Raw genomic sequence first — 56811 nt, 5'->3', positions numbered from 1 at the left:
GCTGACCGTAATAGACGGCGGCGAGGTCTGACGGCACACCGCTGTCGTCATCGGCGCGGGAACGTGTCATCGGGGCCATCACGAAGCGATTGCGGAGGGTATAGCGCCCGATCCGGGCGGTACTGAAGAGGTCGTTGCTCATGTCCGTTCTCCTGGTTAGGTCGGCATGAAGGCATCTTGCATTGCTTCATTTTTGGATTAAACATGCATAATTGAAAACACTGATCCATTGATGGAGCAATCGACATGGAAGTGCTCAACGGCATGCGCCTGTTCGTCGAAGTCGCGAGAACCCGGAATTTCCGCCGTGCGGCCGATGCGCTGGGGATGCCGAACTCGACGCTGTCGCGGCAGATCGCGGAACTCGAGAAAGCCGTTGGACTACGGCTTTTGCATCGCTCCACGCGCAAGGTGGAGCTCACCGAAGCTGGTGAGGTGTATTTCAAGCGCTGCCAGAGCATCGTCGAAGAAGCGCTCTCCGCGCACGAAGCGCTGCGCGATGTGGCGACGAAACCGGGCGGAACGTTGCGCGTTTCGATGCCGGTCGATCTTGCAACCGGCTATCTCGCGCCGATTCTCAGCGACTTCGCGCGGACCTATCCGTTGATCGATTTCGAATTCGACGTGACGCCGCGGCGTATCGATCTACAGACCGAGCCGTTCGATCTGGCGATCCGGATCGGCGAGCCGCCCGCTGCGCCGTCTATGCTCGTCGCGCGGCCTATCGGGTTGTTGCCGAGGTATCTCTATGCGTCGCCGGGTTATCTGAAGGGTGCGCCGACGCTCAAACATCCCGACGATCTGGCGTATCACGTGATGTGCGTCGGGCAAGGGGCGACGAAACAGCCGGATGGGTCGAGGACGCTGCATCGTGGCGATGAAACTGTGACGGTCGTGACCGGGACGCGTTTTGCAATGAATAGCGTTGGTTTGGCTCGTGCGTTTGCGAAGCTTGGTGTCGGCATCGCTGTGCTGGATGACGTGCTTGCTCGCGAGGACGTTGCGTCGGGACAGTTGCGGCGTGTGCTTCCGCAATGGTGCCTCGCGCCTGTGCCTGTGCATGCGGTTACTGAAACGCGGTTGTTGCCGGCTCGGACGCGGTTGTTTATTGATTTTTTGAGGGCACGGTGGGAGGGAGTGGCGGGTGTTTAGTGTCACTCCGGCAGCGTCTGCGGACCTGCGCGAATTCCGAAGTAAGTGATGAGCATGTTGCAGAGCAGATCGGCCTGACGAACAAGTTTTACCGCTGAGGTTCGCTCGTCCGTGGTTCTTTCAGCGAAGCTTGTGACCAGCAGAACGATGAAGTTGACGTCGAAGTCGAGATCTTCCGTATCTGCGATTTCAAGCGCGTCTTTGATGAACGCCTTTGTCAGGGCTGCGCCCTCTGCAATCAGCGCCTTGAACTCCTTCGTCTGCTTGAGATCAATCGCTGCCGTCTTCAATGCCTGACGCAGGTCCGCTTCCGCTGCCTCGATTCTGAAAAACTCGCGAATAAATTCCCGTAGCTTGCTCGGGTGATCGGAGCCAGATTGCTGGAGGATTGGCGATAGCTTCGCAAGCTGTCTTTCCCAGGCCGTCTGGGCTACATAAAAGAGCAAAGCCTGCTTGTTCGGAAAGTATTGATAGAACGAGGCGATGTTGACACCGGCCCTGTCGCAGACCTTATTGGCCGTGAAGCCGCCGGGCCCCTCACGACGCAAAATGTAAGTGGCAGCCTCCGCAATGGCGGCGACCGTCGCGATAGACCGCCCCTGTTTCGCCTGCTTTTTCAATGAGATATCTATCTTTTGCTTCACGTCGCAATTGACTCCAGCAATGTGATTAGAGAATGTAACTAAAAAATTATATTCTGATTCCATCGAAATCAAACGACGGAATGAACATCATGGAAGCAAATCGCGAGGAAACCTCGGTTGTCATCATTGGCGCTGGCGTGTCGGGTCTGACGCTGGCGACCTTCCTCCAGAATGCGGGGGTGAATTGCGTGGTACTGGAGCGGCGCGATCGTGCAACCATCGAAGTACGTCAACGCGCCGGTGTCGTTGAAGCGCGCGGCGTGCGCATGTTTGAGCGGTGGCGGTTGGCCGATAAGCTTCTAGGCGGCCCTGTCGCGCAGACCATTGATTACCGCGTGAATGGCGTAGGCCGCATCTTTGAAACATCAGGAGACGACGGCAGTGAAGGTCGGTTTTGCACACAGCAGATGCTGGTCGGCAACCTGTTGCAGGAACACATTGACCTGGGTGACGGCGACGTCCGCTTCGCGGTTGCGGACGTTGCAATCTACAACGAACGGGACTGTCGACCGAGCGTCAGCTATTCCGATTCGACCGGTCCGCACGAAATTCTTTGCGACTACATCGTAGGGTGTGACGGCGATCGCGGTGTTAGCCGGGCCTCGATTCCCGATGGTGTTCTCAGCAAGTTTAGTCACGAGTTTGGCTATGCTTGGTTGGCTGCCCTGGTCGAGGCTCCAGTAACCGGACAACCGATCATGGGCGTAAGCGATCACGGTTTCGTCGCGCAACTGCCTCGCGGCCCCAGTAGAAGCCGGTACTACCTCCAGTGCCCACTCAGCGATGGCCCCGGGGACTGGCCCGATGAACGACTCTGGAATGAAATCCGGCTGCGACGGTGCGACAGCACGATCCAGAATGCCGTGGTGCATGACAAGGACTTCGTCCCCCTGCGCTCCGTGGTCTATGCGCCTATGCAATACCGGAATCTTTTCCTGGCTGGCGATGCCGCACACCTTGTGCCACCTACCGGTGCGAAGGGAATGAATCTCGCCCTGTTCGATGTTGATGTCCTCGCCCAAGCGTTGACAGGCGCGGTGCGACATCACGACACGACCGGGCTGGAGCGTTATTCCGATACCGTTCTGCCGCACATCTGGAAGTATCAGGAATTCAGTGTCTGGATGACGGAAACGATGCACGATGCTGGCGATGCGACGCAGCACGGAACGTTTCGCCAGATGATCGCCCGTGCGCGTCTTGATACGTTGTTCGATTCATCGACGGCGGGTCGACTGCATAGTGAGTATCAACGTGGAGATATTTGAGCGTTGGTCTGTGATGAACATGTGACGCCGCGGCGTATTGATCTCTACTGCTCTGCAAGAAAATTGCTAACGTCGCGACCAAAACGGGTGGGCTGCTCGACAAACATAAAGTGACCACTACCCGGATAGATCAACAGCGCCGCTTGTTGCAGATTTCGCGCAAGCGCACGTTGCACTTCAACTGGAGTTTGAAAATCAAGTTCTCCGGCGATGATCAGTACCGGCATGCTAATTCTCGCGAACTTCACAAAACGGTAGCGCGTAAGGCCTTTGTTGAGCAACGCTTGAAAGCTCTCACCGGAATTGCCAAGTCCGTCGGCCGAGTCTGTATCTTCAACCATCCGTGCGACTCGTATATCCGGGAACATATTGCGATCTATGTAGATCTGTTCGCGCTGGTCCTGGTAAGCCTCGAAGGGATCGCAGCGCGGAAACGTAACGCCAGCAACGGCCTTGACCGCGCGCGTATAGGCGACCGGATCCGAACTTTCTAATCGCTTGCATTGACTGTCCATGAGCGCGGGCATGTCGTTCGCTGCTGCTGCAAGAACAACCCGTGATACGTGTTCTGGATATCTGGCGGCGTATTCCAGCCCGAGAATCGTGCCGAACGAATGACCGATGATGTCGATGCGCTGCACTCCTAGTTGTAGCCGCAGCTCCTCAATGTCCTGCACCATTCGATTGATGGAGTACGCACTCGAATTTTTTGGACGTTGTGATCGGCCACTACCGCGTTGATCGAGATAGATCATTCGAAGGTGCGGCTCTAACTCAGGACCAGCATATCGTGCGAACGTCTGGCTTCCCTCTCCCGGTCCTCCGTGAAGAAAGACAACCGGCGTCCCATTGGGTTGCCCCGCTTCGCGGTACCAGAGACGTACGCCGTCACTTGTCTTGAACACGTGGCTATTCGCAGGGACCGTGGCCGATTGAGGTGTACTGGTTGAGCGAGACACCGGGGCATCGGTGACGTTGCCCGTAGCGTGCGCACTGATTCCGATAAAAAGCGTCACCGAAGCGCAAAGCATCGTAAGGTGTTTCATATCTTGATTGCGTAGTTCCGTGGTTTGGCTAATCTCAGTCATTCGACGGCAGCGGACGAATCCGCGACAATCGCAAGATCGCAAACAGAAGACTATCGAAGATGACTAACAGCGAGTTGATAGACACACTAGCCGAAGACCTTCGTTTGACGTACGGCTGCCACACAGCAATTCTCTATGGCTCGCGCGCACGTGACGACTGGGATGCTGCGAGCGACATCGACGTCATTGCCTTCCGGGATGCCGGCGATCAGCAACGCGTAGCCTCACGGTGGAACGGCGTGTTTCTCGATCTGTTCGTACATTCGACGAACGATACAGTAGAACCGGGATGGATCAGGATCAACGGCGGGCGGGTGCTCTTTCAGGCGGATGGGTTTGGTGACAAAGTGCTTCGTGAAACAAAGGCGCTTTTCGACGCGGGGCCCGAGGAAGTGCCTGCGGCGGAACTGCTCGTGCGAAAAGTCTGGGCGGAAAAGATGCTTGAGAGAGCGGCCAAAGGGGACGTAGAGGGGAACTATCGTCGTCACTGGCTTCTGTGCACCTTGCTTGAAGATTACTTTGCTGCTCGCGGTGAGTGGTACCTGGGTCCGAAGCGGAGTTTTCGGGCGCTAAGCGAGACTGCGGGAGAGCATTTCGGTTTGTTTGAGGCTGCACTGAAGCCTGATGCTTCGCTTGCTGCTGTTAGAGCGGTGATTGATGTGACCTTCAAGGGCGTATAGCAGCTAGGGACAGTCGGTCGAGAATGGCAAAAGATCGTCAACATTGCTACACGCGCTCGTGCGGTCACAGCGCCCTAAGCTTCATGGACTTGAATCGGGATGGGTCGCCTGGTACGCTTGCAAACGGCTCGCGTACACGGCGGCTTTCTGTTCGTCGCCCATCGCGTGATAAATTTCCCTAAGCTCATCCAGGACATCCGGGTTTGTTGTTCCGATAGCGTCGTATTCAGTAAGCAACTGTTGCTGAATCGCCAGCGCTTCGTTGTTTCTTCCCAAAAGACGTAGCGTCCAACCCACGGAGCACCATGCTTGACGTGTGCTCTCTGCGCCCCCGGCGCGTGTACGGAGCGCAAGCGCAATGCGGAATTGCTCGAGCGCTTCCGTGGAACGACCGAGATCGTTAAGTGCGCCTCCAATATTATTGCGTAGGGATGCCTCCCACTTTTGCGCCTTGGGATCAGAAGAATTCATGGCGATTGCGAGCGCTCGATCATCCCATCGCAATTGATCCGCAGGGGCCTTATCGACGAAGGCCATCATGTGAAGTGCGTCCACGGCCAGGTCGTCTAGATGCTGTTCGCTAGCCAGACGAAACGCCTCACTATATTCATTTCGCGCTTCGCGCTGCATCTCCGGCGACGGTCCTCCCTCAGTCGAGACAGCCGAGGCAAACGTGCGGCCACGTTCCAGGTGGTAGCGTACGCGTGCTTCCGGTGAGACGTGAGCGAGTTTGGGTTTGAGATCGTCGAGAATCTGACGCGCCTGGGCTGAATGACCACGCAAACCATAGGTTCGTGCGATTTGAGTCTGGAGAATGAATGCCTGGTTAGCATCGGCACCTGCGAGCGCGGAGCGGAAGCGTTCCTCACTTTGCGCCGGCGAATTCCAGTTCCAAAGCTGATCGATGTCTATTGGAACGGCCAGGAGCGTTCGCGGAAAACCCATCGCAAAGAGAAATGCGAGCGCGATATAGAGCGGCACGGACCTGGGTTGTCGCCTTGTCGGATGGGCTGATCGAAGAGAACGATTTCTAAGGTAGTGTTGCGTCGCTTCGATCTTGTTCATAGGTCGCCGGTTTATAGAGGGCCTAATTGGTGAGACCGTATGTTGACACAAAGGAGAGTGCGCAAACCTCATCGTCTGCTCTGGGTCGGAATCGGGAGGCTTTATCGGGCAGTAGTCGGCCAGCCTGAGACCTCCGACGCATCACCGAAGATCGTCGGCAATCGTCAGAACGTTCGGTGGTGCAGCAGATGTTCCGTTGGCGCCTTCCTCGCCAAATCCACCGGCGTGGATCTAATTCCCCACAGTCCCCTTTGCGCTTCGTTTCTCGATTGTGCGTGCCGGAATCGTCATCGCCGCTACACCTGCAACAACGCATCCCAGCCCCAGCCACGCCGACGCAGACAGCGACTCTCCGAGAAATACGATGCTTATCGCGACTCCAATGGGCACCCGCAAGTAGGCTTGCGCCGTTGTACCAACCGACCCCAGCGTTTGCACCAATCGAAAATAAATGACGAACGCGATAGCCGTCGAAAAGAGCGCGAGCGCTACAAGTGCGCTGAGTGATTGCAATGACGGATGAAGCGTCCACGGACGATCGACCGTCAGACTGAGCGGAACAAGCAAGATCGCACCGACAATCAGCGAACCTGCAGCAGGAACGGCTGACGGAAGTCCTTTGAAAGATCGCCCATAAATTGCCGCCGCCGCATAGCAGACCGTGGCCATGACAATCGCCAATTGAGGAACAAGCTGCCGCCCCAACCCTTCGAAAGCATTGACGCCAACGACCAGGCATATACCGGCAAGCCCCGCGACGACTCCAAACAGTTTGCGAGGCGTTAGATGTTCATGGCCGGTGACAAGCCACGTTGCGAGAAAGGCAAGGACCGGTGAAGCGGAATTGAGGATCGTCGCCAGGCCCGCGTCAACCGAACGCTCCGCCCACGCGATCAGCGTGAAAGGAACCACACTGTTCAACAGCGCCTGCACGAGGAAGCGACGCCACACTGCGGGATCGCTGGGCATCGGAATACGCTGCACCCTCATCCAGAGCAGGAGCACCGAGCCGGCGATCAGCGTTCTCGCAGCAATGAGCGTAAGCGGAGGAATAGTGGCGACACCGATTTTGATGAAGGTGTAGGAAGCACCCCACAGTGTCGATAGCGCTAGCAGAAGAAGCAGGTCAAGGGCGGCTTTTGGTCCACCCATCGTCGTTGAGGTTTGGGACAATTCGTTTCGCCGTGGCTGGATCAGGATCGACGCGGCTCATAGCAAGCCTGCAGGGATGAATTATGCAAGTACCCTGGAGTCGAACGCTTCAGCTTGAAGCGAAATGTCGACGGCGATCGCGGCAACAGCAAATACAACCATGGTTCACGCATCCAGATCGATAACGACCTTCCCAAAATGCGCTGCACTCTCCAGAAACCGATAACCGTCGACTGCAGCCTCAAACCCAAACACACGATCAACGACAGGCTTAATCCCCGTCGTCGCAATTGCCCGTGCTGCATCCGCAAGATTCGCCGTTGATCCCGTATTGCTACCGACAATCCTCAACGTCTTGAGATTGATCGGCAGGATTGGAATTGACAGATCCATGCCACTGACAAAACCCACGACAAAAATCGTTCCAGCGATAGCCGCCGCGTTCAGAGACCGCGCAAACGTGGTCGCGCCGACCGTCTCGACGATCAGGTCGGCACCGATCCCATCTGTTGCCGCGAGCACAGCGTCGTCCCAGGCCGGCGTCGACTGATAGTTGATCGTCAGATCTGCACCCAGCGCACGGGCACGCTTGAGTTTCTCATCCGACGAGGATGTGATGATGACGCGCGCGCCCGCCGCCTTGGCAAATTGCAACGCAAACAGGCTCACCCCACCGGTGCCAAGCAACACGACCGTCGACCCCGGACGAACCCGCCCCGTGACGATCGCATTCCAGGCTGTTGTTGCAGCAATCGGAAGCGTTGCGGCTTCTGCAAAAGTGAGCTGATCGGGAATCGGCACCAGAGACGTGGCAGGAACCACTGCGTAGTCGGCCAGCGATCCCGGCATCGTGACGCCACGCATGCGCGTCGCTACCGCGGATGTCAGCGGTCCCGCAGCCCAGTCGACCAGCAACCCGGGGACCACCCTGTCGCCAACGGCCCAACCCTTCACCCGATCGCCGACCTCGACGATCTCACCCGCGCCGTCAGTGCCGGGAATAAACGGCGCGCTTCGACTCCCCAATCGCCCCCACGCAACCATCAGGTCGAGATAGTTCAGGCTCGCGGCGTGCAAACGGATTAGCACTTCGTCAGGCGCCGGGCTCGGTGTCGGCATATCGACACGCTTTATGGAAGCCAGCGAATGGTCGGTCAGGTTGAAGGCGCGCATCAGAATCTCCGGTTCACGATGGAGAGGATCGTAGCAGCGCCCAATCGCTATAATTCACCGCTAGAACACAACATCCATGCATGTGGTGCACTAATGAACAGCGACGAAGCGGACCAGACCGAGGCGTTCCTTGCCGTGGTGGAATCGGGAAGTTTTTCGGCGGCGGGACGCAAGCTGGGTCGCGATGGGTCGGTGATCTCCCGGCGAATCGCTGCCCTCGAAGCACGTCTTGGTATCCGCCTGCTGGAACGTTCGACGCGCCGTGTAGCACCGACTGAAGCGGGCATCCGTTTTCGCGCCCGGGTCCATGAGGCGATGGACATGATGCGTGCCGCTGAAGACGAAGCGAGAGCCATGGCCGCATCGCCGACCGGTTTGTTGCGCGTGAGCCTCCCTTTGGCCTTCGGGCGCAGGTGGATTTCGCCACGGTTGCCTGAATTCCTCGCGCGATATCCGGCGCTTCGTGTCGAGGCAACCTACACCGACAGGTACGTCGACCTCATCGCCGAGGGCTTCGATGCAGCGGTCCGGCTCGGTGAGATGAAAGACAGCAGGTTGATCGGCCGTCGCATTGCGGCGACGCGCCGACTGATCTGCGCAGCGCCTTCCTATCTCGACCAACGACCCGCGCTGAACGAAGCAGAAGATCTGCTACGTCACGACTGCATTTGCTTCACGCGACTGACTACCCACCCTGTCTGGCACCTGCAACGCAACGGCAAGAACCGCGCTGTGCGAATCTCGGGACGCCTCGAGACCGACGATGTCGAGGCTGTCGTTCACGCAGCGCTTGCCGGTATGGGCGTCATCATGGCGACCGACTGGCTCGTTGCGCGCGAACTCGCCGACGGCCGGCTCATCCCCGTGTTGACGGACTGGACGGTGGGCGGAGAAGCCGCCGTGAGTGTCGTGCGCGCTTCCGTTCAGCATGAGCCTGCCAAGAGTCGCGCGTTCGTGGATTGGATGGTAGAGATCTTTGCAGCCGTGCCGTGGCAAGAAGCGGTGCGATGAGCAAAGCGATCGATGCGCTCGCGGTCGCGCCTTGGCGATATCCTCTTTACCTTCGAATGCGTTATTCGCCGACATCACACGATCTATCCATGCCTGCCTCCAGATTGCACCGACGATACTCATCACTCGCACTCCCCCGCACTTGCGGCTCGATCGTGTTGATCCTGGTTGGGCTTCTCTTCGGCACTGCACGAGCAGATGTCGCAGGAAGTACATCTAATGTCGCGCAAGGCGCTAGTAGCCAACGCAGTATCGTTCTGCCGACCGCACAGGCAGATTGCCGCCCTATGCTGATCGAAGGGACGGCGAGTTCAAAGGGTTTCGTCGGTAGGTTTCTGATCGCTAGCGATCCGCAAGCGCAAGTGGCGACGATCCAGGTAACGGATGCCGGACCTGCGAATTTCGCCTTTGGCGTGTCGAGCTCTCATGCGTGGGTCAGGGGCGTGGATGGAGTTGTCAGAGATGCGGACTTCGATGGCTATCGGGCGGGTATTGTCAGCGACGCGTATTGGCTAGGCGGCGGTCTATTGAATAGATGCTGGCCGGCGAAAATCGACTTGCTTAGAACCGATCGGATAAACGGTACGGCGGTCGACGTCCTTCAGGTATTACCGTTGGGCGGCAAGACGACAACCGCCTGGGTTTCTCACGCGACGCATTTACCTCTGCGCTGGTCGCGCAGAGATGAACCCGATGTGGCGACAACGACATACTCCGACTACCGTCGTGTCGGTAAGCGACTCGTGCCATTCAAGCAAAGCATGGTGGATCGCGACAGCAATCGATGGGATCTCAAGGACATCCGGATACAGTCGGGAGTCGATCCGGCGATCGTCGCAGTCAAAGCACGCAAACCCGATGCAGCTGTGAATGACTATGGCATCGATGGGGGAGAAACCACGACGATCCCGATGAGTTCGAGGGAAAAACCTCACGTCGATGTTTTCATCAATGGGAAAGGTCCGTTCAGTTTTCTGTTCGATACGGGGAGCGCGCTCACGCTATCGAAGACCACGGCGCAAGCCGCAGGTCTTGAGCTGGTCGGAGAAGGACACGACACAGGGTTTGCCGGAATCGCGATCACGACACGCTTCGCAAGAATCAAGGATTTGCGTTTAGGTGCGGCGCATGTGCGGGATCAATACGCCACCGTCTTCGACGACGCCTCAGGCGGGGTCGGCGCGCAGACTGCCGGGTTGATCGGCTACGAAGTGCTTGCGCGCTTTACTACGACTTTCGATTTTCCCCGGCGTACCGTCACGCTCTCTCTGACGCCGGATCGCACGGTACTCGACGATTCGCACGCGTTGCCTTTAATGCTCGACCACACCGTGCCGGTGATAGCGGCTGAGATCGATGGCGTGGCAGATCATCTGTGGCTCGACACCGGGGCCAATACTGCACTCGTCGTCAATCGGGCGTTCATGAATGCCCATCCCGGTGCTGCGCCAAAGCGGCTCTATGACGTCAACGGTTCGTTAGGCGGCGTGGGCGGAAGCGGAGCAACCAGGTTCGGACGCATTCCCCGCCTGAGCATCGGGTCGAACACTTTCGCCGATGTCATCGCGATGTTCCCGGGCTTCGACCGTGGGCTAAATACAGATTCGGAATTTGCCGCTGATATGGGTACGCCCCTGCTTAAGTCGAGCGTTTTGACGTTCGATTACGCTTCACATCGTATCTGGCTCACGAGTCAGGATGCGCCGGTCGGTCCGGAGATTCCGGTCTATAACAGAGCGGGCTTCGGTATCGAATATGCGCAAGGCGATGTTGCAACAGTGAGCTACGTCAGGGAAGGTTCCCCGGCCGCCGAGGTGGGCTTGCAGCAAGGCGATCGTGTGATAGAGATCGATGGGAAACCCGTCTCTGCGCAAGCGGTCTCGCTCGTTAAAGCGCAATTCGGAACCTTCGATAACGCGCTCATAAAGCTCGCCGTCCTTCGGGATGGCAAGGTGCTGGATTTCAGTGTTCGGCCGCGTGACTATATTCAGTGACCCATACAGGAGTGAAACTTGTCATCAACCAGTCTACGCCTCTACGTCGATGCTCAATTCGCCAGTCCCTATGCGATGTCGGCGTTCGTGGCCCTTCATGAAAAAGAACTGTCGTTTGAGCTTGTCACCATCGACCTTGCCAGCAAGGCAAACCATGAACATGGATACGCGGCAAGTTCACTCACGCAGCGTGTACCTACGCTGGTTCATGACAGTTTCGCTTTGTCCGAATCGTCGGCGATAGCTGAATACCTCGACGAGGTTTTTCCGGGAACCTCGCTGTACCCCAAAGATGCGATGCGGCGCGCACGGGCACGTCAGGTACAAGCATGGTTGCGAAGCGATCTCATGCCGATCAGGCAGGAACGCTCCACCGAAATCGTCTTTTATGGCGCTTCCGCGCCGCCCTTATCGGCTGCCGCACTTTCCGCAGCAGGAAGACTGTTTTCGGCCTGCGAGTTATTGCTTACCGACCATTCGCCGAATCTCTTTGGCGAGTGGTGCATTGCCGACGCTGACCTTGCTCTAATGTTGAACCGACTCGTTCTGAATGGCGATACGGTGCCGCAAAGGTTGGCGGACTATGCTGCGCATCAATGGAAAAGGTCGTCTGTTCAACGTTGGGTTGCTATGAATCGGCCCCCGTTGTGAAGCCTTCGGTCCGGCAGCCCGCTTCTGTCACAATACCCCTCTGCCGTTTCCCCGCCGTGCCGCTGGCAACGCACCACAACTGACGTTTTCGCAAATGCGCATTTTCGGAATCAGCCTTTACCTCATCATCGCCGTGTTCTTTGCGGTGCATGCCGTGCGTACCCAGCAGAACATGTTCTGGCTACTGATCCTGTTTCTTTTCCCCGGCCTGGGCAGCCTGGTCTACTTCTTCGTCATCTACTTGCCTTCGCTGCGTCAGTCGCATGGCGCGCGAGCGGCAACGCGGGCGATCTCGCAGCTTGTCGACCCCAACCGGGCGGTGCGCGAGGCGCGCACGGATTTCGATCGCACGCCGACCGTCGCGCATCGCATGCGGCTGGCCGCTGCGCTGCTCGATGCAGGCAACGCAGCCGAAGCGCTGGAGCATTACCAACTGGCGGTGAATGGACCGTTCTCATCCGATCCTGCGTTACTCCAGGGCCTGGCGCGCGCGCAGTTCGCCAATGGCAACGCTGCGGCCACGCAAGAGACCTTGGAAAAACTGTTCGCAGTCCATCCTCCTGCCCGCCAGCAATCCGAACCTGCCTTGCTGTATGCACGGGCCCTGGCAGCGATAGGCGCACCTGGCACGCGCGCCGCGTTCGAGACGGCGCTCGCCAGTGCCAGCGACGCGGCCCCCCGTTGCCTGTACGCCGACTGGCTAACGACGCAACCCAACGATGCCGATCGCCAGCGTGCACGCGACCTTTACGCTGAGATCGTGCACGATGGGAAGCACTGGCCACGCCACGCACGCGAACATAACAGCGAGTGGCTGCAACGGGCGCAGGCTGCGCTGAGTCGATAGTCCACGGAAGTCTCCGGCAGAGCGACTGACAATCGTCACCGGGTAAAAAACGCGAACTAACTCACGTCGCCGCGGCTTCGCGCATCAGCGCAACATGCCGCACCTCACTCGCCTCATCCGCAGGAAACATGCATTCAATGCGCAGCTCCTGCGCAGCCACCGTTTGCGGCGTGCCCACCGTCGCCACCATCGAGAAGTAATTCAGCACCCGCCCATCCTTGACGAAGCCAAGCGGAATAACCGGCATCGTCGGCGACACCGGCAGCGCACTCAACGCCTTAGGCGATTTCCACTCGGCCTGCACATCGGGATAGTCGAGCAACGCATCGAGCAGCTCGCGCGTTTTCTCATCGATCACTCGCCCAACCGATTCACGATAAACCCGCTGGATCAAACTCGTCGCCACCGCTTCCCAATCGGCGATAAACGGACGCATGCCTTGCGGATCGAACATCAGATGCAGCAGGTTGCGCGGGCTACTGCGCGCCGACATGTCGATGAAGCAGTTGAAGAAACGCGGCGCCGATTCATTGGTCATCAGCACATTCCAGTAGCGGTCCATCACCACAGCGGGAAACGGCTCGTGCTGGCGCAGCATTCGCGCGAGCGCGCTCGTTACGCCCTGCATTTCCTGCGCATTCCACGCGCCTTCCGGATAGATCGGGGCGTAACCGGCCGCCAGCAGCAGCGTATTGCGTTCGCGCAGTGGAATGTCGAGTGCCTGGGCGAGATCCATCAAGGTCTGACGGCTCGGCACACTGCGCCCGCCTTCGATAAAGCTGATATGTCGCTGCGACACACCCGCGTCGAGCGATAGATCGAGCTGGCTCGTGCCGCGCACGTCCCGCCAGTGGCGCATCAACGCACCCAGATCGCTGGCAGGCGAGCGGGTATCGGTAGTGGTGGGATTCATTGGGCGGCGTTCACTATGCGTTCGGGGAATGACTCGATCATAGCGATCGCGTGAATCCACACAACTACCTCTCAGGTAATGAGCAACCCGAGAGCGACTTGAGACCAACTCGCCCAATAGTTCAGATTTTCAGATTCATTAGATAAGAATTATCCAATTTTCTTATTGTTCCAGAGCGCTTAACGTCGCCGAATCCAGTTTCCCCAGGACGGCCCGCGTGACACCCCAGACCGTACGCCTCTATGGAGCGGCAATCGCCAGCGCCAAAATCGGCACAGGCTTTTTCTTCCTCATCAACACGTGGCTGATCATCGAGATCACCGGGCATCCGTCGAGCGCGGCGATCACGCTCGTCATGACGATTCTCCCGAGCCTGCTGTTGTCGCCGCTCATCGGTCTCGCCGTCGATCGCAGCGAGCCCGCGCAGCTCGCGTGGCGGGCCGAGGTCTTCCGCTGGCTCGTGTTGATGAGCTACGGCCTGCTCTATGCCGCGGGCTACGCGACAGCGCCCATCGCGTACCTCGTCAGTTTTCTGATCGCACTCGGCAATGAAATCCAGGTGCTGGCGTGGCGGGCCGCGCTCGCACGCCACGCTTCGTCCGAGCAGATGTTTCGTCTCAATGCGCTAACCGTCGTCACCGGGCAGACCGGACAGATACTCGGTGCGGCCGCATCCGGTGTGGTGCTCGCGGCCATCGGCGCGGCCGCTACAGTCGGTGTGGCTAGTACAACCTATCTGCTGTCGGCGCTCGCGGGTTTCGTCGTCGCGCGCCGCATGCATGGCACCAGCACCACGGAACCGAGCCCCAACGCGCCCGAGCGCGGCGTACGCCGGCATTTGAACGACCTGCGCGACGGTCTGCGCCACATTGCGCAACGCCCCGCTATCGCGTTCTTCTATGGGCTGATCCTCGCCAACCTGACCGTCATCTTCGGCATCAATGCGATGCTCGCGCCGTTCGTGCGCGAGGAACTGCATCTTGGCGCCGCAGCGTTTGGCAAGATCGATGCGGGGTACGCGCTCGGTGCGATCGTCAGTGGGTTCTTCGTGGTGCGGCTCGCGAATCGCTTCGGGAGACGCACCATCCTGACGCTGGCGTTCCTCGTCGCGGCACTCAGTCTGCTTGTGTTCGCGCAATGCAGCGGCCTCGTTGTTGCGTTCGTGACCTACGTCGGCCTCGGCGCCAGTTTTCAGAGCAGTGTGATTGCGTTGAGCGCGGCACAGCGCGCCGCCGACCCGCTCTATCAAGGCCGCGTGAGTGCGAGTTTCAACGTGCTCAATGGCCTCGCGGGTCTCGCCATCTACGGCATCGTCGCGATGAGTGCCGGACATCATCTCTATCGCCAGCTTTATCTCTGGCAGGCCGCGATCATGTTGATCATGGTTCCGGTCGTGGTCCTTGCGAGCCGGCGCGAGGGGATCAGCCGGCTACTCAAACCCGAAGCGTTAGCGCCTGCACCCGCCCGCGAGCGAGCCGCCGAACATCGCGAAACGACGCCCTCCCGATCGGCGCCGGAGACCATCGAAACATAAACACGAAAGCAACAGCCCAACCGCCCCCGTCGGCCCAACTCCGCATATCCCCTTCGGGACATTCAAAATCTTCCGCCACCGTCTCATGATGAGTCCGGCTTCGTGCGCCCCTGGCGACCGACGGCCTCATACAACGGAGACAAATCGTGATGGAAAGAAGCGCTTTAAGCACCGATCTGCCACCAGGCAGCGCAACCGGTGTCAGCTACCAGGACGTTAGCGACAAATATTTCGAACAACGCCAACTGCAGCGCCACGCGGGCTTCTTTACGCTGCTGGTGCTCGGCGTTGGAGCGGTTATCGCCGGGCAATACTCGGGCTGGAATCTCGGTCTGTCGCAGGGCTTCGGTGGCATGCTCGCGGCGACGCTGATCATCGCCGTGATGTACGTCTTTCTCTGTTCGTCGATCGGTGAAATGGCCGCAGCGCTGCCGCATACCGGCGGCGCCTATTCGTTCGCGCGGACCACGATGGGTCCGTGGGGCGGCTTCACCACCGGTCTCGCGGAAAACATCGAGTTCGTGCTCGCACCGGCCGGCAACATGTTTTTCATGGGCGCGTATCTCGGCGCTATCTTCGGCACGCCCGCCGATGCCCAGCCGCTCTGGTGGATCGCCGGTTACGCGCTGATGATGCTGCTGTCGATGCGCGGCCTCGGCATGTCGATGCGGGTCGTCGTGATCGTGACGATCGCAGCGGTCGCGGTGCTGGCCTTCTTCTGTCTTGCCGCGATCCCGCACGTCGACTTCGCGCATCTCGCGCTGAACCTCGGCGCGGATAGTGCGGGAAAACCGGTCGAACTGCCGGCCGGTCACGGCCCGTGGTTACCGTTCGGCGCGACCGGCATCATGCTGGCGCTGCCGTTCGCGGTCTACATGTTTCTCGCCATCGAGCAACTGCCGCTCACCGCCGAGGAAGCGCACAACCCCACGAAGCACATGCCCATGGCACTGATGTTCGGCATCCTGATCCTCGCGGTGCTCGCGCTGTCGATCGTCTTCTTCAGTGCAGCCATTCCGAATGGTGCGTTCGCGCTGAGCACGTCGGGCGAGCCGCTGCTCGATGGTTTCCGTTCGCTGTTCGGCCATACCGCCAGCAAGATACTCGCGGGTGTCGCGGTGCTCGGTCTCGCCGCGTCGTTCCTCGCGGGCAGCTTCGCCGCGGGTCGCAACATCTACTCGCTGTCGCGTGCGGGTTATCTGCCAACTGCACTCTCCGTCACGCACCCAGTCAAGAAAACGCCGAATCGCGCGCTATGCGCGGGCTCGCTACTGGCGCTCGGCGTACTGATGGCTTTCTGGTTCACCTTCGGACGACGCGACAACGCGCTGATGGGCGGTGTCCTCGTCAGCATGATCGTGTTCGCCGGGATGATCTCGTACATCTTCCAGAGCCTCTCTTACATCCGGCTCAGGAGCCTTCATGCGGGTTTGAAGCGTCCGTTCAAGAGCCCGTTCGGCATCTTCGGCGCGGTCGTGACGATCCTGATTGCCGGTGCGACGCTGCTGTTTCAGTTCGTCGACCCGGTCTACAAGTGGGCCGCGCTCGGCGCCGCCGTCTGGTATCTGCTCGGCCTGAGCTACTTCGGACTGTATCGCCGCCATCACCTCGTGCTGTCGCCCGAAGAAGCATTCGCTGTAAGCGGCGGCCGGCGCGGCATGCCCGATTGATCGCACCGTATGACTCTCAACTGGAAAAGGGTAATTTCATGAATGCACAGTCGACAGGCCGGCTCGCCGGCAAGGTCGCCATCATCAGCGGCGGGGCGGGTGGCTGCGGTGCCGCCGCAGCAACGCTGTTCGCCGCCGAAGGCGCGCAGGTCGCCATCATCGATCGCGATCCGGCCGCGGGCCAGGTGCTGGCTGCGCGCATCAACACCGGAGGCGGCAGCGCCATCTCGCTGGCCGCGGATGTGTCGCGCGCCAAAGACGTTGAAGAAGCGGTCGCCGCGGCCAACCGCCTGCTCGGCGATGCGGACATCCTCTTCAATCACGCGGGCACGCTGATCGTCAAACCGTTTCTCGATGTCGAAGAAACCGAGTGGGACTGGTTGATGGCGGTCAATGTAAAGAGCATGTACCTGATGACACGCGCGGTGTTGCCGCAGATGCTGCGTAAAGGCAAGGGCAGCATCGTTTGCACGTCGTCGATTTCCGCGCTGTACGGCACACCGGGCGAAGTGCTGTACGACACGACCAAGGGTGCATGTCATATGTTCGCTCGCGCAATCGCAGTCGAGTATCGCGATCGCGGCATTCGCTGCAATGCGGTAGCGCCTGGTTTTATCCGCACGCCGCACGGCATTCGCGAACTGCGCGACCTGCAGGCGATGGGCGTGGCGGCATCGGAAGCGGCGATTGCCGAACAGCAGGGCAGACTATGCGAACCCGAGGAAGTCGCGCGCGCCGCGCTGTTCCTCGCCTCCGACGATGCGAGCTTCGTCAACGGCACGCATCTGTTCGTCGATAACTGCTTTTCGGCGGTTTGACGCATGGCCCCGGCACAACATACGATGGCTGGATTCGGTGCGCAGTCGCGCCCGTCGTATCGTTCCGAGGCCATTTTCATGAGCGTTTCCCCCGCATCGCGGCCGCGCCGTGCTGGCGATGGTAGCGACATTGCCGCCTGGCAGAACGCCGCGCCGACGCTCGTCGAGCTGATCGGACAGGATACGTTCATGCGCCAGCTCGACGACACGCTGCAGTTGCTGGTCGAGTTCGATCTGAGTTGCGTGCTGCTCTACGTGCGTTCGCATTCGCCGGCCTTGCTGCACGACAATCTGAACGGCGTGTCCGAACTCGATGCGATGCGCAACTATCTGAACGGTACCTATCTGCTCGATCCGGTTTACTCGGCTTGCATGGAGCGCGTGGCGGCCGGCCTGTATCGCATGGCGGAACTGGCGCCGGACGAATTCTTCGACAGCGACTACTACCACTCGCCGTATGTGCATCCGTGTATTTCGATGACCTCGGGTTCGCTCGCCGAAGAAATCGTTTTTATCGGTAGTCCTGCGCCCGATACCTACGTGGCTTACTCGTTGATGCGCAGCAACGGTCGCACGCGCTTTACCGATGAAGACATTCATTGTCTTGACGCGGTCCAGCCGCTGCTGAATGCGTTGCTGTGTCGTCACTTGCTGATGACTGCGCCGCCCGCTGCGAGCACATCGAGCGCGCCGCAACAAGGCGATGTGGCAGGTTACCTGCACGCCGCCTTCGCCGATTTCGCCACCGATATCCTCACGCTACGTGAACAGGAAATCGTCAGTCTGATCCTGCGCGGTCATTCAAGCCTGTCGATTGCGCGCACGCTGCAGATCGCCGAAGGGACGGTGAAGAATCATCGCAAGCACATTCATTTCAAGCTCGGCATCTCCAGCCAGTCGGAGCTGTTTCATCGCTTCGTCAAGCATCTGTTGACGCGTTCCGCTGCGCTTCCCCAGGTACCGCATTGATGTCAATCGCTGCCCCATCCACCATCGAATTGCGCCGCAGCCGCGACATCGAAGAGCAGGCGGGACTGTTCAGCAACTGGCATCAGTCGTACTGCCAGATCTCCCGCGGCACCTTTGACGGCTCCGTGACCGTCATCGAGATCGGTGGCGTGTGCATTCTCGTCGAGAAGATGAACCGCGTCGTGTTCCAGCGCGGCTACGTCGCGGACACGATCGCTGTCGGCGTGCCGTTTCAGCTAGGCGGCCACGCGCGCATGTGCGGACAGACCAGTCATACCGACGGCCTGCATGTCTTTTCCGGCGACCGCGAATTCGAACTGGTGTCGCCGGACTGCTACCTCGATTGCAATATCGAACTGGACGCGCGACGTATCGAATCGCTGGGGTCCCCGCTCGCGCGCGCGGGGTTGCAACGTATCGCCGCGTTGCTCCCTGCATCGCCGGGCATCTTGACCGTCGATCACAGTCTGCTGCACAGGTTCCGCGCACGGCTCATGGCGCTGTTCGAGATCGCTTCGTCGGCACCGCATCTGCTGCTGGATAGCGCGTTGTGCGCGCAGCACGAGCAATCGGTTGTGCTGGATCTCGCGGCGCTGCTCGAAGACGAGATCAGCGAATGCAGACCGCCGCAGAGCAATGCCACACGTGACTGGTCGCTGGTTACCGCCGCGCGCGACTTGATCGAGTCTAGCGATACGTGCCCGCTGTCGGTTGCGGAACTCGGCGCGCAGCTCGGCGTCGCGACGCGCACGATCTACCACGCGTTCCAGAATGCACTCGACGTCAAACCCGTCGACTACCTGCGCGCAGTCCGCCTGAACCGTGTACGCCACGAACTGCAGAGCGCGCAGTCGGTGACCGACGCCGCGGCGCGTTGGGGGTTCCTGCATTTCGGCCGCTTCGCACACGACTATCGCGCGATGTTCGGCGAGCAACCGTCGCAGACCTGGCGACGCCTTCACTCGGGTTGCGCGCACGATGCCGGGCCGTTTCAGTAAGACGGCTTCACATCGGTAATGCCCTGCCGGTGCAACATCTCGACCAGATGCGCGCGCCGCTGCGCGACTTCAGCAAGCGCCGGACGACGCAGACGAGCAACTTCTTCCGCGGTGTACGGGCGAAAGTCCGCCGGCAACTCTTCGCGGTTGTAACTGATCAGCAGCCAGTTCACGACTTCGGCGAGTTCGCTATCGTCGAGCGCCGAGTTCGATGCGCCCGGCACGCGCACGGCAAATTCGCGCCCCTGCGGCAAATGCATGAAGTAGCCCAGCGCATGGCGCAGCGGCGGGATCTTTCCCGCGACGCCGGCACCGGTCGGCGAATGGCAACCCATGCAGTTGAGCGTGTAGTTCTGCAGCGCGCGGGCGTTGTCGATCGTTTGTGCACGCGCACTCGCCGCACCGCACGCGAGCAGCAGGATCGGGAGACCGTGCTGTCGCAATGTGCGAACCAGACGGCTGAGCGCATTCACCGCTACAGTCCCAGCGAAGGCAGGAATGCGTTGCGCCGCTGCCGCACCTGCTCGCCGTCGAGCGCTTCGGCACGCAGCGCATGCACGTCCTCAGGACGCAGCGGCAATGCCTTGCTGCCCTTCTTCGCAGCGAGATCGAACGCGACGTAGTTGAGCACGTTGGCGATGTCCGAATCGCTCAAGCTCGCAAACGACGGCATGCGAAAGTTGTAGTGCTTCGCACCGACAGCGACATCGCCGTACATGCCGTTGAGCACGGTCTGAATCAGTTGCTTGCGGCCCGGTGCGACCGTGACGTAGCGCGCCGGATAGTCGGTAAGCGGAGGCGCGAGTCCATCCATGCCACGGCCGTCTGCTTGATGACAGACCGCGCAGCGCGCGGCGAAGATCGTCTTGCCGAGATCGTTCATCTGTTGCGCGTGAATCGCGTGCATCGGGCTGGCCGCACACGCGACGGCCAGCGCGAACAACATCGTGTTCCACCGCTTCATTTCTGCGCCACCCCAAGGATGTAGGACACGGAACACACGTACGTCGACACGGGGTTCGCCATGCACCAGTTGATATCGTTGTCGAGTGACAGCTTGTAGAGCGGCTTCTCGCCTTCATTGCGACTGCACAGGCAGTGCCCACAACTGGTCGTGCCGCAGCAGTCGTTGTACGAGACCATGTAGTCGCGACCATCGTTGGGATTGCGACAGGTGCCGATCCATGTGATTGGCGATGGCGTGCTGCCAGGCGGGCAACTGGTCGACGTGCCGCCGCAGCAACTGCACAGCCAGCCGTCGACGGCGCAGTACTTCCAGTAGTCACAGCTCTTCGGGTCGTTGACGCCGGCGGCCAGCGTACCGGAAGCGCCGGATGTCGCGGCCGGTGTCTGCGCATGGGCAACGCGGTCGTATGGCAACAACGGCAGCGCTGCGGCCCCCGCAACCGCGCGCCCGAGACGCGCCAGTGCACCGCGGCGCGAGCTGCGTTGCGCGACGTTGCGCGCCGATTGAACGAACATTGCATCAAACCATTTCATCGCGGTTCCTCGCGTCGTGATCAAAAGGCTTGCGCGGCGGATTGCCGCTGCTTGCCGGAATATTCCTGAATCGATGCGACACCTTGCTCCCTTGCTTCGAACAGGCTTTCGAGGTGTTCGCGCGTATTGACCAGCCCCTTCGCCCGCACCGTGCCGAATTCATCGAGCAGCACCGCGTACGGCAGCTTGCCGATCTGATACGTCTGCCCGAGTTCCTGGGACAGCACGTAGGGCACCGCATTCACCGGCGCTTCAAGGCCGGCACGTCGATAGAAGGCACTGTGTTCGTTGCGCTCGCCGTCGCTCGCGAGCACGATGCGGTACGGCTGGCGCTCATTCGCGATGATCGACGGCAAGAGCGGCAGCAGCTTCTTGCAGATCGGGCAAGTAGGCGACAGGAAGAACAGCAGCGTGCCGCGCCCCGCTTCGTCAAGACCGCCGATCTTCACCGGACGCTCGAGCAGATCGAACAGCTCGAACATCGGCGCGAGACTGCCGACCGCCGGCCCCTTGTCGATCACGAGCGCGCCGACCGGCATCAGACGTTCGTACAGCACGCCGATTTGCCGGGCCAGCGCGAGGCACAGCGCAACGAGAGCCGCAGTCGCGACCCACAACACCAGATTCGAAATCAGCAATGCATTCAACATGGTCATGCCTCAGGTTTTTTGGGTTTCGATGCGTTCGATAGCCACAGATCGACGACAAAGCAGACGCCCATAACAAGCAGAACGGAAAAGAACACGATGAGGTGATTCACAAGGAGCAGTGCCGCGATTGCCATCCACAACACAAGGCTAAAAACCAGTACGACGCTCAGCATGGTCACGTCCCGAGATTCTTGAGCTTCGGCGCATTTGCGAGCAGCAGATCGACAACGTAGTACGTGCCGACGATGAACAGCACAGCGAAGAACACCGTCGCGTAATCGAGCAGAAATACCTGGCGCTCCGTTGCCGGCTGCAGCGCGGGCCACAGCAACACAACCAGCGCGGCAACACGGCCGACGTGCCAGTAACCGATACCGCTCGACGCCGCAGCGGATTGCGCTTCGACGAAACCACCGCAGCCGCAGTCGATTGCATAGTTGCCGCGCAGCAGATTGATCAGCAACGCGACCGCGAAAACGCCAAGCAGACATTGCAGGCCGAGTGCCGCAAACGGACGGATCGGCGCGTACAGCAGCCCCACTGCAAACCCGGCTTCCAGAACCGGAATGAGCGGTGCCGCATAAGGCGTCAAGCGCGCAGGCACGAGCCGGTAAGCGCCGAACGCTGCAGTGAACACCGCGAGGCTACGAAACTTCGTCAATGCCGACAGAAAGAAAACGATCGCGCCAGCCGCCACGCTGATGTGGCGCAACACAGGATCGAGAGCGAACATGGATTCTCCGGTGACAGACTCGCGTGCCGTTCGGGTTCGAACGACGCGATGGTGTGCAGCTGCTAGAAAGCGGCCATCACGTCGAAGCTTTCGCCGAGCTGCTTTTCGTTTTGCAAAAGCTTGCCGCTCGCCGCATCGAGCACGATCAGATCGGCTCCGCCGGTGCCGTACACCACGGGCTTGTCGTCCTGCGATACCTGGATCGATGTGATCGGTTCGACTTTCAGCGCGGCGAGGTTCCAGCGCGCGATGCGTGTCCGCCGTGCGAGGTCGTAGACCCAGATCTCCGTGCCCGGGTCCTTATGCGAACCGTCGACACCCTGGTGCATCGCGACGTAAATCCGCCCAGTTTTCTCTTGCAGCGCGAACGGTTGATTACCACCGGGGCGCCAGCCCGCGGCGCGCTCCGGTTCGCTCAACAAGCTCCACGGCGGCCCGAACTGCCCGGCGCCCTTCGAGAAATCTGCGGTGCGGATCATCCCGTGATGCGACAGGAACACGTACTTGTCGCCGAGGTGCTGCGCATTGACGTACAGCGGGTCCCTGTCGACATCGATGAATGCGTCGCTTTGCTGGCGCGAGACTTCCTTGCCGGCGTCGTTAAGCGTGAAGGTCAGCGCGCGACCGCTCTCGCAGAGCGCCGTGACGCGGCGATTACCCGACGGATAGGACAGCACGCAGCCGGCCGTATCGATCTCGCCGGTGACTTTTCGATGCTGTATATCCACCACCGTAATCGACGTCGCCGGTGTGATGTTGGACACGTAGGCGAACTTGCCGTCGCGACTCAGCGACGTATCGAAGCTCGCGGTGACGACCTGAACGTGCTTCGGCGGAAGCACGACTTCGGCGATCTTTTCGAAGCTGCTGTTGTCGGTGATCTCGAGCACATCGGTGCGATCGCCGCGTGTGCCGCGCGACAGGTAGCTCGTCGCGACATAGCTGTAGCGACGATCGGGCGATGCAGCGAGCCCGGGCCAGGAGCCCGCGCCGACCTGCGCGACGATCTTCTTGTGATCGGCGTCGTAGATCACGAGACGTGCATCGATCATGTGGCTGTTGGCCGCATCGACCAGATAGAGCCAATGCGGCCCAGGCTTCGGAACCGGCTCGATGCTGAGCGTTTCGGTCTTCAGGGGCGGCGCGGCAACGCTTGCCGCAGACACTCCCAACGCGACCAGAGTCGCCGCCATTCGCCAGACGCCACCTTGACTCATCACCACTCCCATGCGTGGAAATCGTGCGAATCGCCTGAATGCAGCGATCTCGCACAACCTTCGTTTCGATAGAGGAAATCTCGCAGGAAGCTTAGGTGGGTGGCCTGTCTCGGCACTATCCGATTTCGACCGGAATGTGTAACAGCTACGCGTTGGGCATCACGTTCTGCAAATGCGCGTAACCAGCGGCACGCGCGAAATCGGCAAGCGTCCACGCCACACCGCTTACACCCCACGCACCGTCGGCCACGTCGTGCAGTACGACCGAGGTTTCAAGACGGCGCGTCTCGCCCGCCGGAAGCGACTGCCTGAACGCGGCGTGCACAAGCTCGACATAGCGGCTACGCGCGGCGCCATCGAGCACACCCGCAGGCACGTACACCAGCGCGACGCACGGAAGAAATCGCGCTGTCATATCGATTCCTCCGCAAGTCCAGTTGCCGGTTTCAACTTCTTCGATCAACACCCAGCACAGAAACCGCTTTGCCGGATCGGCAGGAATCTGTTCCACCGCTGCCGCTGCGTCGCTGATTCCCGCAGAAAGTGCCACGCGACTCGCACCAGCGAACGAACCCTTCGGAATCTTCACAAAAATGTTTGGCATATCGATACGCAAGTGAACAGAAAGCTTGTATTGAAGTGTTTTTCGCGTCAAAATCACAGTGTCCGATTCGACTTTTTTAGGGCTTAATCCGACATGTTCGATTTCACGGTTCTCGTCCTGGAAGATGCCTATCCCAGCAGCGTCACCATCACGCTCGACGTTCTCAGCGCGGCCACGGCGCTGGCGGCGCAAGCAGGCGTAGTAGCACCGCGATGGCGGTTGTGTTCGGTGGATGGCGGGTCGGTTCAGCTGCAAACCGGCTTGACGGTGCAGACATCCCGATTGCCGGTGCGGCCAAGAGAAGACCGCTCGATATGGGTCGTGCCGGGTCTGGGCGTCAGCCCAGCGGCGTCGCTTACGCAGCGGCTCGAATACGACGATGCGGTGCGGGCGATCAAGGCGCTCGCGCGACACGCGAAGGCCGGCGGACATGTCGCGGCTTCGTGCTCGGCGGTGTTTCTGCTGAACGCGGCAGGGCTGCTGCAGGGTCGGCGCGCGACCACGTCGTGGTGGCTCGCGCCGTTGCTGAAAAGAATGGGACCGGACAGTACGGTCGACGCCGACCGGATGGTGTGCGCAGACGGTCCCGTCGTTACGGCCGGCGCCGCGTTTGCGCAAACGGATCTGATGCTGCATCTGATCCGCGAGCGCTGCGGCAATGCGCTCGCGGATATCGTGTCGCGCATGTTGCTAATCGATGGGCGCCAGGCTCAGGCGCCGTTCATCGTGCCGGAAGTCATGGCTAACGGAAACGATCTGGTGGCACGGCTGGCGGCGCGCGTCGAATGTGCGCTACCGCATCCAACCGCCGTGACGGCGCTCGCACAGGAATTCTGCATGTCGGAGCGCACGCTGTCGCGGCACGTGCGCCGGGCAACCGGAAAGAGCACGCTCGCGCTGGTGCAAAGCGTGCGTATGCGTCGGGCGCGGGTTCTGCTCGAAACGAGTCGCATGACAGTCGAACAGGTCGCCGAAGCAGTCGGTTACCGCGACTCGACGGCGCTGCGACGTTTGATGAAGCGCGTATCGGGTGCGAATCCGGGCCGGTACCGGCCGGCGGTTGCGGCGCCGTAAATCGTGCGTGATGTGATCGAAGGATCGCAGCCGCACTTCAGTCATCTGCGGCGCGCGGCTGCGCAAACTCCTCGCTCAGAAAATCGACACACACCCGTACCTTCGCCGACTGCGCGAGCCGCGCCGGATACACGGCCCACAGGTTTGCCGGTTGCGTGACGTCGGGCAGCACCTGCTGCAACTGGCCGCTCTCGAGCAGCGGCCGCACATCCCACATCGAGCGCAGCACGATGCCACGCCCCGCCAGTGCCCATTGCACGGCCACCTCGCCGTGATTGCTCGACAGCGGCCCGGTGACCTTGACCGATGTCACGTCGCCACGCACCGTCAAACGCCAGAGACCGAACGGATGGTCACGCTCCTTGATCGCGAGGCACGCATGCGACGACAGATCGGCCAGCTGTTTCGGCGCACCGTGCTGCGCCAGATAATCGGGCGACGCGCACAATACACGGTGATTCGACGCGAGCCGCTTCGCGATCAGATGCGACGCGATGTCGTCGCCGATGCGGATATCGAGGTCGAAGCCTTCGCCGCCTACGTCAACGAGCCGGTCGAACAGATCGAGCCTCACATTGAGCTGCGGGAACTGCTCCGAGAAACGGGCCAGCGCGGGCGCGACGAACCGCCTGCCGAAGCCGAAACTGCTCGAGATGCGCAGCTTGCCGGCCGGAATGCGCCGCGTGGTGGACACGTCCTCGACGAGCTGCTCGACATCGTCGAGTATCTTTTCCGCCCATGCGTAGACGCGTTCACCGGCTTCGGTGATCGCGACGCGGCGCGTCGAGCGATGCAGCAGCCGTGTGCCGAGCGTCGCCTCGAGCACGTTGATTCGCTTGCTGACATAGGCCGCCGACACCGACAACGCCTCGGCTGCCGCGCTAAAACTCGATTTGCGCGCCACTTCGCAAAACACGCGCAAATCGCCGAGATCGGGTGACGGGACGGCATTCATGGCGGATCTCTTTGTACACGATTCGTGCACAGTGACTTAACTGAAGCCGCCATTTTAAGATCAAACAGAAGGAATAGACTAGCCACTGTCACACCATCGAAGACTCATGGAGGAGCAGGAACATGGCGAACAAGTACCAGATTGCGGTGATCCCTGGCGACGGCATCGGTGTCGAAGTGATGCCCGAAGCGCTCAGAACACTGGACGCCGTAGGCAAGCGTTTCGGCATCGACTTCGAATACCGGCACATCGAATGGGCGAGCTGCGCGTACTACGCGAAGCACGGCCAGATGATGCCGGACGACTGGAAGGCCCAGCTGCAATCCGCCGATGCAATCCTGTTCGGCGCAGTCGGCTGGCCCGACACGGTGCCGGACCACATCTCGCTGTGGGGTTCGCTGCTCAAATTCCGCCGCGAATTCGACCAGTACATCAACCTGCGGCCTGCGCGCCTTTTCGCCGGCGTTCCTTCGCCGCTCGCGGGCCGCAAGGCCGGCGACATCGACTTCTGGATCGTGCGCGAAAACACCGAAGGCGAATATTCGTCGGTGGGCGGCGTGATGTTCGAAGGCACCGAGCGCGAATTCGTGCTGCAGGAATCGGTGTTCACGCGGCACGGCAGCGAGCGCGTGCTGAAGTTCGCCTTCGATCTCGCTCAACGGCGCGAACGCAAGAAGATCACCGTTGCAACGAAGAGCAACGGCATCGCCATCAGCATGCCGTGGTGGGACAAGTGTGCGGCCGGCATCGCCGCACAGTATCCGGACGTCACGTGGGACAAGCAGCACATCGATATTCTCTGCGCGCGTTTCGTGCTGAACCCCGATCGCTTCGACGTCGTCGTGGCGACCAACCTGTTCGGCGACATCCTGTCGGATCTCGGGCCGGCCTGTACCGGCACGATCGGGCTGGCACCGTCGGCCAACATGAATCCGGACAGGAAGTTTCCTTCGCTGTTCGAGCCCGTGCATGGATCGGCGCCCGATATCGCGGGCAAGAACATCGCGAATCCGATCGCGATGATCTGGTCAGCGGCGATGATGCTCGACTTTCTCGGCAACCACACGGGCAAGGAGCGCGAGGCTCATGACGCAATTCTGGCGGCGATCGAAGCGACGTTGATTGAAGGGCCGCATACCGGCGACCTTGGAGGTAAAGCGAGTACGACGGATGTCGGTCAGGCGATCGCCGCGAAACTGGCTTAAGCGACAGGGCGGCGCATCTCACATGACACACCCTATTCCACCGTGATGGTTGCCTTCATGTTCGGATGGATGCCGCAAAATATCTTGTAAGTACCGGGCTTGTCGAACTTGAATTGATAGGTGTCGTTCTGATCGAGCGCGCTGGAACGAAACAAGCCGCTGTCGTTCACGACCGTATGCGGTTCGCCGTCGAGATTTTTCCATGTCACCGTCGAGCCCGCCTTGATGGTCAGCGACATCGGCATGAACATGAAATTCTTGATGACGACCGCGTTGGGCTCGGCGGCTTGTGCAACGGAAATGGAAGCGCCCACGGAAGCAGCGCTGAACACCACGGCGCCGAGAGCGGCAACAAACGCACGGCGAGAAATTATCGTTGGCATGATGCAAGTCCTGGCTGAATAAACGTATCGACTCGTTCAGACGAGTGTCGTATCGGTGAGCGTCGCCGCAAGCGGATGACTTGCGACACTGATGCGCGTCACACCGAGCATGTGCGGCAGGCGATCGCCCGGCACCGTCAGCGGCATCGGTCCCGGCCCTTCGCCTGCAGCCGGTTGCGGATAAGCCGTAGAACGCGCGGTATGGAAAGTGATATTGCCTTCCACTTTTGACACGATCTGGTGGATATGGCCGTTGAGAACGGTCACCGAACCGAACCGCTTCAGATAGCTCATCGCCTGGCCGGCATCGCCGGTTCCCCAACCCCACGGTTCGTAGATCGTCCACATCGGCATGTGCGCGAAGACGACGATCGGTGTGCTCGACGAGCGTCCCTTCAGATCGTTTTCCAGCCACGCGAGCTGATCGTCGCCGAGCCCGCCTAAACCGTTCGGCTTGAAGTGCATCACGTTGACGAGCGCGATGAAGTGCACGCCTTGATGATCGAAGCTGTAATAGCCCTTGTTGTCCGATGCCTGGCCGAAGCGGCTGAAGTATTCCGCGCCGGGTCCATCGGTCACGTCGTGTTCGCCCGGTACCGTGTGCAGCTCGGTGATATTCAGGCCCGACAGCAGTTGCGCAGCAAGATCGAATTCGGCGGCCTTCGACAGATGCGTGATGTCGCCGGTGTGGATCGTCAGCGCGGGTTTGACGGGCATTGCGTTGACTAGATCGATTGTCTGCTTGAGCGTGCCCGCGACGTCGGGATTGGCTTCCTTGTTAAAACCGATATGCGTGTCGCTGATCTGCAGAAACAGCGGAACGCCGGAATCGACTGATGCGCTCTTCTCGCTCGCAGCAAGCGCGAGATCGATCGGCGCAAGCACGCCGCCGGCCAGAACGAACAACGTGCCCACGCCACCGAAGGCGAGGCATTTCAATGCGCCGCGGCGCGACGGATCGACAGGAGGATGTGACGGCATAGCGACCTCACGATGACGATGCGAGCAGTGAGCCGCAGGATCATCCTGCGGGCCGCTCGATCGGGTTCGTGAAGTAGACCGGCGTGTGGTGGGTTTTATTCCGCGTTCAGGACGCAGGATGCGCAAGCAGATCCGCAACGAAGCCATTCAACTCGGCTTCACCGGCATCGGTGATCGCCCAGTAGTTCATGCCTGCGCTCGTCCAGTGCGCGAGGTGATAGCCCTGCCGTTCGACGATACGCGGCGGCGCAGTGCCCGCATCTTTACTCGGCCAGACGTAAAGATTGATCGGATGGAGTTTGTAGCGATAGACCATCACGGCAACCGATCGCCCATCGAGGTAATCGAGCCGCCCACCGATCAACGGATACCCTTGCTGCACGAGATCGACCACCGGCGGCGCATAGTCGAGCTTGCCGTCGAACCACGGCTTGACCGTGTGCTTGTCGGTTGAAATCACATCGGACAGGTGATCGAACTGCAGCGAGCGAATATGGCTATCGACGAGTTCCTGGGTCAGACGCGTCTCGCTCGACGGCACCGATAGATAGAGCCCCGCGCTCCACGTTAGCGCGACCGCGCTCAACACCATCGCACCGACCGGCGCCCAACCCGGCGAGCTACCGCCGCCGAACCATCCGCCAACCCGGTCACCCAGCTTCCGCCAGAGCGAGCGCGGCCGGGGCAACGGCAACGCAGCTTCGATACGCTTCAGCAGTTCAGCCGGCGCATCCACGCGCAAGTCCGCCTGCTTGAGCTGCGCACTCACCTGACGGTGCTGCTCATAAACGCGCTGGCATTCCTGGCAACTCGCAAGATGCCGCTCGAACGCGAGCGCCTCGGACAGGCTCAGCTCCTGATCGATATAGGCCGGCAACAATTCGAATGCGTGTTCGTGATCCATCATGCCTCCCGATCCGTCGGGGCGAGCAGCGCCGCGAGTTGCTGGCGACCGCGCCCGAGGCGAGACATCACCGTACCCATCGGAATCCCCACGATGGTCGCGATTTCCTTGTACGACAGCTCTTCCAGCTCGCGCAGCACGACCACCTCCCGGTATTCCAGCCGCAGGGCGCGCAGCGCGTAGTGCACCCGCTTCTGACTTTGACTGCGGATCAACATCGCTTCCGGACTACTGTCGGATTCGGCGGCACATGCCTCGGTGCTATGCAGGTCTTCCTCGAAACTCGACGTCTGCGACGCGTGCCCGCGGTTCTGCTGATGCCAGGTGTAGAAGGTGTTGCGCACGATGCTCAATAGCCACGCGCGCGCATCCTCGCCGCGAAACCCGTCGAAAAAACGGAACGCGCGCAGGTAGGCCTCCTGGACCACGTCCTGGGCATCCTGGTCGTTATGCGTCAGCCAACGCGCGACGTTGAAGGCCGAATTCATGTGCGGCAGGACCAGTGCCGCGAAGCGTTGCGCGATGATTGGATCGGCCATTGAAGAACCCTGCAGTAACCGTATTCCGGGACCGACAGCTATAAGACAGCCGGCGGGTCGGTTTTATTCCCGGATGGCACATTCGGTCTGACGGCGGCCCCTGCGCCGCGTACTGTCACTCAGCGGGCAGGCCCGGTGCGCCGGCCGGTTCGTCGGCGGTGCTCAGCTTCGGGACCACGGCTTTCGCGGCGTAGATGCGCGGGCGCACCAGTTCCTCGGGACGCAAGGCGTCGTCGAGTTCGCTCTCAGTCATCAGTTTTCGAGCCAGCACGACTTCCCGGACCGTAGTGCCGTTCGCGTGCGCCTCGGAGGCGACCGAGGTCGCGTTCTTGTAGCCGATGTACGGGTTGAGCGCGGTGGCGAGGGCAATCGAGCGTTCGATAGTTTCGCGCAGACGCTCGGGGTTCGCCGTGATGCCCTTCACACAGCGCTCGGCAAGCGTCGTGCAGCCATTCGTCAGATGCTTGAAACTGCGGAACAGACTCACCGCGATCATGGGTTCGAATGCGTTCAGCTGTAACTGGCCGGCCTCTGCTGCGAACGTGATCGCCACGTCGCTGCCGAAGACCTCGAAGGCAATCTGGTTGACGACTTCGGGGATGACCGGGTTCACCTTGCCGGGCATGATCGATGAGCCGGCCTGCATCGGCGGCAGGTTGATTTCGCCAAAACCCGCGCGCGGACCGCTCGATAGCAACCGAAGGTCGTTGCAGGTTTTGGAGAGCTTCACGGCGATCCGCTTCAGCACGCCGGAAATCTGCACGAACGCGCCGCAATCCTGAGTTGCCTCGATCAGGTTCGGGGCCGTGGACAGTTCTAGCCCCGTGATCCGGTTCAGCGCGATGAGCGCTTTGCCCGCGTATTCGGGGTGCGCGGTGATGCCCGTGCCGATTGCCGTGGCGCCAAGATTGATTTCGCGGATCAGCGCGGAGGTTTCCCCGAGCCGCGCCATGTCCTCTTCGAGCATCACCGTATACGTCGAGAACTCCTGACCGAGCGTCATCGGCACCGCGTCCTGCAACTGCGTGCGCCCGAGTTTGAGCAGCCCGGCAAATTCTTCGGCTTTCGCCGCGAACGCATCGCGCAATATCTTCATCGCATCGAGCAAGCGTTCGATCGCGAAGCAGGTGGCAATGCGTAGCGCGGTAGGGTAGACGTCGTTGGTGCTTTGCGCGAGATTGACGTGTTCGTTTGGGTGCAGGAACGTGTAGTCGCCGCGATGGTGGCCCAGGATTTCCAGCGCGCGGTTGCAGATCACTTCGTTCGCGTTCATGTTGGTCGACGTGCCGGCGCCACCCTGGATCATGTCGACGACAAACTGATCGTGCAGTTTGCCTTGCCGCACTTCGACGCACGCGGCAACGATGCCGTCGCGCAACGCGGGATCGAGCAGGCCGAGTTCCGCGTTGGCTTCAGCGGCCGCCTGCTTGACCGAGGCAAGCGCATTCACCAGTTCGGGGTACGCCGCGATCGTCACACCCGATATCTGAAAGTTCTCGACGGCTCGCAGCGTGTGCACGCCGTAGTAAGCCTCTTGCGGTATCTGCCGCTCGCCCAGCAGATCATATTCGACACGAAAATTCGGGGTATTCATGGCGCGATTTCCTTGAGTGGCTGGAGCGGCAAGGGGCAATATGCGCGACGACTGGCCCGCCTGCCATCCTTTCGAATTGCATGCAGTGATGTCTGCATGCATCGGCATTCCGCATGCAGACCCTGGCGGTCATCATAGCCGGAGCCGACGCGAACGGGCGATTGAAATCGAAACCGGCGACCCAGCCAGGGCGCCCCTGCTTACGCCGGGATTTGTGGAACGTCGCGCAGGAACACGGGAAGATCGTTAGACGCCAGCGAAACACCCGCCTCGAACATCAGCGTGCTGACAAAACCACGGTGATAGGTACCGTGATTCACGACATGCAGGATCATTTCGTTGCGTGTCATGACACCCTCGCCGCCACCGATAAAGTTGAAGTGGATCGGTCGGTCCAGATCTTCGGCCGATAGCCCGTCGGCGTAATCGATGTACCACTGGTCGAGTGTGCGGACCGCGCGCCATAGTTCGTCGAGAGGCGGGTGCTCACGCGTATTGCGAGCCGTATAACCGTGCTCGCGTCCCTGAAGGTGGGCCTGAAACACGTCGTCGATGACGTAGACGTGATTGAGCGTGTGCACGATGTTGCCGAAGCGGGTGTTTCGTTGCTTGATCGCTTCTTCGTACGGCAGTTCGCTCACTGCGGAGAAGATGAGGTCGTTGGCCCACGCCTTGTAGCGGGTCAACATGCGGATGGTTCTTGTCGTGGTCATGAGTCGCTTCCATCGCGTGATTCGGACGGTCGGGTATCGTACACAACCTTCCGGTATTGATAGGGGCACGTCGAGAAAGCCATTTTGCCCGACGTGATGGCCAGTCGACAGATACAAATGGCGCAGAAATCACCGGATCAGTGTCAGGTAATAAAAGACGCTGGCACCTCCCGAAGGGTATACAGTAGGGCAAGGCGGGTTACATATCGTGACCTCCTGCTCCGGTACCCTACATGCAATTAAAGTCAAAATCAGCCACGGCTATTGCCGGCGGCGAAAGCGCATACACGCGCGAACGCAAAACCCACGCCCTTGTCCTCGAAACCGCAGATGCTTTGCGCGAGGAACAGAGACGCACCAATTTTGCTTCGATCGATTCGAAAGCGAGTAAATGGCGTTATTCAGTTCCGTCAACGAAAGCCTGATCGTGGCGCTCGAATTCCCCAATCCCAGCCGTAGTTACGATGCCTCCAGGCATTGCGTATGTTTCTGGGGGTATGACAACTCGCGTGAAATCACCTTCCAGGTCGACGATGCGATGCTGAGGAACCTGCAACCTGACGCGGGCTCCGACGAGCGATCGATACTCGGTGCATTCGACCAGTTTCGTGAAAAACTCCTCGAAATCGCGAGGAAGCGGTATGTGAGCGGCCCGCAGAACCGGTATTCGCTGTCCTAGACGCAAGCTGCGTGTTGGCGGTTTTTGTGCCATCAAGCCTCAAAGCGCTCCCATTTGAAGCGTTCGCTCATCACATGCACCACCAGGCTATCAATCGGCATTGAGTCGACCGAGCCGCACCACGCGGCTGGATACGCCTGTTGCAACTTCCCTGCCGCATGTAAAGCCGCCCAGACCTCGTGGGTGATGCACGCTTTTCGCCGCAACGCTTCGCCGGCGTACAGGCGCTTGACGTCACATCCGTAGCGCACGAGTCCTTCGCCGTCCGCGTAGGTTTCTCGCATCGTCAGACGGCGCACCGGTTGTCCGGCCTCATGGCATGCCTTGCCAGCGGTTTGCTCCCAGTGTTGATTTCGCGAGAACCAGAGTATGGGTTCGTCGGTCGACTCATTTCCAATGCGGCCTGGGACCAGCATTCCGCTCGCGGTGATGGACCGCAATTTCCGGCCCGTTGTGTAGTGCCACGCCAACATTGTTTTCCCTGATTCAAAAACTCCGGCGCCGGACGGCTCGTCCAGCGCCTCGATAGGCGTACGTCGATCGTCACACAACCTGTTCGCCATGATCGACATCTTCGTTCGCTGCAAGGCACAGCGAAATCAGGAGCGTGTGCGAACCGGCGTCCAGCGGCACCCGCACACATCCGCCCTCGCAATCGACGCTTGCGCCGTCGAGTACCGCACGCATCACACGGTGCCCAGCCGTGGAGTCGACGCGAATGTCGTACCGTGTCGAGCGCACATTCACTGTCGCTGCAAATCCGGGCCACGTGTCCGGAATACAAGGATCGATGACGAGGACATCGCCCTCGCGACGAATGCCCAGAATGCCTTCGACGCCCGCGCGATACATCCATCCCGCAGACCCCGTGTACCAGGTCCAGCCACCGCGCCCGACATGCGGTGCTACGGAATAAACATCGGCGGCAACGACATAAGGTTCGACCTTGTAGCGCTCGACTTCTACCGCCGTGCGTGCGTGATTGACAGGATTGACCAGTGCAAACAGCGCGGCGGCCTTGTTGCCATCGCGTAGCTTTGCAAACGCGAGGATCGCCCACATCGCCGCGTGGCTATACTGCCCGCCGTTTTCACGCAGTCCCGGTGGATACCCCTTGATATAGCCGGGATCGTGCGCGGTTCTATCGAATGGCGGTTTGAACAGCAACGCAAGCCCGTCGTCGCGACGGATCAAATGCTTTTCCAGCGAGTCCATCGCCAGCGCCGCACGCACCGGATCGGCTGCGCCCGACAGCACCGCCCACGATTGCGCGATCGAATCGATCTGACACTCCTCGCTTTGCTGCGAACCGAGCCACGTGCCATCGTCGAACGTCGCGCGGCGATACCACTCGCCGTCCCATGCATCGCGTTCCAATGCCTTGCGCACCGACACCGCATGCGTGCGCCAACGCCGGGCACGCGCGATAGACACGGCATCGCGCGACTCGGCCAGTGGCGCGAACAGCTCGATGGTGCGCAACAGTAGCCACGCAAGCCACACGCTCTCTCCTTTGCCGTTCGCACCGACGCGATTCATCCCGTCGTTCCAGTCGCCGGTGCCCATCAACGGCAGACCATGTGCGCCGGTGAGCTCGATGCATTGATCGAGTCCACGCGCGCAATGTTCGAACAGCGATGCGGATTCGTCCGCGACCAATGGCTGAAAAAATGCGTCATGCTCGCCCGGTTGTAGCTGCGGCCCATCGAGGAACGGCACACGTTCATCGAGAATCGCAACGTCGCCGGCGCAGCCAACATAGGTCGCCGTTGCGTAGGCGAGCCACACGCGGTCATCGGAGATCCGTGTGCGCACGCCTTGTCCCGACTGCGGCAGCCACCAATGCTGAAAATCACCTTCGACGAACTGCCGCGCCGCGGTGCGCAGCAAATGCCGCCGTGTCTCGTCCGGCTGCACGTGCGTCAATGCCATGCCGTCCTGCAACTGATCGCGAAACCCATATGCGCCGCTCGCCTGATAGAACGCCGAGCGCGCCCAGATACGGCACGCAAGCGTCTGATACAGCAGCCAGCCGTTTAGCATCAGGTCCATCGCGCGGTCGGGGGTCTTCACCTGGACGGCGCCGAGCACGCTCTGCCAGTGGTTCGTCACCTCAACGAGGACCGCATCGAGATCGGCCTTGCGATAACGCGCGATCAACGCACGCACCGCTTCGACGGATGCGCATTGCCCAACGAACGACACCACTTCGATAGCCTCACCCACCCCCAGTTCGATCACGCCCTGCAACGCCGCGCACGGATCGAGGCCTGCACCGGTCGCACCGGATAGCGGTGTCTTGCCGGTCAGCGCAGCGGGCGCAGACGTGCGACCGTTGCGGCCGAGAAACTCGCTGCGATCCGCGGTCCATGCAGTCTGCGCTCCACCAAGATCGGCAAACGCGACGCGCCCCGCGAACCCGGTGCTCCACGGATTGCGCGCCAGCATCGCGCCGGTAGCGGAGTCGATCTCCGTCACGATGAACGGCCCCGACGCGCCGCGTGACGTACCGAGCACCCATTCCAGCCATGCCGTCACGGACAGTCGGCGCGGCGTGCCCGACAGATTGCGCAAGGTCAGCCGGGAAATCTTCAGCGGGTCGGCAAGTGGTACGTATTGCAGCAAGTCGAGCGCGATGCCATTGGCCTCGTGTTCGAAGCGGCTGTAGCCGTGCCCATGACGCGCGATGTAGGTTCCACTGTCACGGATCGGCAGCGCGGTCGCGCTCCACACCTCGCCGGTCGCTTCGTCGCGTACATAGAGGGCTTCGCCCGCGGGATCTTCGACCGGATCGTTCGACCACGGCGTGAGCTGGTTCTCACGGCTGTTTTCAGCCCATATGTAACCGCTGCCTTCTGCGGCGACCTGAAAACCGAAACCGGGATTGGCAATCACATTGATCCACGGTGCGGGCGTCGTTGCGCCTGCCGCAAGCACCGTCACATATTCCCGACCGTCTTTATCGAAACCGCCAAGACCGTTGAAAAACTCGAGCTTCGCTGGAACCGGCGAGGGCACGCGTGGCTGACGAATCGGCGCGGGCCATAGCGACGACATCGGCGGCTTCTGCCGGCGCAACGCCGACGGCTTGCCCTGCGATTGCGGCAAGCGCGCGAGCTGATCGGCAATGGACCCACGACGCGCGACCAGCGCGACACGCGCAACCGATTGCAGCAACGCGCGCGCCTCGACGCTCATCAAATCGGCGCGCAGCGTATACACCGCTCCTTGCGCGAGTTCTTCGCCGAAGTGTGGCCGCGACTGGCTACTGCGCACCGCTGTTTCGATTGCGCCCTGCAACTCCTGGATGTACGAAGACGCGCGCTCGTTGACGATCACGAGATCGACACCGAGCCGCTTCATGCGCCAATACTCGTGGGCCCGCAACAGTTGCCGAACCTGCGCGATATCTTCGACGTCGTCGATACGCAGCAGCACGATCGGCAGGTCGCCGGAAATCGCGTGCGGCCACAATCCCGACTGCGCACCGGCCCCGCGAACGATCGTGTCAGACGGCGCCCTGAAACGCGCGTCGGCGTAAATGAGCGGTGCGGCGAGGCGCTGGAAATCGGCCGCCTCTTCGGCTTCGACATCGAGATGTCGCAACTGCACCTGCGCTTGCGTCCATGCGAGCGTTTTAGCGCGACCGAATGCGTTACGGTCGTGGTGCTTGTCGATCATATCGAGCAGCTGCGCCCGCGACTCGGCCACCACGGTCCAGAACGTGACGCGCGCGACCTTGCCCGGTGGCACCAGTACGCGATACCTGAGCGCAAACACCGGATCGAGTACGGTGCCAACGCTGTTGGTGAGCGGCCGATCGCCGAGAATCGCGTCCGCCGTACCCGCGTTGCGGCCACGCCCCAGAAAACGCGCGCGATCCGATTCATATTGCGGATCGGCCGCGATCTCACCGTCGACAACCGCGAAATGCGCGGCCCACATCTGCTTTTCGTCATGCGAACGCGGGCGACGTGTTGCCACTAGCGCACCGAATTCGGCGAGGTACTCGGTCTGAACGAACATCCGCGAGAAAGCAGGATGCGCGTTGTCGGCCGCGGACGTCGCCAGCACGATTTCGGCGTAGGAAGTCAGCTCGATCTCGCGTACCCGGCGTCCGCTGTTCGCGAGCGACACACGGCGCACTTCGCCATCTGCTTCACCGGAAACCAGTACATCCATCGTGGTGGTTAGCGAGCCGTCGCGGCGCACAAATTCAGCGTGATCTTCGCCGAACACGACTTCTTCATATTCCGCTTCGCTGTCCACTGGCTGTGCGCCCGCCGACCACACCTGGCCGCTGCGCGCATCTCGCAGGAAGATGAACGAGCCCCAGTCGTCGCGGGTCGCGTCTTCGCGCCAGCGCGTGACGGCCGTATCGCGCCAGCGGCTGTAGCCGGCTCCCGTTGCCGTTAGCATCACAGCGTAGCGGCCATTCGACAGCAAGTGCGTCACCGGTGCGCCATCCGCCTCGGCAGGTGCGACGATGCGCCGGACCGTCGGCGGCACGGCGCCCGCTTCAACCGCGGATGTGTTCACCTCCTCGGCACGCGGTTGCGCAACGGCGACATTGCGCGGCATGCGCTCCTGCAACAGCAACTCGCTCGCCTGGATCATCGGTTCGCGATGGAAACGCGCGCGCATCTGCGCGTCGAGTAGCGTGTTCGCGATCGAGACGATCGTCATGCCCTGATGATGTGCCATGAAATTGCGCACGATCGCCACGGTCTCGTTATCGGGTAGCCGCGAACGCGTGAAATCGAGTGCTTCGTAAAAGCCGTAGCGCCCCAGCGCGCCTAGCGCGGCAAGTTGCGCATAGTTCTGCCGCGCAGCCTGTGGATCGACCATCGCTGCGAGCCCCGTTGCATACGGCGCGATCACGAGATTTTCCGAAAGACCACGCTTGAGACCCAGACCCGGCACGCCGAAATTCGAGTACTGGTAGGTGAATTCCATGTCGCGGGCGTTGTAAGCCGACTCCGAAATTCCCCAAGGAATACCGAGCGACCGCCCATACGACGCCTGCCGCTCCACTACCAGACGGCTCGTCTGTTCGAGCAGGCTGCCGACCGGCGCACGCATCACGAGCGACGGCATCAGGTATTCGAACATCGATCCCGACCACGAGATCAGCGCCGAGCCGTTGCCAACCGGCGTCGCAGAGCGACCGAGCCGGAACCAGTGGCGCGTCGTGACGTCGCCCTTCGCGATGGCAAACAGGCTCGCGAGCCGTGCTTCGGAAGCCAGCAGGTCATAGCAATTGGGATCGAGGCTGTTGTCGGACTGCGAATAGCCGATCGACAGCAGCTTGCGTTCCGGATCGAGCAGAAATGCGAAGTCCATGCCGAGCGCCATGGCACGCGACGCGTCGGCAAGCGACTTCAAACGCGCTTGCAAAAGCTCGGGTGCATCGGTGCATTGTTGCCGGTCGCGACCATGCTCGACAGTGCTCTTTCTCAATGCATCGATCCAGAACATGAGATCGGTGGCACTGTCGTCGACGCCGGTCGGCACAATTTCGCGCGCGGCTTTCGCGGCTTTCTCCGTCAAACGGGACAGCGACGGCGACAGCGCTTCGAGCGTCTGTGGCCCCTGCAACTGCGCTTCGATTTCGTCGAAGCTCGCCGTAATCTGCTTGCCGCGCTCGCCGCTTGCGGCCAGCAGCGCATCGACGGCTTCGCGCGCGAGTTGCAGGTTGTCCATCATCCCTGCCCGCGCAGCCGGCGCGAGCAGCGCGTTCAGCCACTCTTCGCAGGCATTGGCGAGGACGATTAAATGACCCGCCAGATTGCCGCTATCTACCGACGAAACATACGCAGGCGCCAATGCCTTGAGATCCAGCGTCCCGTACCAGTTATAGAAATGCCCCCTGAAACGCGAGAGTTTCTCCATCGATGCGAGCGCCGCTTCGAGGCGCTCGACGGTTTCGGTCGTACCCGACCAGCCGAAATCGCGTGCGGCAACCGCCGATAGAAGATAAAGACCGAGATTGGTGGGCGAGGTCCGATGAGCGACCACGGGCTTGGGATCTTCCTGAAAATTATCGGGCGGCAGCATGTTCTCAGCCGGCGTGACAAAAGTCTCGAAGAAGCGCCATGTGCGTCGCGCAATCAGACGCAGATCGCGCGTGTCCGGGTCCGACATCGCGAAGTGCCTCGCGATGCCCGGCGAGCGGCTCGTCCACAACGCCAGCGCCGGTGCGGCAAGCCATAGCACTGCAAACGGCAACACAAGCGGCCAATGCGACGGCACGAGCACGAGTGCCCCAGCCGACAGCGCAAGCCCGAGCACGACGCCAGCCGTCATCTGCCGATAAAAGCCACGCAGATCGAGGCGCGGACTGCCGCTCGACTGCGCAGCCGTCGTCCATTCGAGCAGACGGCGATGCGTCACGAACAGCCGCGTCAATGTCCGTACGATCGCGTCACCCATGCGCCGCGCGTGGTCGGCGAGGAACACGACCGACAGAAAAGTTTGCAACGTGGCAAGCCGTACATCGGCGGCCAGCACGCGAACGTGATTGCCCAGACGGATGCCGGTACGTCGCGGCACGATCGCAAAGAGCGTCGGCAGGAAGGCGGGAATCGCCAGCGCGCCTAGCACCAGCAGCGCGCCCATCATCGCGGCGCGAACCGGCATCAGCCAGCACAGTGCGAGCGCGGCGATCATCGACGGCGCGAGTAACGAACGACGCAAATTGTCGAGCATTTTCAGGCGACCGATCGTCGGCATGGCATGCCGGTCCCGACCGCGATGCCCGACGATCCATGGCAACAACTGCCAGTCGCCACGCGTCCAGCGATGCTGCCGCTTGGTGGTCACGTCATAACGCGACGGCACTTCCTCGACTACCTCGACATCCGATGCGAGGCCGGCGCGCGCAAAAACGCCTTCGAACAGATCGTGACTAAGCAGCGCGTTCTCTGGAACGCGGTCACGCAAAGCGGCTTCGAATGCGTCGACATCGTAGATGCCCTTGCCGGTGAACGAACCTTCACCGAACAGATCCTGATAAACGTCGGACACGGCTGCCGCGTACGGGTCCATCCCGCCCGGGCCGGAGAAGACGCGCTGATACAGCGAACCTTCCTGCCCGACCGGCAGCGATGGCGTAACACGCGGCTGGAGAATCGCGTATCCATCGACCACACGTTGTTCGGCCTCACTGAATTTCGGCCGGTTCAGCGGATGGGCCATCTTGCCGATCAGGCGCAATGCCGCGTCTCGTGGCAGACGCGTATCGGCGTCGAGCGTGATCACATAACGCACGCCCGACGGCACCTGCGGTGCTCGACCGGCGATCGGCTGGAAGGTTGTATCGGTTGCACCACGCAGCAAACGATTCAGTTCGTGCAGTTTGCCGCGCTTGCGCTCCCAGCCCATCCATGTGTTCTCGCTCGCGTTGAAGACGCGGCGACGGTGTAGCAGCAGAAAACGCGCGCCGTTCGGGCCTGGCTCGTAACGGCGGTTCAATGCGTCGATCGCGTCGGCAGCGACGGCCAGCAGATGTGCGTCGCCGGCTACCTCTTCCTGATCCGCATCGAGGCCGTCTGCCAGCAACGCAAACGACAGGTCCCCGCCCGCACCGGCGAGATGATGCACCTCCAGGCGCTCGATCTGCTCACGCAGGTCGGCTTCGCTCGTCAGCAGCGTCGGCACTGCGACCAGCGTGCGCAGCGACGACGGCACGCCTGCTGCCAGTTCAAGACCTGGCAACGTGATCGCGCCAAAACTCCACGTGATCGTGCGGTTGATCAGCGCAGTCGCGATCTCAGTGGCAGGCAGAAATCCGCACAGGGCAAACAGCAAAAACACATCGACATGGAGACCTCGCGGTGCAACCGAGCCGAGCCCCCACAACACCAGCGCCAGCAAGGTCGTGGCGAGCGTGAGAATCTCGCCGACATAACCGCCGGCGCCAAGGCGGACATTGAATCGCGTGATACGCAAACGTGGCGTCGGACGGAACCCGATCGCCTGTTCGAGCGCGCCACGGCCCTCGGCGATCAGGTGGTAGCCGGGATCGCTGGCTCGCTCCGTATGCACGGCATCGTCTGTTGCGCCGGCGGCCGCTTGCGCTGAGTGCAGCGCAAGATCGGCGACTTCGAGTTCGGTGAGGCGTGAACCACGCGCCAGTTGTTCGATCGCGCTGCGATACAGATTGCGGGTCGGAAAATCCATCGCACCGAAGGCACTGCCGGCACGCAAGCGGGCGTCGACCAGACTCACGCTCTCGAGCAGGTCCGCCCAGTCGATGTCGGAAATCAACCGCATGCTGGTAATCACATTGCGCACGGTGACGTTCGACGCGCCCTGACGCTGCTGCGCGTGCCGCACGACTTCATCGACGCTGGCGCCCTGGAGCCTGAGCCGCTCTTCCAGCCAACCGAGCGCGGGAGTGGTTCGCGGATCCTGGTCGCGCAACCGTTTAGCGAGTTGCGCGGCGAACAGTTCCGAGAGCAGGCCAGACGAACGCGTGGAAATGTCCGCTTCGAGCGCCGAGCGCGCGCTGCCCGATTCGAGCAGACGATCGGTAAGCGCGTCAGCGTCCGCGCGTGCGCTGCGACCAACCGTAATCTGATCGGTCAGACGACGCAGGTTTTCGATCAGGACGATGCGCAATGTGATCGCAACGGCCCACAACTCACCGATCGTCAGCGGCTGGACCCGTTGATACGCGTCGATGAAACGCCGCAGGATCTGCGGATCCAGATGGCTGTCGGTATGGGCGACGAAGGCCCACGCGAGGCCGAACACGCGTGGATAGCCGGCGAACGGGCCGGCGGCGAGCTTGGGCAACTGCCGGTAGTAACCGTGCGGCAGGTCGTCGCGGATTTCGCGGATCTGTTCCTCGACGAGGTGATAGTTGTCGAGCAGCCATTCGGCGGCGGGCACGACGCCGCGGCCGCTCTCGAGTTCTGCGGCGCTTGCGCGGTAGGCCGCGAGCAGGACGGCGCTGTTGTCGTTAAGCCGCGTGTGCAGCGACAGCACGACGGGAGGGTTCTTCGTCACGGGTTGCGCGGCAGCGAGACTCTGCGCGTGTTGCTCGAGCCGCTCGACGCCGAACAGTTCCTCTCGCACCGGTGCGGTGTCGGTCCACGGCGGCAACACAAAGCGACGCCGCGTGACGTAACGCAGCAGCGCGTTCACAGACGCCTTTGTTGCGACGTTCGCGCTAGCGGCGGATTGAACACGTCGGGCGTCGTCACGGCGCCGCTGTACTCGCCGTACTGTTCATTGGAGTCGGACATGATCGGTTCTTCCTTCGCAGCGGCCGGCTTACGTGTGGTGTGTCGCGTAAGTGGGCGCCCGCGGGCTGGGGTGGGTCCGACGAATGCGGAGGTATCACGCAACTCTGTCAGGACAAGAGAGCAGGCACGCACGGCTTCTGCCGGCGTGTTCAGCCATGACGCGATGCAGCCGCTGACGCAGTTGCGGATCGCCAGTGCATCGAAACATCGCGCTGGGACGATGTGGATAGCGGAGGGTGTCGGTACACCATCACGCGCTAACTGTTAGCGGTCGTCAGGCGGTGTACGAAAACGGCGGATCAGTCTTGATCGGCCCGATGCTGCAACAAGGAGAGGCAAGGGCACTGGTGTAGCCCTGTCCCTGTCAATGCGGTTTCCAGCGAAACATCCGGAGATGGGATAGCGCAGAAAGGGCACGGATCTGTGCCCAATTTCTGCTATTTCTTCCTGGCCGGTGCGCTGGTTGCAGCGCCTTTCCCTGTGGTTGCCGGGGACACGGCCACCACAGGAGAGATCGCCTTCTTGGGTTGTTTAGGCTTCTTAGCCTCGCGATTTCCGCGCGTCGCGCTCTTTGCCAATGTGATTCTCCTGAATTGCCGGTCGCGAAAGCGACAGCCCTATCGCGCAGTCTGGGCGCTTCTGGCGTTACTGTCGCGATTTATATTTTTGGTGCCAGTGGGGTGTTTTCAGGAGGACGCCAATCAAACGGGGCGCGATGGGGTCGCAGGTCGTGCGCTCCCGGTCACACCCTGACCAGCAGCTTCCCTAGGTTCTTCCCTTCGAACAGGCTGTTCAGCGCGTTCGGCAACGCATCAAAACCGTCGACATACGTTTCCTGATAAACGATCTCGCCGTTCTTCACCCACGGCGCGACGGTCTGCAGCATTTCATCCATCCGGTGCGTGAAGTCGCGCGCCAGAATGCCCTGGATCGTCGCGCGTTGAAACAGCATGTGCTGCAGGAATCGCGGTGCGAGATCCGGCGTGTCGAGACCGCCGTCGTATTGCGCGATCGCGCCGCAGATCACGATCCGCGCGCGACGCTTGATGAGTGGAATCACTGCGTCGGTGATCATGCCGCCGACATTGTCGAAGTAGACGTCGACGCCGCCGGTAGCGGCTTGCAAGGCCGACTGCAAACCTTCGAGTGTCGGATGCGCGCGGTAATCGACTGCACCGTCGAGCTTCAACGTGTCGGTCAGAAACGCGCACTTCTGCGCACCACCGGCAATGCCGATCACCTTGCAGCCGGCTCGCTTGCCGAACTGCGCGACCAGCGAACCGACCGCGCCCGCCGCACCGGACACGACCAGTGTGTCGCCGGGACGCGGCTTGCCCGCTTCCATCAAACCGAACCACGCAGTCCGTCCGGGCATGCCGAGCACGCCGAGCGCGGTCGAAACCGGCGCTTCGTCGGGATTCAGGCGGGTTAGCTCGCTGTGATGACACCGAGCGTACAACTGCCAGCCGCTATACGCCGACACCCAGTCGCCTTGCTTGAAAAGCGGGCTAGCCGACGCGACCACTTCGCCGACCACGCCCGCACGTTGCACGATGCCAAGCGGATGCGGCACATCGTAGGTATTGCGCTCGTGCTGCTGAATCCGGATGTACGGGTCCACGCTGACAATGCGCGCGCGGATCAACACTTCGTTCGACGACAAACTGGCGTCGATCTCGCTTTCGCGTAACTCGTAATGCTCGTCGCCGACACGTCCTTCGGGGCGTTTGACGTAAAACCACTGACGATTCTGGTAACTCATAGGAAGCTCGCTGCTGTCGTAGGCAATCAGCGATCTTACCAGTGACGTGCATGTGAGTTGAGTCGAATCCCGATAGTTGAACCGGGGCCCGCGCGGCCCCGGTGACTCACGCGCTTACTCGAACCGGCACGCCGAGCGCGGTAAAGCCGCAAGCGTATCGCTCGACAACTTCAGGATGCCGTCGAAATTGGCCTTGTTATCCGCAGGACAGAAGTCGGCCAGTTTCATGTGATCCGGCCGTGTGTACTCGACGTTGAACACGGCCTTGTTCAGCGCGATGAAGCTCGCATAGCCGCCGCATACATGGTCATGATTGCACTGCTCGTTGAGCGCCCAGTCGGCGACTTTCGCCATCGCGGTCGCGATGTTCGGCCCGTTCTTCAATCCCATCGACATGCCGCGATCGTGCGCGGCGTTGATCAGTGCCGTGTTGTAGTTGAGTTGATCTTCGAGTGTGATCGGGAAACTCGTGTCCTCGGCGTACGAGTCGTCCAGATCGGGTTCCACGCCGTCGCAACCCTTGGCCTTCGCGCGATCGAGACGTGCCAGCATGATCGGCATGAGGATCGCGGTCTGCCGGATATCGAGCCAGCGTTCCGTATCTTCGTAGCCGTCGACCGGATTACCGAGCACGCCTGGGGGAAACTGGCCCGCATCGTTACGATACTTTTCCCAGCCACCTACCTCCATATAGCAGACGACATAAATACCCTTTGCCTTCAGACGCGCGATCGTCTGCGCATCGGTTTGCTCCATGTCGACGTCGTACATCTTGCGAGGATTCTTGACGCCATCGAGGATGGTCTCATTGATCGTATTGCCGTCGAGCTGCCATTGCCAGCTCGTGCCCGGAACCAGTGGCTTCCAGCTGGCGCTCTGCTGCGCGGACTCTTTGAGCGCCTTCGCAGATGCGCTCAAGGAGTCCGAACCCGAGCCCCCTCCACATGCGGCGAGCATAAGAACCAATGCGAATGAACACAGCGATTTTCCGTACATGACAGATCCTTTGTTCTAGCGGGTTTGTCGGTGTGAATCTGGAATGCAAGAGTGCAGAAAAATTGTAGCGAGGGCTCGCAGTTTCACTGTCCCGTTTTGTCGACTTTTGTCCTGGAAGGTGGGCGTTACCTTCGTCACGCCATCGCTGCGCCGTCGTCACGATGTGTAGTTGCAATATAAAACTCACTCTGCTATAAAACGCACTAGTTGCAACATGCAACATGTATCACTGGCTGGACTTAGCCGCTTCTTCGAGAAGGGTCATTTCATGACGCAATCCAACGATACGTTTGACGGCACGTTTCCGTACGCGCCGCGCTTTACCGACGCGCCTGGTTTCCACATGTATTACGTCGACGAAGGTCCCACCGACGGCCAGGTCGTCCTGTGTCTGCACGGCGAACCGACATGGGGTTATCTGTACCGGGACCTGATTGCGACGCTCAAGGGCAGCTATCGCGTCATCGCACCCGATCACATGGGATTCGGCAAGAGCGAGACGCCGCAAGACCGCACCTACTGGCTGCGGGACCACATCGATAATCTCGAGCGTTTCGTGCTGGCACTGGACCTGCGCGCGATCACGCTGGTCCTGCACGACTTCGGTGGAGCGGTGGGGATGGGTCTCGCAGCGCGGCATCCGGACCGTATCCAACGCATCATCAGCACCAACGGACCCACGCCATTTGGGCAAGCCACGCTGATCGACCGCCTGACCGCGAATGCCGAGATCTCGCCATGGTTTAGCTGGATCTTGAAAGCGGAGCCTGAAGGACGTCTCGAAGCGGTACTCGGCGAACTCGGCTTCAACATTCTGAGTACGCTAAAAATTAACGGCTTCGAGAACCACGCGCTGATCAACGACACCTGGTTGCGCGCTTACGGTTCCCGTTTCGCTACACCCGCCGACTGCGCGGGTGCGATCGGCTGGGCCAAGGGCTTTGCGATCGGCGCACACCGTTTCGAGGTACCAGATGCGGCAGCTCTACGTGCAATTCAATCGAGGCCCGCACTCGCGATCTGGGGGATGGCCGATCGCACGTTGCATGCGGAGCACTTTCTTCCATTGTTTAGCGGGGTGTTTCCGCAGGCGGAGATACATCGGTTAGCTGGGGTGGGGCACTACTGTCACGACGATGCGCCTGAAGCAATCTCCGGGCACATCGCACGCTTCCTGCAGCAAACCTGATGCCGGTTAACCCGTTCGTGCCGGCATAGCGTGCTTGACACACACGTTGATGCATCCGGCACTACACAGTGATCGACTCAAGTGCGCTTCCCGGCACAAGGCCCGAATGAATCAGGCTCTTCGCACAGTCCAGCACGGCGACAGACGGCGGCCGCGGATGCCAGTCGAGCAACGCAGCCGCTTGCGCCGTGCTGAAACGCGGCCGTCTACCGATCATCGGCACCATGAAACGTGCGTCAGCCTGAAACAATGCTGCGATACGCAATACGAGGTTTGGCAGCCTGCGCGAGGTCACTTTCGCCGCATCGTCACCGAGGTTCTCGCGCAATAGCCTGGCAATCTCGGCAAGCCACAGAAAGTCGCTGGACGCCAGAAATCGCTGACCGGCAGCTTGCGGTGCAAGCATCGCCTCGATATGAAGCTCGACGAGATCGCGGACATCGACGATGTTAAATCCGACATCAGGTACGGCGGGGACCTTACCTGCGAGCAGGCGCGCTACCACGCCTACAGAACCGGAGATGCTGCGCTTCATAACCGGCCCCATGATCATGCCTGGAAGGATTGTGGTCAGTGTCGTCGCACCATTCGATTGCCGAATGAACTCCCACGCCGCGCGCTCCGCCAGCGTCTTGGACCTGGCGTAATCGCTCACACCTTTGCCGTTGACGTCGGTCCATACTGCCTCGTTGGACTCGGGTTCATCCTTGTCGGCCCGCGTAGTCAGTGCAGCCGCCAGCGACGAAGTCACGACCACCCGCTTCACACCGGCTGCGACAGATGCCCTCAGAACACGAAGCGTGCCGTCTCTGGCGGGCCCCAGGAGATCTGTACCTTTGGGTTCCCCTTCACCCATGGGCGACGCAACATTTACGACGAAGTCGCAGCCGGATACCGCGTCGGCCCACCCCTTGTCGGCCGAAAGATCCGCGACGCAGAATGTCAGATCATCTCCGGAAACACCCTGGCTCGTCACCGCGGCGCGCACGCTGGCTTCACGCGCGATATCGCGCACTGTCGTTCGTACCTTGAAACCGCGCTTGAGAAGACCCACGATCATCCAGCCGCCGACATAGCCCGATCCGCCCGTCACCAGAACAACGCCCTCTTTGACCTCGGTGTTCACATCCAGTCCTCTGATAAACAAGTGGACTTCGATAGTATGGGCACTGTTGCGATGCCACAAGGAGGCACTTTTATGCGCTCAAGTCACCTTAAGGTTCCCAAAGCCTGTTCTGCTGCTGTGCCTGAGACACTCGCCATCGATGTGTGTGAAGCCGTAAGCGACGTCTTTGCGCGGGTCGGCGATAAATGGTCGCTTCTGGTGATCCACGTCCTTTCCAGTGGAACCATGAGGTCCAGCGAATTGAAGCGCAGTCTGGGTCCCATTTCGCAGAAGGTGCTAACGGCAACGCTCAGAGGATTGGAGCGCGACGGCTATGTCTCACGAAGCGTGACGCCTAGCGTGCCGGCGCGAGTGGACTACGAGTTGACTGCGATGGGGCATGAGGTACTCGCGCCTGTGACTGCGCTTGCGACATGGGCGATGTCCCATCGTCCGCAGGTTAAAGCCGCCCGGGCACAGTTCGATATTGAATACGCCTAGATAATTTCGAACACCGGCCGATCGCAGCACCAAAGAAATCGGCACGTCGCATTCCGTCAAGATGATGGCGGATTTACGCTGCACAACATTCAACCAGCATCTAAAACTTAACTGTCATACAGATTGCGGATACTTGTGCGATCGGTTTTGCACACGGGCGTCCCTGCTTGACCTGCCTTTCTGCTTCCGAAAAATTCATCAGAACCCGCGGCGTGTATTTTCCGGAAGGCTAGGCGGGTCTTCGAGTTTGATCTCACAGGGAGGAGCATGACAAAAAATAGCAAAGCAGCATCGTGCCTGATCGCAGCCCTGCTATGCGGCTCACTAGGCGCGTGCGGCGGTGGGGACTCAAGCATTGCGGCGACTAACCATTCGACGTCTTCTACGACGTCGTCAACTGGCAGCAACGGCGCCTCTCCTCCCGCATCGCCAACCTCGGGCAATACAACAACTCATCCAACGGCCGCGGCCGGCACCAGCACATCCACTGCGTCGGCGCCCGTCTGGCACTGCGCAGCAGCCTCCTGTTCATAACGACAGCGCCGTACCGTTCGGTGTTCCGTCCGTGTGCTTTAAGCACACACGCGTATTGATCAAGTTCGTGTGTCCGGATTCCGATCCGCGCTAAAGAGAGATCATGCTAAAAAAAACCTCGTCCCGACGTCAGTTTCTGCTCGATGCCCTCAAGCTTGCAGGGGCCTCCGCCACAGCCACCGTGTTGCCGGAAAGCATTCTCAGAGCGCAATCGATACCCGCCGCCGGCCCTACCGGCACGATCCAGGACGTCAAGCACGTCGTAATCCTGATGCAGGAGAACCGCTCGTTCGATCATTACCTCGGTAACGTGCCCGGGGTTCGCGGTTTCGGCGATCCTCGTCCGGTGGTGTTGCCAAGCGGTTATCCCGCCTGGTACCAGACGTCGTCATCGTCGTATGTGTTGCCGTTCAGGCCGGGTTCGTCGTCGAGTACCTCGAACGCCGACATCTACTATGCCGATCTCGCTCACGACTGGACCTCGACACACAGCGCATGGAATAAAGGCTGGTACGACAGCTGGGTGAGTGCGAAGGGCTCGTCGACGATGGCGTACTTCACGAACCAGGACATCCCGTACTACTACGCACTCGCGCAAACCTTCACGGTATGCGACAGCTACCATTGTTCGATGCTCGGACCGACCGACCCGAACCGTATCTATCTCTGGACCGGTTGCTGCGGCAATGTCTCAGGCTCGTCGCCCCACACCGATAACAGCACCTCGGGATACAACTGGAAGACACTGCCCGAGCGCCTCAATAAAGCGGGCATTAGCTGGAAGGTCTATCAGGACAAAGGGCAAGGGCTCGGCGCAAACAGCGGTGTCGGCGAGTATGCGACGGGGACGTCGAGCGACCTGTGGTGGAACGGCAATTACGGCGACAACCCGTTGCTGAACTTCACGCAGTATCAGAACCTCGGCGCAACCGATCCACTTTCCCCCGCATTCAACGGCACACAGATCGATCCGACCGGCCAAGGCAAAGAGTACGATACCGGGCTCTTTACACAACTCCAGAGCGACGTAGCGAACAACACCCTGCCGCAGGTCTCGTGGATCGTCGCACCATATGCGTATTGCGAGCATCCATCGTGGGCGGCAAGCGGTGGCGAGTGGTACGTCAACAACGTGTTGAATGCGTTGACGTCGAATCCCGCGGTCTGGGCGAGTACCGTCTTCCTGATCACCTACGACGAGAACGACGGACTGTTCGATCACGTTCCGCCGCCGGTGCCGCCTACATCAACGAACGGCAAATCCAACGTCAGCACCGCCGCTGAGTTCTATAGCAGCAGCGGAACCGCCTCGGATGGCTCGCTGTCGGGCGATCAGCCTTTTGGTCTCGGACCGCGCGTTCCGATGATCGTCGTGTCGCCGTGGTCGAAGGGCGGCAACATCAATTCGGAGGTGCTCGACCATACCTCGATCATCCGTTTCATCGAAGCGCGATTCAGTACCGCGACGTCGCCGCTGCAAGAGACGAACATCACACCATGGCGGCGCGCGGTCTGCGGCGACCTGACGTCGGCGTTCAATTTCGCTGCAGCCGATTCGTCGGCATTGTCGATTACAGCTGCTGCTAGCAACATGAATCCGAGCGGGCCGGTGGTGGGCGCCTACCCACCGAGCACACAGACGATGCCGGCTCAACCGGTCAACCGTCGTCCTGCGTGTCGACTGCCTTATGAGTTCTTCGTAGCGGGCCTGGTCAATAGAGCGGCGAAAGGGCTGTCGCTGACATTCACCAACACGGGAACCGCGGGGACGAGTCTGCAGGTTAGAGCAGGCAACTCGAGCACTGCGCCGAGGCCATACACGATCGCCGCGTCGGCCGGCCAGTGTGCCGCTCTCCAGGACACGTTGCCGTTGAACAGCGACGGTAGCTACGACTTTTCGATCTCGGGACCCAACGGCTTTTTGCAGGAATTTCGCGGCAGTATCGGCTCGGCGGGAACATCGGGCTCGCTTGTCGAGATCGCGTTGTGCTACGACGTCCAGAACGGCAACGTCCGCATCACGCTCGACAACACCCGAGGCACGCAGCCGGCCACGTTTCAGCTCACCGACAACGCGTATGGAAAGAATGCCTACACCTCGACTACCGTCGCCGCGGGCGCAACCAGCGACGTAACGTGGCTAGGCGACGCCGGTTGGTACGACGCAAGTATTCGCGTTCCCGACGATGCGAATTTTTTCCGGCGTGTTGCGGGCTGCGTGCAACAGCTTTCGGGAACGCTCTACACCGACTCGGCTATCGGGAACACCAGTCAGTTCGTTCCCGCACTTGCCATGCAGGGTTCGACCTACGCCACATTGCGCTTCGACTATGTGGCGCCGCCGTGGCTGCATAGCCCGAAGAACTGGGTCGGCGTGTACTCGAAGGGCGTAAAACCCGGCGCGTCTGCATCGCTGGCGTGGGTGTATGCGCCCAAGGGCGTTGGTTCGGTGATGCTGGCAAGCCGCAGCGGCAACACGGCGCTCCCGTCCGGGCAGTATGACGTGTGGTACCTGTTCGACGATGGGTACAAGGCGTTGCTCGGACCGATATCGCTGAGCATCTAGCGTAGCGTAGCGGAAGGAATCGGCAAAGCAGCCGGCTATGAAGCCGGCGCTATCGCAAACGAGTCCGCATGAAACGAAGCGCCCATCGTTGCGTATTCAAGGCGCAACGATGGCATTCATCGCAACGCTCCAAGCGCCCGGACCAACGAGTCGAACACGCGATCGACGTCCTGTTCGTCGGTACGCCAGTTGCAGAACGCCGCACGCAGCCCCCAGGTGCCCTCATAGACGGTCATGCTAACGAAGGCATCGCCGAGATGGCGCACCGCGCGCACGTACGCATTGATGCGCGCCTCGTCGGGCTGCTCGGCGAGCGTGAAGCACACGACGTTCAGCCGGGTCGGCGCCAGAAGTGCAAGGCCCGGTTGCACGGCAATCCGCTCCCCGAGCCGATGTGCCAGTGCGATGTTGCGGCGGACGATCTCCGCGTGCCCGTCGCGGCCATAAGCGGCGAGCGCGAACCACGTCGACAGTGCGCGCAGACGGCGGGAATTCTCGGGCGTCAGATGAACGAAGTCTGGATTGTCGGTCGGTACGCCCAGGTACGCGGAACTGTTCTGGAACACACGCACTTGCAGGTCGCGTCGACGGCTGAACTGCACCGCCGCGTCATACGGTACGTTGAGCCACTTGTGCAGATCGATACAGATCGAGTCGGCTTCGTCGAGGCCGCGCACCAGTGCCGCGTGATCCGGCGACAGTGCCGCGAATGCGCCGAACGCCGCGTCGACATGCAGCCAGAACCGGTAACGCGAACGCAGCGCCGCAATGGCCTGCAAGTCGTCGTAGTCGACCGTGTTGACGGTACCGGCGTTCGCGACGACGATCACCGGCTCGCCTGCGTACTGCTGCAACGCGGCTTCGAGCGCGTTTAGATCCACGGCCTCGCGATCCTTCAGCGTCGGGATTTTCTGCACCGCGCGCCGGCCGATGCCGAGCACGGACAGCGCCTTGTAGATGCTGGAGTGCGGTGCGCCGGACAGCACTCTGACGGGCGGCAGCATGCTCACGCCGTCTTCGGCGATATCGACGCGATTCGGGCACTGTTCGCCGAGCCATTCGCGGGCGATTGCAAGGCCGACGAGGTTCGACATCGTCGCACCGCTGACGAGCACGCCCTTCTGCGCATCCGACAACCCGAACAACTCGCGCAGCCGCGCGACGGTTTCGCGCTCCAGATCGGGCGCCGCGCTATCGATGCCGGCCGTCGGATTCTGGTCGTACACGCTCGTCAGCCAGTCGCCGGCAAGCGCTGCCGGCGTCGCGCCGCCCGTCACAAAGCCCAGATAGCGCGCCCCGGCGCTACCGGAGAACCCCGGTGCCCAGCGCGTCAGGAAATCGTCGAGCGCCGCGTCGAAGCCGGGGCCGCTCGATGGCAGCGGTTGCGGCTCGACGGGCTTCGGTGCGAGCGCGGCTGGGCGCTCGTCGATATGGTCCAGCACGTCGAGCGCATGCTCGAGCGTACGTTGCAGTACTGCTTCGATGCCGACGAGGTCGTGTGAAAGTTTGGCGTCCATGCAATCCGTGGGGGTCGAGTGGAGAAAATGCGATCGTCACGCGCGGGGGCGCAACGTCGCGTACCAGAACACTAGCGCAGTCGCGCTGATTGCGGCGCCGGGCGTGCAAACGCCGCTCCAGCCCAAACACGACTGCCGCGCAAAACTGATGTTCCATCGAGTGCTGTTCTTTCGCGCTATCGCCAGCGATATAGTGGCTCGTCGGTAAGCAGCCTCTCTCGTACAGAACGAAGCAAGTCGGCGCGCTTCCATGGCTACCCGATACGCGCTTCGATCTTGTACACGCTGTTGCGCCATGCTGCCCGAGCCGCCCCACCATCATCCACGCGGGATATACATCATGAAACGACTATTCGCTCTGTCCTCACTCGCCATGCTCGCAGCATTCACCGCACCGGCGCACGCTGAAGCGCCGCCGCCCAGCGGCTATCACTACGTGCTGCCGCTTGCGCTTGCAGTCGAAGCGGCGCAAGAGGCCGTCCGCGTATGCGAGGCGAAGAATTATCGGGTGACGGCAACGGTGCTCGATATGGATGGCATCCCGCAGGTTGTACTGCGCGGCGATGGAAGCACCGTGCACACCGGCGAATCGAGCCTGCGCAAGGCCTTTACCGTGGTGACTCTCGGGCCTGAATTCGGCTTCGACAGATCGAGTGGATTCTTCGAGCTGGTTAAAACGAATCCTTTTGCTCCGCAACTGGCCACCGTTCATAACGTGATGGCATTGCCGGGCGCCGTCGCGTTCAAGGCAAACGGCGAGATTGTGGGCGCGCTGGGCATCGGTGGCGCACCGGGCGGCGACAAGGATGAAGTCTGCGCTCAGGCCGGTATCGACAAGGTCGCGAATCGCTTGCCGCATTGATGGATGTCGGGCGAACCGTCGCAACCGGCTAGCTCGTCCTCGTCAACGCAACAATGAAGTCGAGAAACACCCGTGTTTTGGCCGGCGTATGGTGTCGCGACGGGTGATACGCATAGAACGGGAAGCGCTCATCCGGCCAGTCTGGGAACAGATTGACAAGGCGCCCTTCACGGATCAACGGTTCCGCTCCGAGCAGCAGCATCTGCGCGATGCCAGAGCCGGCAAGGCACGCGTTCAGGAGTGCGCTCGGATCGTTCACCGTGAGCCTGCCATTCGTCTCGACAACCAGTTTTTTGCGCTTGCGATGAAACTCCCACGGGAACGGTTTTCCGGTTTCCGGGTTGCGAAACTCGAGACACCGGTGTTGCCCGCGCCCCAGATCTTGGGGCTCCGTTGGCCGCCCGCGACGAGCGAGGTACGACGGTGCCGCGACGGTGACAACGGGGGTGTCCAGAAGCTTTCGCGCGATCAGACTCGATGAGCGAGGTTCGCCGAATCGCAAGGCCAGATCGAAACCATCCACGATGAGGTCACCGAGTTGATCTCTCGCGATGAACTCGATTTCGAGTTCGGGATGCGCGTCCATGAATTCGTCGAGCTTCGGGCTCAGCGCGATTCGCAGAAAAGCCGGATCGAGATTGATGCGCAGTTTTCCGCGTACCGTCGCGCCCCCGCCGGCCGCAGCGGTGGCGGCTTCTTCCATGCCCCTCAAGTGCGGCATGACCTGCTCGTAGAACCGTCGGCCCTCTTCAGTCAGAGAAACCGCACGGGTCGTCCGGTTGAAGAGCCGTATGTTCAGGCGCTTTTCGAGTCGCGCGATCGCGCGGCTCACCCCGGGTGGCGACATGCCCATCATGTCCGCCGCCGCGGCAAACGTTCCTGCATCGACGACGGCGGCAAATACGCCGATACCGCTGGAAAGATTCTCGCTGGACGATCTCATGGAGGTTGCATCCTGGTCATTGCACCGTGCGACACGCAGCCCACCATAACTCATTCGTAACTGGAAGTCATTTCACAAGTGTCACTCGTGACATTTAGTTTCTCATCGCGTTTGTCCACAATGCATCCCAACGGTAGGTCACTACCTCAACGAATCAAAGGAGCATTGCCATGAATACCCGTCATCTCACACTGGCTCTCGCAGCCGTCATCGCCTTTCCCGCGGCTGGATATGCTCAGGAATCCGGCTCGACGATCACACGTGCGCAGGTGCGCGCCGAACTCGTGCAACTGGAAAGCGTGGGCTATCGGCCCGGTCGCGTTAGTCCGAATTACCCCACCGACATTCAGGCAGCCGAAGCGGCTGTGGCCTTGCAGAACGGTGCCGGGACGAACGTCAGCAGCGGCATAGGCGGTGCGCGCAGTGGTTCGTCGGCTTCGGGCAATCGTGTCGTTGCGAATGCGCCGTTCGGTTCAGTCGGTTCGCTCTACGCGCATCACTAATTCGCCCGGAGAAACAGCAATGTATGCAATCACAGGAATTACAGGGAAGGTCGGCGGTGCGGTAGCGCGCACGTTGCTCGCAGCGGGCCAGCCGGTGCGAGCGGTTGTACGCGATGTCGCGCGGGCGCGTTCGTGGGTCGAGCGCGGGTGCGAAGTCGTGACCGCCGATATGGACGACGCCGCAGCGCTTGCCGCCGCGTTCGAGGGTACGCAGGGCGTCTTCATTCTGCCGCCGTCGGACTTCGATCCGTTGCCGGGGTTTCCGCAGGCACGCGCGGTCATCGACGCAGTGAAAACGGCGCTCGCATCGGCGCGTCCCGGCAAGGTTGTCTGCCTGTCGACGATCGGCGCGCAGGCCACCGAGACCAATCTGCTCACGCAACGCACGCTGATGGAACAGGCGCTTCGCGATCTACCGATGCCTGTGACGTTTCTGCGTCCGGGCTGGTTCATGGAAAACGCCGCGTGGGATGTTGCACCGGCGCGCGATGAAGGCGTGATCCAGAGCTTTCTGCAGCCGCTCGACAAGGCCGTGCCGATGGTCGCGACCGCGGACGTGGGTCGGGTTGCTGCGCAGCTGCTTCAACAGAACTGGCACGGTGTGCGTACCGTTGAGCTCGAAGGTCCGCAACGTGTGAGTCCGAACGATCTGGCCGCGGCGTTTGCGCAGGTGCTCGGTCGTCCGGTTCTGGCGGAGGTGGTGCCGCGCGAAACGTGGGATGCGCTGTTTCGCTCTCAAGGTATGAAGGAACCGTTGCCGCGTATGCGCATGCTTGACGGGTTCAACGAAGGGTTCATTGCTTTCGAGGGTGAGGGAGGCGATATCGTCAAGGGTGAAGTGGGGCTGGAAACTGTTTTGCGGGGTCTTGTTTCGCAGGCGGGTTGACGCTCAACAGAAGTCGGCCAGGTCATCTCCGGGTGCTGCTTGCTGCAGCACCCGTTTCTGCGTTTGCTATCTACAGCATCCACGTTCTAGCTGGATCGATGGGCACGGCACTGAACCGAAGGAGCAGAACACGCAGCAATCGCCCGGCTTTGGGCGCAACAGTGCCTTGCAGTTCGAGCATTCGTAGTAAAACTGGCAAGCATCCGCGGGCATGGTTTCTTGCCTGGCAAAGCCGCAGTGTGGGCAGGTCAGGATGGATTCCAGAACGGCTGTACTCATCGAGGTTTCACTCCTGCAATGCGGACAGGCAGGCTATGTCCACGGTGGCTTTGATCATAGCCTGCTCGCACTGCCACCCATCGGGACTTCATTTCTATATTTCAACAATACTTGAAATATAGAAATGAATGCTCTATCGTTCCGGGCATGGACTCGAACCTCGTTGTACGCGCTCTGAGCGCGCTCGCCCATGAATCGCGCCTTGCGATCTTTCGTCTGCTGGTTGTAGCCGGCCCCGACGGCATGGCCGCCGGCGAAATCGCGCAGCAGCTTGGGCTTTCCCCTTCCAGTCTTTCGTTTCATTTGAAGGATCTGTCACATGCAGATCTCGTGAAGCCGCGACAGGACGGACGTTTCGTCATCTACACCGCGAACTTCGACGCCATGACGGACCTGATTGGTTTCCTGACGGAGAACTGCTGCGCGGGCGCGACCTGTGCCGCCAGCGATCTCTCAAACTGCTGCGGAGACACACCATGAAGCGCATGCACATTCACGTTGCGGTCGAGAGCCTGAACGACAGCATCCGGTTTTACAGCGCCATGTTCGGCAACGTCGA

At 60.9% G+C, this 56811-nt stretch carries 53 protein-coding genes (2 of these 53 cut by a window edge); 23 read left to right on the top strand and 30 right to left on the bottom strand.

Features of this window, described 5'->3' with window-relative positions:
• Nucleotides 1-142, bottom strand: partial view of an oxidoreductase gene (locus FNZ07_RS34390; RefSeq protein ID WP_091009159.1) — the beginning only. 1856 nt of this gene lie to the left of the window's left edge; 142 of the gene's 1998 nt are visible here — the first part of the coding sequence; its start codon is at nt 140-142; its stop codon lies beyond the left edge, outside the window.
• Nucleotides 143-246: 104 nt separating this feature from the next.
• Between FNZ07_RS34390 and FNZ07_RS14640 the strand changes: the two genes are divergently transcribed.
• The gene (locus tag FNZ07_RS14640) at nt 247-1152 is read left to right on the top strand and encodes a LysR family transcriptional regulator (protein ID WP_091009157.1); all 906 of its coding nucleotides are present in this window, start codon (nt 247-249) and stop codon (nt 1150-1152) included.
• Between the two features lie 2 nt (nt 1153-1154).
• Here FNZ07_RS14640 and FNZ07_RS14635 read toward each other — a convergent pair whose 3' ends face one another.
• On the bottom strand, nt 1155-1796 hold the full coding sequence (locus FNZ07_RS14635) for a TetR/AcrR family transcriptional regulator (protein WP_091009154.1): 642 nt from the start codon (nt 1794-1796) through the stop codon (nt 1155-1157).
• Nucleotides 1797-1885: 89 nt separating this feature from the next.
• Between FNZ07_RS14635 and FNZ07_RS14630 the strand changes: the two genes are divergently transcribed.
• On the top strand, nt 1886-3064 hold the full coding sequence (locus FNZ07_RS14630; RefSeq protein ID WP_091010871.1) for a 4-hydroxybenzoate 3-monooxygenase: 1179 nt from the start codon (nt 1886-1888) through the stop codon (nt 3062-3064).
• A gap of 44 nt (nt 3065-3108) precedes the next feature.
• On the opposite strand, the gene FNZ07_RS14625 is transcribed toward FNZ07_RS14630, so the two are convergent.
• Nucleotides 3109-4095, bottom strand: a complete 987-nt coding sequence (locus FNZ07_RS14625) for an alpha/beta fold hydrolase (RefSeq protein ID WP_245811435.1) — start codon at nt 4093-4095, stop codon at nt 3109-3111.
• A gap of 116 nt (nt 4096-4211) precedes the next feature.
• Between FNZ07_RS14625 and FNZ07_RS14620 the strand changes: the two genes are divergently transcribed.
• The gene (locus FNZ07_RS14620; RefSeq protein ID WP_091009148.1) at nt 4212-4832 is read left to right on the top strand and encodes a nucleotidyltransferase domain-containing protein; all 621 of its coding nucleotides are present in this window, start codon (nt 4212-4214) and stop codon (nt 4830-4832) included.
• Nucleotides 4833-4913: 81 nt separating this feature from the next.
• Here FNZ07_RS14620 and FNZ07_RS14615 read toward each other — a convergent pair whose 3' ends face one another.
• The 3 genes from FNZ07_RS14615 to FNZ07_RS14605 form a co-directional block, all read right to left on the bottom strand.
• Nucleotides 4914-5897: a tetratricopeptide repeat protein gene (locus FNZ07_RS14615; protein WP_170275776.1), complete on the bottom strand. Its 984-nt coding sequence runs from the start codon at nt 5895-5897 to the stop codon at nt 4914-4916.
• Between the two features lie 231 nt (nt 5898-6128).
• Entirely contained in the window at nt 6129-7049 is a 921-nt protein-coding gene (locus FNZ07_RS14610; RefSeq protein ID WP_091009142.1) for a DMT family transporter, read from the bottom strand.
• 165 nt (nt 7050-7214) lie between these two features.
• Entirely contained in the window at nt 7215-8222 is a 1008-nt protein-coding gene (locus tag FNZ07_RS14605; protein ID WP_091009140.1) for a zinc-dependent alcohol dehydrogenase family protein, read from the bottom strand.
• A 93-nt stretch (nt 8223-8315) separates the two neighbouring features.
• Here FNZ07_RS14605 and FNZ07_RS14600 point away from each other — a divergent pair, with 93 nt between their 5' ends.
• The 4 genes from FNZ07_RS14600 to FNZ07_RS14585 all read left to right on the top strand — a co-directional run bounded on the left by FNZ07_RS14600 (nt 8316) and on the right by FNZ07_RS14585 (nt 12725).
• Complete coding sequence (locus tag FNZ07_RS14600; RefSeq protein ID WP_091010870.1) at nt 8316-9233, top strand: LysR family transcriptional regulator; 918 nt, start codon at nt 8316-8318, stop codon at nt 9231-9233.
• A 287-nt stretch (nt 9234-9520) separates the two neighbouring features.
• Complete coding sequence (locus FNZ07_RS14595) at nt 9521-11227, top strand: aspartyl protease family protein (protein WP_170275775.1); 1707 nt, start codon at nt 9521-9523, stop codon at nt 11225-11227.
• An 18-nt stretch (nt 11228-11245) separates the two neighbouring features.
• A complete protein-coding gene (yfcF, locus tag FNZ07_RS14590; RefSeq protein ID WP_091009136.1) occupies nt 11246-11878 on the top strand; it encodes a glutathione transferase in 633 nt (210 codons plus the stop codon).
• Nucleotides 11879-11972: 94 nt separating this feature from the next.
• On the top strand, nt 11973-12725 hold the full coding sequence (locus FNZ07_RS14585) for a hypothetical protein (protein WP_091009133.1): 753 nt from the start codon (nt 11973-11975) through the stop codon (nt 12723-12725).
• Nucleotides 12726-12786: 61 nt separating this feature from the next.
• On the opposite strand, the gene FNZ07_RS14580 is transcribed toward FNZ07_RS14585, so the two are convergent.
• Entirely contained in the window at nt 12787-13638 is an 852-nt protein-coding gene (locus FNZ07_RS14580; RefSeq protein ID WP_091009130.1) for a helix-turn-helix domain-containing protein, read from the bottom strand.
• A gap of 217 nt (nt 13639-13855) precedes the next feature.
• On the opposite strand from FNZ07_RS14580, the gene FNZ07_RS14575 reads away from it, so the two are divergent.
• The 5 genes from FNZ07_RS14575 (at nt 13856) to FNZ07_RS14555 (ending at nt 19627) form a co-directional block, all read left to right on the top strand.
• Complete coding sequence (locus FNZ07_RS14575; RefSeq protein ID WP_170275774.1) at nt 13856-15172, top strand: MFS transporter; 1317 nt, start codon at nt 13856-13858, stop codon at nt 15170-15172.
• A 149-nt stretch (nt 15173-15321) separates the two neighbouring features.
• Nucleotides 15322-16842 carry an amino acid permease gene (locus tag FNZ07_RS14570; RefSeq protein WP_091009125.1) on the top strand — a complete coding sequence of 507 codons (1521 nt, stop codon included), beginning with the start codon at nt 15322-15324 and terminating at the stop codon, nt 16840-16842.
• A gap of 38 nt (nt 16843-16880) precedes the next feature.
• On the top strand, nt 16881-17660 hold the full coding sequence (locus tag FNZ07_RS14565) for an SDR family NAD(P)-dependent oxidoreductase (protein ID WP_091009120.1): 780 nt from the start codon (nt 16881-16883) through the stop codon (nt 17658-17660).
• A gap of 78 nt (nt 17661-17738) precedes the next feature.
• Nucleotides 17739-18629, top strand: a complete 891-nt coding sequence (locus FNZ07_RS14560) for a response regulator transcription factor (protein WP_091010869.1) — start codon at nt 17739-17741, stop codon at nt 18627-18629.
• On the top strand, nt 18629-19627 hold the full coding sequence (locus tag FNZ07_RS14555) for a helix-turn-helix domain-containing protein (protein WP_091009117.1): 999 nt from the start codon (nt 18629-18631) through the stop codon (nt 19625-19627). The genes FNZ07_RS14560 and FNZ07_RS14555 overlap by 1 nt, the downstream gene beginning before the upstream one ends.
• On the opposite strand, the gene FNZ07_RS14550 is transcribed toward FNZ07_RS14555, so the two are convergent.
• The 8 genes from FNZ07_RS14550 to FNZ07_RS14520 form a co-directional block, all read right to left on the bottom strand.
• Nucleotides 19621-20100, bottom strand: a complete 480-nt coding sequence (locus FNZ07_RS14550; RefSeq protein ID WP_407670589.1) for a c-type cytochrome — start codon at nt 20098-20100, stop codon at nt 19621-19623. The genes FNZ07_RS14555 and FNZ07_RS14550 overlap by 7 nt on opposite strands.
• 2 nt (nt 20101-20102) lie before the next feature.
• Complete coding sequence (locus tag FNZ07_RS14545; RefSeq protein WP_407670588.1) at nt 20103-20591, bottom strand: c-type cytochrome; 489 nt, start codon at nt 20589-20591, stop codon at nt 20103-20105.
• Nucleotides 20588-21127, bottom strand: coding sequence for a methylamine dehydrogenase light chain (locus FNZ07_RS14540; RefSeq protein ID WP_091009114.1), 540 nt, complete (start codon nt 21125-21127; stop codon nt 20588-20590). Before FNZ07_RS14540 ends, FNZ07_RS14545 begins: the two co-directional genes overlap by 4 nt.
• Nucleotides 21128-21147: 20 nt before the next feature.
• Nucleotides 21148-21777, bottom strand: a complete 630-nt coding sequence (mauD, locus tag FNZ07_RS14535; RefSeq protein WP_091009111.1) for a methylamine dehydrogenase accessory protein MauD — start codon at nt 21775-21777, stop codon at nt 21148-21150.
• A gap of 2 nt (nt 21778-21779) precedes the next feature.
• Entirely contained in the window at nt 21780-21950 is a 171-nt protein-coding gene (locus FNZ07_RS33650) for a hypothetical protein (protein ID WP_170275773.1), read from the bottom strand.
• 2 nt (nt 21951-21952) lie between these two features.
• Entirely contained in the window at nt 21953-22510 is a 558-nt protein-coding gene (locus FNZ07_RS14530; protein ID WP_091009108.1) for a MauE/DoxX family redox-associated membrane protein, read from the bottom strand.
• 62 nt (nt 22511-22572) lie between these two features.
• Nucleotides 22573-23727: an amine dehydrogenase large subunit gene (locus tag FNZ07_RS14525; protein ID WP_177228259.1), complete on the bottom strand. Its 1155-nt coding sequence runs from the start codon at nt 23725-23727 to the stop codon at nt 22573-22575.
• Nucleotides 23728-23872: 145 nt separating this feature from the next.
• Complete coding sequence (locus tag FNZ07_RS14520) at nt 23873-24331, bottom strand: tautomerase family protein (RefSeq protein WP_091009102.1); 459 nt, start codon at nt 24329-24331, stop codon at nt 23873-23875.
• 93 nt (nt 24332-24424) lie between these two features.
• Here FNZ07_RS14520 and FNZ07_RS14515 point away from each other — a divergent pair, with 93 nt between their 5' ends.
• On the top strand, nt 24425-25405 hold the full coding sequence (locus tag FNZ07_RS14515; RefSeq protein ID WP_091009100.1) for a GlxA family transcriptional regulator: 981 nt from the start codon (nt 24425-24427) through the stop codon (nt 25403-25405).
• A gap of 37 nt (nt 25406-25442) precedes the next feature.
• On the opposite strand, the gene FNZ07_RS14510 is transcribed toward FNZ07_RS14515, so the two are convergent.
• The gene (locus tag FNZ07_RS14510; RefSeq protein ID WP_091009098.1) at nt 25443-26360 is read right to left on the bottom strand and encodes a LysR substrate-binding domain-containing protein; all 918 of its coding nucleotides are present in this window, start codon (nt 26358-26360) and stop codon (nt 25443-25445) included.
• A 122-nt stretch (nt 26361-26482) separates the two neighbouring features.
• On the opposite strand from FNZ07_RS14510, the gene FNZ07_RS14505 reads away from it, so the two are divergent.
• Nucleotides 26483-27565: a tartrate dehydrogenase gene (locus FNZ07_RS14505; protein ID WP_091009096.1), complete on the top strand. Its 1083-nt coding sequence runs from the start codon at nt 26483-26485 to the stop codon at nt 27563-27565.
• Between the two features lie 32 nt (nt 27566-27597).
• On the opposite strand, the gene FNZ07_RS14500 is transcribed toward FNZ07_RS14505, so the two are convergent.
• The 6 genes from FNZ07_RS14500 to FNZ07_RS14475 all read right to left on the bottom strand — a co-directional run bounded on the left by FNZ07_RS14500 (nt 27598) and on the right by FNZ07_RS14475 (nt 32679).
• Nucleotides 27598-27948: a cupredoxin domain-containing protein gene (locus FNZ07_RS14500; protein ID WP_091009093.1), complete on the bottom strand. Its 351-nt coding sequence runs from the start codon at nt 27946-27948 to the stop codon at nt 27598-27600.
• A 36-nt stretch (nt 27949-27984) separates the two neighbouring features.
• Complete coding sequence (locus FNZ07_RS14495; RefSeq protein WP_091009090.1) at nt 27985-28929, bottom strand: metallophosphoesterase family protein; 945 nt, start codon at nt 28927-28929, stop codon at nt 27985-27987.
• Between the two features lie 106 nt (nt 28930-29035).
• A complete protein-coding gene (locus tag FNZ07_RS14490) occupies nt 29036-29836 on the bottom strand; it encodes an anti-sigma factor family protein (protein WP_245811396.1) in 801 nt (266 codons plus the stop codon).
• Nucleotides 29833-30372, bottom strand: a complete 540-nt coding sequence (locus FNZ07_RS14485) for a sigma-70 family RNA polymerase sigma factor (RefSeq protein ID WP_091009083.1) — start codon at nt 30370-30372, stop codon at nt 29833-29835. The genes FNZ07_RS14490 and FNZ07_RS14485 overlap by 4 nt, the downstream gene beginning before the upstream one ends.
• Nucleotides 30373-30487: 115 nt before the next feature.
• Nucleotides 30488-31966, bottom strand: a complete 1479-nt coding sequence (gene aspA, locus FNZ07_RS14480; protein ID WP_091009080.1) for an aspartate ammonia-lyase — start codon at nt 31964-31966, stop codon at nt 30488-30490.
• Between the two features lie 200 nt (nt 31967-32166).
• Complete coding sequence (locus FNZ07_RS14475; protein ID WP_091009077.1) at nt 32167-32679, bottom strand: DinB family protein; 513 nt, start codon at nt 32677-32679, stop codon at nt 32167-32169.
• Between the two features lie 391 nt (nt 32680-33070).
• Here FNZ07_RS14475 and FNZ07_RS14465 point away from each other — a divergent pair, with 391 nt between their 5' ends.
• Nucleotides 33071-33358: a DUF1488 family protein gene (locus FNZ07_RS14465; RefSeq protein WP_091009070.1), complete on the top strand. Its 288-nt coding sequence runs from the start codon at nt 33071-33073 to the stop codon at nt 33356-33358.
• Nucleotides 33359-33390: 32 nt separating this feature from the next.
• On the opposite strand, the gene FNZ07_RS14460 is transcribed toward FNZ07_RS14465, so the two are convergent.
• The 4 genes from FNZ07_RS14460 to FNZ07_RS14445 all read right to left on the bottom strand — a co-directional run bounded on the left by FNZ07_RS14460 (nt 33391) and on the right by FNZ07_RS14445 (nt 45289).
• Nucleotides 33391-33930: a hypothetical protein gene (locus tag FNZ07_RS14460; RefSeq protein ID WP_143098028.1), complete on the bottom strand. Its 540-nt coding sequence runs from the start codon at nt 33928-33930 to the stop codon at nt 33391-33393.
• Nucleotides 33902-42508, bottom strand: a complete 8607-nt coding sequence (locus tag FNZ07_RS14455) for a GH36-type glycosyl hydrolase domain-containing protein (RefSeq protein WP_091009064.1) — start codon at nt 42506-42508, stop codon at nt 33902-33904. The genes FNZ07_RS14460 and FNZ07_RS14455 overlap by 29 nt, the downstream gene beginning before the upstream one ends.
• Before the next feature lie 843 nt (nt 42509-43351).
• The gene (locus FNZ07_RS14450; RefSeq protein WP_091009061.1) at nt 43352-44371 is read right to left on the bottom strand and encodes an NADP-dependent oxidoreductase; all 1020 of its coding nucleotides are present in this window, start codon (nt 44369-44371) and stop codon (nt 43352-43354) included.
• 114 nt (nt 44372-44485) lie between these two features.
• Nucleotides 44486-45289 (bottom strand): endo alpha-1,4 polygalactosaminidase, encoded by an 804-nt coding sequence (locus FNZ07_RS14445; RefSeq protein WP_170275771.1) that lies wholly within the window; start codon nt 45287-45289, stop codon nt 44486-44488.
• 346 nt (nt 45290-45635) lie between these two features.
• Between FNZ07_RS14445 and FNZ07_RS14440 the strand changes: the two genes are divergently transcribed.
• Nucleotides 45636-46556, top strand: a complete 921-nt coding sequence (locus tag FNZ07_RS14440) for an alpha/beta fold hydrolase (RefSeq protein ID WP_091010866.1) — start codon at nt 45636-45638, stop codon at nt 46554-46556.
• A gap of 61 nt (nt 46557-46617) precedes the next feature.
• Here the strand turns inward: FNZ07_RS14440 and FNZ07_RS14435 are convergent, their stop codons facing one another.
• Complete coding sequence (locus FNZ07_RS14435) at nt 46618-47682, bottom strand: NAD-dependent epimerase/dehydratase family protein (protein WP_091010865.1); 1065 nt, start codon at nt 47680-47682, stop codon at nt 46618-46620.
• Between the two features lie 72 nt (nt 47683-47754).
• Between FNZ07_RS14435 and FNZ07_RS14430 the strand changes: the two genes are divergently transcribed.
• Both FNZ07_RS14430 and FNZ07_RS14420 read left to right on the top strand, forming a co-directional pair.
• On the top strand, nt 47755-48162 hold the full coding sequence (locus FNZ07_RS14430) for a winged helix-turn-helix transcriptional regulator (protein WP_091009056.1): 408 nt from the start codon (nt 47755-47757) through the stop codon (nt 48160-48162).
• 637 nt (nt 48163-48799) lie between these two features.
• On the top strand, nt 48800-51262 hold the full coding sequence (locus FNZ07_RS14420; protein ID WP_091009053.1) for a phosphocholine-specific phospholipase C: 2463 nt from the start codon (nt 48800-48802) through the stop codon (nt 51260-51262).
• 116 nt (nt 51263-51378) lie between these two features.
• Here FNZ07_RS14420 and FNZ07_RS14415 read toward each other — a convergent pair whose 3' ends face one another.
• A complete protein-coding gene (locus FNZ07_RS14415; RefSeq protein WP_091009050.1) occupies nt 51379-52779 on the bottom strand; it encodes a pyridoxal phosphate-dependent decarboxylase family protein in 1401 nt (466 codons plus the stop codon).
• A gap of 340 nt (nt 52780-53119) precedes the next feature.
• Between FNZ07_RS14415 and FNZ07_RS14410 the strand changes: the two genes are divergently transcribed.
• Nucleotides 53120-53641: a GlcG/HbpS family heme-binding protein gene (locus tag FNZ07_RS14410; RefSeq protein ID WP_091009044.1), complete on the top strand. Its 522-nt coding sequence runs from the start codon at nt 53120-53122 to the stop codon at nt 53639-53641.
• Nucleotides 53642-53669: 28 nt separating this feature from the next.
• On the opposite strand, the gene FNZ07_RS14405 is transcribed toward FNZ07_RS14410, so the two are convergent.
• Nucleotides 53670-54584, bottom strand: coding sequence for a LysR family transcriptional regulator (locus tag FNZ07_RS14405; RefSeq protein ID WP_091009041.1), 915 nt, complete (start codon nt 54582-54584; stop codon nt 53670-53672).
• 170 nt (nt 54585-54754) lie between these two features.
• Between FNZ07_RS14405 and FNZ07_RS14400 the strand changes: the two genes are divergently transcribed.
• Both FNZ07_RS14400 and FNZ07_RS14395 read left to right on the top strand, forming a co-directional pair.
• Nucleotides 54755-55087 (top strand): DUF4148 domain-containing protein, encoded by a 333-nt coding sequence (locus FNZ07_RS14400; protein WP_091009037.1) that lies wholly within the window; start codon nt 54755-54757, stop codon nt 55085-55087.
• A gap of 19 nt (nt 55088-55106) precedes the next feature.
• Nucleotides 55107-55973: an NmrA family NAD(P)-binding protein gene (locus FNZ07_RS14395; protein WP_091009035.1), complete on the top strand. Its 867-nt coding sequence runs from the start codon at nt 55107-55109 to the stop codon at nt 55971-55973.
• 66 nt (nt 55974-56039) lie between these two features.
• Here the strand turns inward: FNZ07_RS14395 and FNZ07_RS34095 are convergent, their stop codons facing one another.
• Nucleotides 56040-56252: a GDCCVxC domain-containing (seleno)protein gene (locus FNZ07_RS34095; protein ID WP_091009032.1), complete on the bottom strand. Its 213-nt coding sequence runs from the start codon at nt 56250-56252 to the stop codon at nt 56040-56042.
• Nucleotides 56253-56399: 147 nt separating this feature from the next.
• Between FNZ07_RS34095 and FNZ07_RS14385 the strand changes: the two genes are divergently transcribed.
• A complete protein-coding gene (locus FNZ07_RS14385) occupies nt 56400-56732 on the top strand; it encodes an ArsR/SmtB family transcription factor (protein ID WP_091009029.1) in 333 nt (110 codons plus the stop codon).
• Nucleotides 56729-56811 carry the start of an ArsI/CadI family heavy metal resistance metalloenzyme gene (locus tag FNZ07_RS14380; RefSeq protein WP_091009026.1) on the top strand. The gene runs 364 nt beyond the window's last position, so 83 of the gene's 447 nt are visible here — the first part of the coding sequence; its start codon is at nt 56729-56731; the stop codon falls past the right edge of the window. Before FNZ07_RS14385 ends, FNZ07_RS14380 begins: the two co-directional genes overlap by 4 nt.

The sequence above is a fragment of the Paraburkholderia megapolitana genome (assembly GCF_007556815.1).
In the GTDB taxonomy this organism is placed as follows: domain Bacteria; phylum Pseudomonadota; class Gammaproteobacteria; order Burkholderiales; family Burkholderiaceae; genus Paraburkholderia; species Paraburkholderia megapolitana.
Note: the sequence above shows the minus strand (reverse complement) of the source record. Positions and strands in the feature narration are given on the sequence as shown.

Bases quoted from the DNA above. Each gene is read 5' to 3' on its own strand.
- FNZ07_RS14525 (WP_177228259.1), bottom strand. From the start codon at position 23,727: ATGAGTCAAGGTGGCGTCTGGCGAATGGCGGCGACTCTGGTCGCGTTG.
- FNZ07_RS14605 (WP_091009140.1), bottom strand. From the start codon at position 8,222: ATGCGCGCCTTCAACCTGACCGACCATTCGCTGGCTTCCATAAAGCGT.
- FNZ07_RS14450 (WP_091009061.1), bottom strand. From the start codon at position 44,371: ATGAGTTACCAGAATCGTCAGTGGTTTTACGTCAAACGCCCCGAAGGA.
- FNZ07_RS14580 (WP_091009130.1), bottom strand. From the start codon at position 13,638: ATGAATCCCACCACTACCGATACCCGCTCGCCTGCCAGCGATCTGGGT.
- FNZ07_RS14490 (WP_245811396.1), bottom strand. From the start codon at position 29,836: ATGATGGATCACGAACACGCATTCGAATTGTTGCCGGCCTATATCGAT.
- FNZ07_RS14395 (WP_091009035.1), top strand. From the start codon at position 55,107: ATGTATGCAATCACAGGAATTACAGGGAAGGTCGGCGGTGCGGTAGCG.
- FNZ07_RS14385 (WP_091009029.1), top strand. From the start codon at position 56,400: ATGGACTCGAACCTCGTTGTACGCGCTCTGAGCGCGCTCGCCCATGAA.
- FNZ07_RS14610 (WP_091009142.1), bottom strand. From the start codon at position 7,049: ATGGGTGGACCAAAAGCCGCCCTTGACCTGCTTCTTCTGCTAGCGCTA.
- FNZ07_RS14505 (WP_091009096.1), top strand. From the start codon at position 26,483: ATGGCGAACAAGTACCAGATTGCGGTGATCCCTGGCGACGGCATCGGT.
- FNZ07_RS14405 (WP_091009041.1), bottom strand. From the start codon at position 54,584: ATGAGATCGTCCAGCGAGAATCTTTCCAGCGGTATCGGCGTATTTGCC.
- FNZ07_RS14400 (WP_091009037.1), top strand. From the start codon at position 54,755: ATGAATACCCGTCATCTCACACTGGCTCTCGCAGCCGTCATCGCCTTT.
- FNZ07_RS14500 (WP_091009093.1), bottom strand. From the start codon at position 27,948: ATGCCAACGATAATTTCTCGCCGTGCGTTTGTTGCCGCTCTCGGCGCC.
- FNZ07_RS14530 (WP_091009108.1), bottom strand. From the start codon at position 22,510: ATGTTCGCTCTCGATCCTGTGTTGCGCCACATCAGCGTGGCGGCTGGC.
- FNZ07_RS33650 (WP_170275773.1), bottom strand. From the start codon at position 21,950: ATGCTGAGCGTCGTACTGGTTTTTAGCCTTGTGTTGTGGATGGCAATC.
- FNZ07_RS14595 (WP_170275775.1), top strand. From the start codon at position 9,521: ATGCTGATCGAAGGGACGGCGAGTTCAAAGGGTTTCGTCGGTAGGTTT.
- FNZ07_RS14545 (WP_407670588.1), bottom strand. From the start codon at position 20,591: ATGAAGCGGTGGAACACGATGTTGTTCGCGCTGGCCGTCGCGTGTGCG.
- FNZ07_RS14640 (WP_091009157.1), top strand. From the start codon at position 247: ATGGAAGTGCTCAACGGCATGCGCCTGTTCGTCGAAGTCGCGAGAACC.
- mauD (WP_091009111.1), bottom strand. From the start codon at position 21,777: ATGTTGAATGCATTGCTGATTTCGAATCTGGTGTTGTGGGTCGCGACT.
- FNZ07_RS14415 (WP_091009050.1), bottom strand. From the start codon at position 52,779: ATGGACGCCAAACTTTCACACGACCTCGTCGGCATCGAAGCAGTACTG.
- FNZ07_RS14520 (WP_091009102.1), bottom strand. From the start codon at position 24,331: ATGCCAAACATTTTTGTGAAGATTCCGAAGGGTTCGTTCGCTGGTGCG.
- FNZ07_RS14495 (WP_091009090.1), bottom strand. From the start codon at position 28,929: ATGCCGTCACATCCTCCTGTCGATCCGTCGCGCCGCGGCGCATTGAAA.
- FNZ07_RS14460 (WP_143098028.1), bottom strand. From the start codon at position 33,930: ATGTCGATCATGGCGAACAGGTTGTGTGACGATCGACGTACGCCTATC.
- FNZ07_RS14510 (WP_091009098.1), bottom strand. From the start codon at position 26,360: ATGAATGCCGTCCCGTCACCCGATCTCGGCGATTTGCGCGTGTTTTGC.
- FNZ07_RS14430 (WP_091009056.1), top strand. From the start codon at position 47,755: ATGCGCTCAAGTCACCTTAAGGTTCCCAAAGCCTGTTCTGCTGCTGTG.
- FNZ07_RS14630 (WP_091010871.1), top strand. From the start codon at position 1,886: ATGGAAGCAAATCGCGAGGAAACCTCGGTTGTCATCATTGGCGCTGGC.
- FNZ07_RS14465 (WP_091009070.1), top strand. From the start codon at position 33,071: ATGGCGTTATTCAGTTCCGTCAACGAAAGCCTGATCGTGGCGCTCGAA.
- FNZ07_RS14570 (WP_091009125.1), top strand. From the start codon at position 15,322: ATGGAAAGAAGCGCTTTAAGCACCGATCTGCCACCAGGCAGCGCAACC.
- FNZ07_RS14625 (WP_245811435.1), bottom strand. From the start codon at position 4,095: ATGCTTTGCGCTTCGGTGACGCTTTTTATCGGAATCAGTGCGCACGCT.
- FNZ07_RS34095 (WP_091009032.1), bottom strand. From the start codon at position 56,252: ATGAGTACAGCCGTTCTGGAATCCATCCTGACCTGCCCACACTGCGGC.
- FNZ07_RS14615 (WP_170275776.1), bottom strand. From the start codon at position 5,897: ATGAACAAGATCGAAGCGACGCAACACTACCTTAGAAATCGTTCTCTT.
- FNZ07_RS14560 (WP_091010869.1), top strand. From the start codon at position 17,739: ATGAGCGTTTCCCCCGCATCGCGGCCGCGCCGTGCTGGCGATGGTAGC.
- FNZ07_RS14620 (WP_091009148.1), top strand. From the start codon at position 4,212: ATGACTAACAGCGAGTTGATAGACACACTAGCCGAAGACCTTCGTTTG.
- FNZ07_RS14420 (WP_091009053.1), top strand. From the start codon at position 48,800: ATGCTAAAAAAAACCTCGTCCCGACGTCAGTTTCTGCTCGATGCCCTC.
- FNZ07_RS14410 (WP_091009044.1), top strand. From the start codon at position 53,120: ATGAAACGACTATTCGCTCTGTCCTCACTCGCCATGCTCGCAGCATTC.
- FNZ07_RS14485 (WP_091009083.1), bottom strand. From the start codon at position 30,372: ATGGCCGATCCAATCATCGCGCAACGCTTCGCGGCACTGGTCCTGCCG.
- FNZ07_RS14540 (WP_091009114.1), bottom strand. From the start codon at position 21,127: ATGAAATGGTTTGATGCAATGTTCGTTCAATCGGCGCGCAACGTCGCG.
- FNZ07_RS14565 (WP_091009120.1), top strand. From the start codon at position 16,881: ATGAATGCACAGTCGACAGGCCGGCTCGCCGGCAAGGTCGCCATCATC.
- FNZ07_RS14555 (WP_091009117.1), top strand. From the start codon at position 18,629: ATGTCAATCGCTGCCCCATCCACCATCGAATTGCGCCGCAGCCGCGAC.
- FNZ07_RS14600 (WP_091010870.1), top strand. From the start codon at position 8,316: ATGAACAGCGACGAAGCGGACCAGACCGAGGCGTTCCTTGCCGTGGTG.
- FNZ07_RS14440 (WP_091010866.1), top strand. From the start codon at position 45,636: ATGACGCAATCCAACGATACGTTTGACGGCACGTTTCCGTACGCGCCG.
- aspA (WP_091009080.1), bottom strand. From the start codon at position 31,966: ATGAATACCCCGAATTTTCGTGTCGAATATGATCTGCTGGGCGAGCGG.
- FNZ07_RS14515 (WP_091009100.1), top strand. From the start codon at position 24,425: ATGTTCGATTTCACGGTTCTCGTCCTGGAAGATGCCTATCCCAGCAGC.
- FNZ07_RS14475 (WP_091009077.1), bottom strand. From the start codon at position 32,679: ATGACCACGACAAGAACCATCCGCATGTTGACCCGCTACAAGGCGTGG.
- FNZ07_RS14585 (WP_091009133.1), top strand. From the start codon at position 11,973: ATGCGCATTTTCGGAATCAGCCTTTACCTCATCATCGCCGTGTTCTTT.